The 55,279-nt window shown below is 65.6% G+C and carries 55 protein-coding genes and 1 tRNA gene (2 of these 56 only partly in view); 19 read left to right on the forward strand and 37 right to left on the reverse strand.

Features of this window, described 5'->3' with window-relative positions:
- The 4 genes in view from NX862_RS03240 to NX862_RS03255 are tightly spaced (at most 8 nt apart) and all read left to right on the forward strand, a layout consistent with a single transcriptional unit that may run on beyond the window.
- Nucleotides 1–174: the end of a L,D-transpeptidase family protein gene (locus tag NX862_RS03240; protein ID WP_264492428.1), read on the forward strand. Its footprint begins 1,428 nt before the window's first position; only the last 174 of its 1,602 coding nucleotides appear in the window; its start codon lies off the left edge, out of view; its stop codon occupies nt 172–174.
- A gap of 3 nt (nt 175–177) precedes the next feature.
- Nucleotides 178–1,221 carry a UDP-3-O-(3-hydroxymyristoyl)glucosamine N-acyltransferase gene (gene lpxD, locus NX862_RS03245; RefSeq protein ID WP_264492429.1) on the forward strand — a complete coding sequence of 348 codons (1,044 nt, stop codon included), beginning with the start codon at nt 178–180 and terminating at the stop codon, nt 1,219–1,221.
- Nucleotides 1,218–1,445, forward strand: coding sequence for an acyl carrier protein (locus NX862_RS03250; RefSeq protein WP_264492430.1), 228 nt, complete (start codon nt 1,218–1,220; stop codon nt 1,443–1,445). Before lpxD ends, NX862_RS03250 begins: the two co-directional genes overlap by 4 nt.
- Before the next feature lie 8 nt (nt 1,446–1,453).
- Nucleotides 1,454–2,590: a beta-ketoacyl-[acyl-carrier-protein] synthase family protein gene (locus NX862_RS03255; RefSeq protein ID WP_319800861.1), complete on the forward strand. Its 1,137-nt coding sequence runs from the start codon at nt 1,454–1,456 to the stop codon at nt 2,588–2,590.
- 16 nt (nt 2,591–2,606) lie between these two features.
- On the opposite strand, the gene NX862_RS03260 is transcribed toward NX862_RS03255, so the two are convergent.
- On the reverse strand, nt 2,607–3,218 hold the full coding sequence (locus NX862_RS03260) for an invasion associated locus B family protein (RefSeq protein ID WP_264492432.1): 612 nt from the start codon (nt 3,216–3,218) through the stop codon (nt 2,607–2,609).
- Between the two features lie 535 nt (nt 3,219–3,753).
- On the opposite strand from NX862_RS03260, the gene NX862_RS03265 reads away from it, so the two are divergent.
- Nucleotides 3,754–5,382: a helicase HerA-like domain-containing protein gene (locus NX862_RS03265; RefSeq protein ID WP_264492433.1), complete on the forward strand. Its 1,629-nt coding sequence runs from the start codon at nt 3,754–3,756 to the stop codon at nt 5,380–5,382.
- A 344-nt stretch (nt 5,383–5,726) separates the two neighbouring features.
- Here NX862_RS03265 and NX862_RS03270 read toward each other — a convergent pair whose 3' ends face one another.
- The 4 genes from NX862_RS03270 to NX862_RS03285 are packed head-to-tail and all read right to left on the reverse strand — an operon-like array spanning nt 5,727 to nt 9,629.
- A complete protein-coding gene (locus NX862_RS03270; protein WP_264492434.1) occupies nt 5,727–7,031 on the reverse strand; it encodes an HlyC/CorC family transporter in 1,305 nt (434 codons plus the stop codon).
- Between the two features lies 1 nt (nt 7,032).
- Nucleotides 7,033–7,968, reverse strand: coding sequence for a site-specific tyrosine recombinase XerD (locus NX862_RS03275; protein WP_264492435.1), 936 nt, complete (start codon nt 7,966–7,968; stop codon nt 7,033–7,035).
- 1 nt (nt 7,969) lies between these two features.
- On the reverse strand, nt 7,970–9,505 hold the full coding sequence (locus tag NX862_RS03280; RefSeq protein ID WP_264492436.1) for a hypothetical protein: 1,536 nt from the start codon (nt 9,503–9,505) through the stop codon (nt 7,970–7,972).
- A complete protein-coding gene (locus NX862_RS03285; RefSeq protein WP_264492437.1) occupies nt 9,495–9,629 on the reverse strand; it encodes a hypothetical protein in 135 nt (44 codons plus the stop codon). Before NX862_RS03285 ends, NX862_RS03280 begins: the two co-directional genes overlap by 11 nt.
- 137 nt (nt 9,630–9,766) lie before the next feature.
- Between NX862_RS03285 and NX862_RS03290 the strand changes: the two genes are divergently transcribed.
- On the forward strand, nt 9,767–10,396 hold the full coding sequence (locus tag NX862_RS03290; protein WP_413694527.1) for a shikimate kinase: 630 nt from the start codon (nt 9,767–9,769) through the stop codon (nt 10,394–10,396).
- An 11-nt stretch (nt 10,397–10,407) separates the two neighbouring features.
- Nucleotides 10,408–11,520 (forward strand): 3-dehydroquinate synthase, encoded by a 1,113-nt coding sequence (gene aroB / locus NX862_RS03295; protein ID WP_264492439.1) that lies wholly within the window; start codon nt 10,408–10,410, stop codon nt 11,518–11,520.
- A gap of 48 nt (nt 11,521–11,568) precedes the next feature.
- Here aroB and NX862_RS03300 read toward each other — a convergent pair whose 3' ends face one another.
- The 6 genes from NX862_RS03300 to gyrA all read right to left on the reverse strand — a co-directional run bounded on the left by NX862_RS03300 (nt 11,569) and on the right by gyrA (nt 19,126).
- Complete coding sequence (locus NX862_RS03300) at nt 11,569–12,429, reverse strand: lysophospholipid acyltransferase family protein (RefSeq protein WP_264492440.1); 861 nt, start codon at nt 12,427–12,429, stop codon at nt 11,569–11,571.
- 1 nt (nt 12,430) lies between these two features.
- Nucleotides 12,431–13,282 (reverse strand): DMT family transporter, encoded by an 852-nt coding sequence (locus NX862_RS03305; protein ID WP_264492441.1) that lies wholly within the window; start codon nt 13,280–13,282, stop codon nt 12,431–12,433.
- A 310-nt stretch (nt 13,283–13,592) separates the two neighbouring features.
- Complete coding sequence (gene gluQRS, locus NX862_RS03310; protein WP_264492442.1) at nt 13,593–14,417, reverse strand: tRNA glutamyl-Q(34) synthetase GluQRS; 825 nt, start codon at nt 14,415–14,417, stop codon at nt 13,593–13,595.
- Entirely contained in the window at nt 14,408–15,730 is a 1,323-nt protein-coding gene (trmFO, locus tag NX862_RS03315; RefSeq protein ID WP_264492443.1) for a methylenetetrahydrofolate--tRNA-(uracil(54)-C(5))-methyltransferase (FADH(2)-oxidizing) TrmFO, read from the reverse strand. Before trmFO ends, gluQRS begins: the two co-directional genes overlap by 10 nt.
- A gap of 258 nt (nt 15,731–15,988) precedes the next feature.
- Nucleotides 15,989–16,303 carry a hypothetical protein gene (locus NX862_RS03320; protein ID WP_264492444.1) on the reverse strand — a complete coding sequence of 105 codons (315 nt, stop codon included), beginning with the start codon at nt 16,301–16,303 and terminating at the stop codon, nt 15,989–15,991.
- 102 nt (nt 16,304–16,405) lie between these two features.
- On the reverse strand, nt 16,406–19,126 hold the full coding sequence (gene gyrA, locus NX862_RS03325) for a DNA gyrase subunit A (RefSeq protein ID WP_264492445.1): 2,721 nt from the start codon (nt 19,124–19,126) through the stop codon (nt 16,406–16,408).
- 228 nt (nt 19,127–19,354) lie between these two features.
- Between gyrA and NX862_RS03330 the strand changes: the two genes are divergently transcribed.
- Entirely contained in the window at nt 19,355–19,618 is a 264-nt protein-coding gene (locus NX862_RS03330) for an usg protein (RefSeq protein ID WP_264492446.1), read from the forward strand.
- A gap of 384 nt (nt 19,619–20,002) precedes the next feature.
- Here the strand turns inward: NX862_RS03330 and NX862_RS03335 are convergent, their stop codons facing one another.
- The 4 genes from NX862_RS03335 to glmU are packed head-to-tail and all read right to left on the reverse strand — an operon-like array spanning nt 20,003 to nt 24,361.
- Nucleotides 20,003–20,680 carry a DNA alkylation repair protein gene (locus NX862_RS03335; protein WP_264492447.1) on the reverse strand — a complete coding sequence of 226 codons (678 nt, stop codon included), beginning with the start codon at nt 20,678–20,680 and terminating at the stop codon, nt 20,003–20,005.
- Nucleotides 20,677–21,216: a pyridoxamine 5'-phosphate oxidase family protein gene (locus NX862_RS03340; RefSeq protein WP_264492448.1), complete on the reverse strand. Its 540-nt coding sequence runs from the start codon at nt 21,214–21,216 to the stop codon at nt 20,677–20,679. Before NX862_RS03340 ends, NX862_RS03335 begins: the two co-directional genes overlap by 4 nt.
- Nucleotides 21,217–23,010: a glutamine--fructose-6-phosphate transaminase (isomerizing) gene (gene glmS / locus NX862_RS03345; protein ID WP_264492449.1), complete on the reverse strand. Its 1,794-nt coding sequence runs from the start codon at nt 23,008–23,010 to the stop codon at nt 21,217–21,219.
- Between the two features lies 1 nt (nt 23,011).
- A complete protein-coding gene (glmU, locus tag NX862_RS03350) occupies nt 23,012–24,361 on the reverse strand; it encodes a bifunctional UDP-N-acetylglucosamine diphosphorylase/glucosamine-1-phosphate N-acetyltransferase GlmU (protein WP_264492450.1) in 1,350 nt (449 codons plus the stop codon).
- 227 nt (nt 24,362–24,588) lie between these two features.
- Here glmU and NX862_RS03355 point away from each other — a divergent pair, with 227 nt between their 5' ends.
- Genes NX862_RS03355 through NX862_RS03365 form a run of 3 tightly spaced genes read left to right on the forward strand, consistent with a single transcriptional unit; the run spans nt 24,589 to nt 27,731 of the window.
- Nucleotides 24,589–25,242: an HAD-IA family hydrolase gene (locus NX862_RS03355; RefSeq protein ID WP_264492451.1), complete on the forward strand. Its 654-nt coding sequence runs from the start codon at nt 24,589–24,591 to the stop codon at nt 25,240–25,242.
- 37 nt (nt 25,243–25,279) lie between these two features.
- Entirely contained in the window at nt 25,280–26,506 is a 1,227-nt protein-coding gene (locus NX862_RS03360) for a TCR/Tet family MFS transporter (protein WP_264492452.1), read from the forward strand.
- Nucleotides 26,490–27,731, forward strand: a complete 1,242-nt coding sequence (locus tag NX862_RS03365; protein WP_264492453.1) for a DegT/DnrJ/EryC1/StrS family aminotransferase — start codon at nt 26,490–26,492, stop codon at nt 27,729–27,731. The genes NX862_RS03360 and NX862_RS03365 overlap by 17 nt, the downstream gene beginning before the upstream one ends.
- Nucleotides 27,732–27,936: 205 nt before the next feature.
- Here NX862_RS03365 and NX862_RS03370 read toward each other — a convergent pair whose 3' ends face one another.
- The 6 genes from NX862_RS03370 to plsX form a co-directional block, all read right to left on the reverse strand.
- Nucleotides 27,937–29,007: a 2'-deoxycytidine 5'-triphosphate deaminase gene (locus tag NX862_RS03370; RefSeq protein ID WP_264492454.1), complete on the reverse strand. Its 1,071-nt coding sequence runs from the start codon at nt 29,005–29,007 to the stop codon at nt 27,937–27,939.
- A gap of 77 nt (nt 29,008–29,084) precedes the next feature.
- A tRNA-Pro gene (locus NX862_RS03375) sits at nt 29,085–29,162 on the reverse strand.
- 66 nt (nt 29,163–29,228) lie between these two features.
- Nucleotides 29,229–30,584, reverse strand: coding sequence for a MerR family transcriptional regulator (locus NX862_RS03380; protein WP_264492455.1), 1,356 nt, complete (start codon nt 30,582–30,584; stop codon nt 29,229–29,231).
- A gap of 17 nt (nt 30,585–30,601) precedes the next feature.
- Nucleotides 30,602–30,916: an integration host factor subunit alpha gene (ihfA, locus tag NX862_RS03385; protein ID WP_413694528.1), complete on the reverse strand. Its 315-nt coding sequence runs from the start codon at nt 30,914–30,916 to the stop codon at nt 30,602–30,604.
- 118 nt (nt 30,917–31,034) lie between these two features.
- Nucleotides 31,035–32,003 carry a beta-ketoacyl-ACP synthase III gene (locus tag NX862_RS03390; RefSeq protein WP_264492456.1) on the reverse strand — a complete coding sequence of 323 codons (969 nt, stop codon included), beginning with the start codon at nt 32,001–32,003 and terminating at the stop codon, nt 31,035–31,037.
- Complete coding sequence (gene plsX / locus NX862_RS03395) at nt 32,000–33,043, reverse strand: phosphate acyltransferase PlsX (RefSeq protein ID WP_264492722.1); 1,044 nt, start codon at nt 33,041–33,043, stop codon at nt 32,000–32,002. Before plsX ends, NX862_RS03390 begins: the two co-directional genes overlap by 4 nt.
- Between plsX and NX862_RS19430 the strand changes: the two genes are divergently transcribed.
- A complete protein-coding gene (locus NX862_RS19430) occupies nt 32,990–33,136 on the forward strand; it encodes a hypothetical protein (protein ID WP_264492731.1) in 147 nt (48 codons plus the stop codon). The two genes, plsX and NX862_RS19430, sit on opposite strands and share 54 nt — an antisense overlap.
- Nucleotides 33,137–33,152: 16 nt before the next feature.
- Here NX862_RS19430 and rpmF read toward each other — a convergent pair whose 3' ends face one another.
- Nucleotides 33,153–33,359, reverse strand: coding sequence for a 50S ribosomal protein L32 (rpmF, locus tag NX862_RS03405; protein ID WP_264492457.1), 207 nt, complete (start codon nt 33,357–33,359; stop codon nt 33,153–33,155).
- Between the two features lie 167 nt (nt 33,360–33,526).
- Nucleotides 33,527–34,075, reverse strand: coding sequence for a YceD family protein (locus NX862_RS03410; protein ID WP_264492458.1), 549 nt, complete (start codon nt 34,073–34,075; stop codon nt 33,527–33,529).
- A 198-nt stretch (nt 34,076–34,273) separates the two neighbouring features.
- Here NX862_RS03410 and NX862_RS03415 point away from each other — a divergent pair, with 198 nt between their 5' ends.
- Nucleotides 34,274–34,744 carry an outer membrane protein assembly factor BamE gene (locus NX862_RS03415; RefSeq protein ID WP_264492459.1) on the forward strand — a complete coding sequence of 157 codons (471 nt, stop codon included), beginning with the start codon at nt 34,274–34,276 and terminating at the stop codon, nt 34,742–34,744.
- 114 nt (nt 34,745–34,858) lie between these two features.
- On the opposite strand, the gene NX862_RS03420 is transcribed toward NX862_RS03415, so the two are convergent.
- Both NX862_RS03420 and NX862_RS03425 read right to left on the reverse strand, forming a co-directional pair.
- Entirely contained in the window at nt 34,859–36,661 is a 1,803-nt protein-coding gene (locus NX862_RS03420; RefSeq protein WP_264492460.1) for an ABC-F family ATP-binding cassette domain-containing protein, read from the reverse strand.
- A 31-nt stretch (nt 36,662–36,692) separates the two neighbouring features.
- The gene (locus tag NX862_RS03425) at nt 36,693–37,370 is read right to left on the reverse strand and encodes a GNAT family N-acetyltransferase (protein WP_264492461.1); all 678 of its coding nucleotides are present in this window, start codon (nt 37,368–37,370) and stop codon (nt 36,693–36,695) included.
- Between the two features lie 33 nt (nt 37,371–37,403).
- On the opposite strand from NX862_RS03425, the gene msrB reads away from it, so the two are divergent.
- Nucleotides 37,404–37,796, forward strand: coding sequence for a peptide-methionine (R)-S-oxide reductase MsrB (msrB, locus tag NX862_RS03430; RefSeq protein WP_264492462.1), 393 nt, complete (start codon nt 37,404–37,406; stop codon nt 37,794–37,796).
- A gap of 209 nt (nt 37,797–38,005) precedes the next feature.
- On the opposite strand, the gene NX862_RS03435 is transcribed toward msrB, so the two are convergent.
- From NX862_RS03435 to ppk2, 3 genes are all read right to left on the reverse strand, one after another.
- Nucleotides 38,006–38,767: an HpcH/HpaI aldolase family protein gene (locus NX862_RS03435; RefSeq protein ID WP_264492463.1), complete on the reverse strand. Its 762-nt coding sequence runs from the start codon at nt 38,765–38,767 to the stop codon at nt 38,006–38,008.
- A gap of 57 nt (nt 38,768–38,824) precedes the next feature.
- On the reverse strand, nt 38,825–39,412 hold the full coding sequence (locus tag NX862_RS03440; RefSeq protein ID WP_413694529.1) for a TetR/AcrR family transcriptional regulator: 588 nt from the start codon (nt 39,410–39,412) through the stop codon (nt 38,825–38,827).
- Nucleotides 39,413–39,571: 159 nt separating this feature from the next.
- On the reverse strand, nt 39,572–40,453 hold the full coding sequence (ppk2, locus tag NX862_RS03445; RefSeq protein WP_264492465.1) for a polyphosphate kinase 2: 882 nt from the start codon (nt 40,451–40,453) through the stop codon (nt 39,572–39,574).
- A gap of 24 nt (nt 40,454–40,477) precedes the next feature.
- On the opposite strand from ppk2, the gene NX862_RS03450 reads away from it, so the two are divergent.
- Entirely contained in the window at nt 40,478–41,068 is a 591-nt protein-coding gene (locus NX862_RS03450; RefSeq protein WP_264492466.1) for a hypothetical protein, read from the forward strand.
- On the opposite strand, the gene NX862_RS03455 is transcribed toward NX862_RS03450, so the two are convergent.
- From NX862_RS03455 to NX862_RS03490, 8 genes are all read right to left on the reverse strand, one after another.
- A complete protein-coding gene (locus NX862_RS03455; protein ID WP_264492467.1) occupies nt 41,065–41,994 on the reverse strand; it encodes an alpha/beta fold hydrolase in 930 nt (309 codons plus the stop codon). The two genes, NX862_RS03450 and NX862_RS03455, sit on opposite strands and share 4 nt — an antisense overlap.
- Before the next feature lie 159 nt (nt 41,995–42,153).
- On the reverse strand, nt 42,154–43,155 hold the full coding sequence (locus tag NX862_RS03460; protein WP_264492468.1) for a homoserine O-succinyltransferase: 1,002 nt from the start codon (nt 43,153–43,155) through the stop codon (nt 42,154–42,156).
- A gap of 37 nt (nt 43,156–43,192) precedes the next feature.
- Complete coding sequence (locus tag NX862_RS03465) at nt 43,193–44,062, reverse strand: ATPase (RefSeq protein ID WP_264492469.1); 870 nt, start codon at nt 44,060–44,062, stop codon at nt 43,193–43,195.
- An 85-nt stretch (nt 44,063–44,147) separates the two neighbouring features.
- Nucleotides 44,148–45,032 (reverse strand): DMT family transporter, encoded by an 885-nt coding sequence (locus NX862_RS03470; RefSeq protein WP_264492470.1) that lies wholly within the window; start codon nt 45,030–45,032, stop codon nt 44,148–44,150.
- Between the two features lie 113 nt (nt 45,033–45,145).
- Nucleotides 45,146–46,258, reverse strand: coding sequence for an OmpP1/FadL family transporter (locus NX862_RS03475; protein ID WP_264492471.1), 1,113 nt, complete (start codon nt 46,256–46,258; stop codon nt 45,146–45,148).
- Nucleotides 46,259–46,356: 98 nt separating this feature from the next.
- The gene (locus tag NX862_RS03480; protein ID WP_264492472.1) at nt 46,357–47,223 is read right to left on the reverse strand and encodes a DMT family transporter; all 867 of its coding nucleotides are present in this window, start codon (nt 47,221–47,223) and stop codon (nt 46,357–46,359) included.
- A complete protein-coding gene (locus NX862_RS03485) occupies nt 47,216–48,457 on the reverse strand; it encodes an MFS transporter (RefSeq protein ID WP_264492473.1) in 1,242 nt (413 codons plus the stop codon). The genes NX862_RS03480 and NX862_RS03485 overlap by 8 nt, the downstream gene beginning before the upstream one ends.
- A 280-nt stretch (nt 48,458–48,737) precedes the next feature.
- The gene (locus NX862_RS03490; protein WP_264492474.1) at nt 48,738–49,727 is read right to left on the reverse strand and encodes an alcohol dehydrogenase catalytic domain-containing protein; all 990 of its coding nucleotides are present in this window, start codon (nt 49,725–49,727) and stop codon (nt 48,738–48,740) included.
- A 166-nt stretch (nt 49,728–49,893) separates the two neighbouring features.
- Here NX862_RS03490 and NX862_RS03495 point away from each other — a divergent pair, with 166 nt between their 5' ends.
- The 3 genes from NX862_RS03495 to NX862_RS03505 all read left to right on the forward strand — a co-directional run bounded on the left by NX862_RS03495 (nt 49,894) and on the right by NX862_RS03505 (nt 52,162).
- The gene (locus tag NX862_RS03495) at nt 49,894–50,655 is read left to right on the forward strand and encodes a sulfotransferase (protein WP_264492475.1); all 762 of its coding nucleotides are present in this window, start codon (nt 49,894–49,896) and stop codon (nt 50,653–50,655) included.
- A 61-nt stretch (nt 50,656–50,716) separates the two neighbouring features.
- Nucleotides 50,717–51,499: a sulfotransferase gene (locus tag NX862_RS03500; RefSeq protein WP_264492476.1), complete on the forward strand. Its 783-nt coding sequence runs from the start codon at nt 50,717–50,719 to the stop codon at nt 51,497–51,499.
- 21 nt (nt 51,500–51,520) lie between these two features.
- Nucleotides 51,521–52,162 carry a sulfotransferase family 2 domain-containing protein gene (locus NX862_RS03505; RefSeq protein WP_264492477.1) on the forward strand — a complete coding sequence of 214 codons (642 nt, stop codon included), beginning with the start codon at nt 51,521–51,523 and terminating at the stop codon, nt 52,160–52,162.
- 106 nt (nt 52,163–52,268) lie between these two features.
- Here NX862_RS03505 and guaA read toward each other — a convergent pair whose 3' ends face one another.
- Nucleotides 52,269–53,837 carry a glutamine-hydrolyzing GMP synthase gene (gene guaA / locus NX862_RS03510; RefSeq protein WP_264492478.1) on the reverse strand — a complete coding sequence of 523 codons (1,569 nt, stop codon included), beginning with the start codon at nt 53,835–53,837 and terminating at the stop codon, nt 52,269–52,271.
- A gap of 264 nt (nt 53,838–54,101) precedes the next feature.
- Between guaA and NX862_RS03515 the strand changes: the two genes are divergently transcribed.
- On the forward strand, nt 54,102–55,279 hold the 5' portion of the coding sequence (locus NX862_RS03515; RefSeq protein ID WP_264492479.1) for a trimethylamine methyltransferase family protein. It continues 367 nt past the right edge of the window; only the first 1,178 of its 1,545 coding nucleotides appear in the window; its start codon is at nt 54,102–54,104; its stop codon lies beyond the right edge, outside the window.

A 55,279-nucleotide genomic window follows, 5' to 3' on the forward strand; every position in this document is an offset into this window, starting at 1 on the left:
CGCGAGACGACTTTGAACTTCGACACCCCGATCCCGGTGCATCTGGTCTATTTCACCGCCTGGCCGGACGAGACGGGGCAGATGAACTGGTTCCGTGACATCTATGGCCGCGACGCCAAGTTGGCAGATGCCCTGGCCGAGGCCGGGGCCGATTTCGGCGGCACCCAAGCCTAAGCCATGTTCACCGTGGCACAGATCGCGGCGGCGATGGGCACGCCCTTTGAGGGGGCGGGCGACCTTGTGATCGCGCGCGCGGCAGAGCCTGGGACGGCGGGGCCGGACGACCTCGCCCTGGCGATGAGCCCGCGGTATGCCGAAGGCTTGGCCGCGGGGCAGGCAAGGGCGGCGGTGGTCTGGCCGGGTGCGGACTGGCGCGGCATGGGGCTGCAAGCGGCCATCATCGCGCCGCGGGGCCGGCTGGCCATGGCGGGGCTGACGCGGGCCCTGGACCCCGGTCCGGCGATTGCCCCCGGTGTGCATCCGATGACCGTGGTCGACCCCTCGGCCCAGGTGGGTGAGGGCGCGGCCATCGGCCCCTTTGTCGTCATTGGCCCCGGCGCGCGCATCGGGGCGGGGGCGCGCATCGCCTCTCATGTTTCGGTCGGTGCGGGGGCGGTGATCGGCCGCGACGCCCTGATCCACGAGGGCGCGCGGATCGGCCATCATGTCATCATCGGCGACGGGTTCATCTGCGGCCCCGGCGCGGTGATCGGCGCCGACGGGTTCTCTTTCGTCACCCCCGAGGTCTCAGGCGTCGAAGAGATCCGCCAGACCCTTGGCGTCAGGGCAGAGATCAAACCGCAATCCTGGGAGCGCATCCACTCGCTTGGCTTGGTTGAAATCGGCGACGGGGTCGAGATCGGGGCGAATTCGACCGTGGACCGCGGCACGATCCGCGCCACAAGGATCGGCCACCGGACCAAGCTGGATAACCTTGTCCATGTCGCCCATAACGTCGAGGTCGGCGAAGATTGCCTCTTGTGCGCCATGGTGGGCATCGCCGGAAGCTCTCGGATCGGCAACCGGGTTGTGCTGGCGGGGCAGGTGGGCGTGGTGGACAATGTCTTTGTGGGCGATGATGTGATCACCGGGGCGGGGACGCTGATCATGACCAATGCGCCGGCGGGCCGCGTGCTGCTGGGCTATCCCGCCGTCCGGATGGAGACCCAGATCGCCATGCAAAAGGCGCTGCGCCGTTTGCCGCGCCAGGCCAAGCCATGATCCGCGACCGGGTTCTTGCCATCCTTGCCGCTCAGGCGCGGGTCCCGGTGCAGGCGCTGGACCTGTCGCTTCCCCCCGCCGCGCAGGGGCTGGATTCCGTCGCCATGGTCGAGGCGCTTTTCGCCATCGAAGAGGCCTTTGACCGCGCGCTGCCCTATGAGGCGGAACAGGCGCCCGCCACTTTGGGCGATTTCCTGACCCTGATCGAGGCCCGCTTGTCGTGAGACGGGTGGTGATAACCGGCGCAGGGGCTGTGACCCCGCTGGGTGATCTGGCGCAGACCCTGGCCGCGATGGCGGAGGGCCGCGTGGCCATCGGGCCGCTGGACCTGCCCGACCTAGACCGGCTGTCGATCCGCATCGGGGCAAAGGCGCAGGTGCCCGATCTGGACCTTGGCGCCTGGGCCGATCCCTTTGCCACGATGGCCGTGGCCTCGGCCCGTGCGGCGGTGGCGGGGGTGGACCTTGACCCGGGGACCGGCGTGATCCTTGGGTCGGCCGGGGGGGGCTTGCAGACCACCGATGACGCCTATCGCGCGGTCTATCAGGCGGGGCGCGACCGGGTGCATCCCTTTACCGTGCCGCGTCTGATGGCCTCGGCGGCGCCGTCGCTGGTGGCGCGTGACTTGGCGCTGACCGGGCCCGCCTTCACCGTGGCCAGCGCCTGCGCCTCGTCGACCCATGCGATCGGTCTGGCCTTTCAGATGGTCCGCGCTGGGGCGCCGATGATGCTGGCTGGCGGCGCCGAGGCCATGCTGACCTTCGGCGGCATCAAAGCGTGGGAGGGGCTGCGCGTCCTGTCCCCCACCGCCTGCCGCCCGTTTTCCATGGGCCGCGACGGGATGGTCATGGGCGAGGGCGCGGGCGTCTTTTTGCTGGAGGACCGTGCCCATGCCCTTGCCCGCGGCGCGCAGATCCTGGCCGAGATCACCGGCTTCGCCATGAGCGCAGAGGCGGGCGACATGGTCGCGCCCTCGGCCGAGGGGGCCCAGGCGGTGATCCGCGCGGCCCTGCAGGATGCCTGCCTGACGCCCGCCGACATCGGCCATGTCAACGCCCATGGCACCGGCACCCAGGCCAATGACCGCTGCGAGGCGGCGGCGATCAGGGCGGTCTTTGGCGATATCCCGGTGACGGCCACGAAATCCCTGCATGGCCACCTGATCGGGGCCTCGGGCGCGGTCGAATTGCTGGGTGTGCTGCTGGGGCTTGCGGGGACGATCCCGGTGACGGCGGGCTTTATCGGCCCCGATCCTGCCGCCCCGGTCGATCTTGTGACGACGGCCCGCAGGGTCTCCCCCCGGGCCGTGATCAAGACGTCTTTCGCTTTTGGCGGCCTGAACGCAGTTCTGGTGCTGCAGCCGGGATGATTGCCCCGCCGCCCGCTTATTGTGCGACAGCCGCGATGCCCGCGGTAAAGCCTTTGAGCGAGATGGCGATCTTTACCGTCTGATCGGCGGCCGCAGCCGGAACGATGGTCAACGTCGCCTGGTTCCCGTTTTCCATCGCCTTGACCTCATCGGCGGTAAAGCCGACCTTGGCCACGCAGCCGTTGATGTTGCAATAGCTGTAGGGGTAAAGCTTGCCCTGGTCGGCATCGACGCTGACGCGCAGGTTTGCGGTCAACAGCGTCTCCAGCGGCACGACGACGGTGGCACCGGCCACGGCCTGGCCACCCGCGGGCAGGCCAAAGAAGCTGATCTCTGCGACCGGGCTGCCATCGGCGCCCAGCAGCAGCTGATACAGCTGGCAGGGGTCCTTGCCCTCGGTGGCCTTGATGCAGCGCTGTTCCCAGGTCTCGAACTTGGCGGCCAGATACAGCTGGCCGGGCTGGGCGGTGGTGGCATCGGGCATGGCGGGGATGCCCATCGACACTTCGGGCACGGCGGGGGCGGCGGGGGCGGCCGAATCAGCGGTGGCCTCTTGGGCGGCGCCGGGAAGGGCTGCCAGGGAAAGGCTTGCGAAACAGAGGGCGGCCAAGGCGGGCAGACGGGTCATATCGGTGTCCTGCGGAAGGTCAATTCGCGCCTGCTTTACCATGCACCGCGCCCGCCGTCAGGCCCATTTCGCACGATAGGCGGGCTTTGCGCACCTGGCTTGCGCAGATGTGAGCGGTAACGGCGAAGCTTTTGACCAAGCAGGAAAATCGGGCCCCAAAAAGGAAAAAGGCCCGCGGCAGAGCGGGCCTTTTTCAATGTCTTTATTGCTCCCTGTCGGACTGGCCGACTTCATGGATTGGACGTTATGTCGGGACGCATCAGGCGTCAACAGGCTTTGTGACAGGTTGTGTCAATTTCCTCTCGGTCTCGTGAAGAGAGGGGGCTCGTGAAGAGAGGGGGCTCGTGAAGACAAGACCGGTCCCGTGAGGACAGAAAAAAGCCGCACCCGAAGGTGCGGCAGTCTGACAGGGAGGAAGTCACCGGGCGGCAACCAGAGGGTCGCAGGCCCGATGAGTTGGTTATGGCGGTTAATGGTTAAGGATGTATTATCCGCCCGAGCGAAAGAGAACAAAAAGTGGCCGGGGTGATTAAAAATGGACGGGATTTCCGCAGACCGGATTTTTGCAGGCGGCGGCGGCGAGGCCTATGGGCTGCCGCAAAACCTGCTGTTGAAATACGGCAACCGGCATGGGTTGATTGCCGGGGCGACGGGCACGGGCAAGACCGTGACGCTGCAGGTTCTGGCCGAGGGGTTTTCGGCCGCCGGTGTGTCGGTCTTTATGGCGGATGTGAAGGGGGACTTGTCGGGGGTCGGGGCTGCGGGCAGCGCCACCCACAAGCTGCACGAGGCCTTTGCCAAGCGCGCCGCCACTATCGGCTATGAACTGACCTATCGGCAATATCCGGTCTGTTTTTGGGACATCTGGGGCCAGGTGGGCCATCCGATCCGCGCCACGGTCGCCGAGATGGGGCCGCTGCTGCTTGCGCGGATGCTGGACCTGAACGAGGTTCAGGAAGGCGTGTTGAACGTCGCCTTCCGGTTGGCGGATGAAGAGGGGCTGGCTTTGCTGGACCTGAAGGACCTGCAGGCGCTGTTGGTCTTTGTGGCCGAACATGCCGAAGAGATCTCGCGCCGCTATGGCCTTGTGGCGGGGACTTCGGTGGGGGCGATCCAGCGGCAACTTCTGGTGCTGGAAAACCAGGGCGGGGCGGCGATCTTTGGCGAACCGGCGCTGGAGCTGGCCGATCTGATGCGGGTCGATGCGCAAGGCGCCGGGCTGATCAACGTGCTGGCCGCTGACAAGCTGATGCTGACGCCGCAGCTTTATGCGACCTTTCTGTTGTGGCTTTTGTCCGAGCTGTTCGAGACCCTGCCCGAAGTGGGCGATGCCGACAAACCGAAGCTCGTGTTCTTTTTCGACGAGGCGCATTTGCTGTTCAACGATGCGCCGAAGGCTTTGGTGTCCAAGGTCGAACAGGTGGCGCGGCTGATCCGCTCCAAGGGGGTGGGGGTCTATTTCATCAGCCAGAACCCGGCCGATATCCCCGAAGCGATCCTGGGGCAACTGGGCAACCGGGTGCAACACGCGCTGCGCGCCTTCACGCCCAAGGATCAAAAGGACCTGGAGAAGGCCTCGGAAACCTACCGCCCCAACCCGCGGTTCGATACGGCGACGGCGATCCGCGAAGTGGGGACGGGCGAGGCCGTGACCTCGTTCCTGGAGGATAAGGGCATCCCGGGCGTGGTCGAACGCACCCTGATCCGCCCGCCGCAAAGCCAGCTGGGCCCGATTTCGCCGGAGGCGCGGGCGGCGGTCATCGCGGGATCGGCCTTGGCCGCGAAATATGCGCGGGCCGTGGACCGCGAGAGCGCCTATGAGCTTTTGCAGGCGCGGGCGGGCGTGGTGCAGCCCGCCGCAGCCGCTGTGCAAGACAGGGCAGAACCTGGGGCCGCTGTGTCTGGTGGGGCAGGGACTGGGGCTCCGGTCTACAGTTCGGCGCGCCGGATCGGGGGGGGCGCCATCGGGGGCGGCGGCGTGGGGGGCGGCGCCTACGGGGCATCGAGCCCCTCGGCGCCGGCTGCCGCAGCGCGGTCCCCCGCCAGTTCCAGATCGGACAGCCTGGGCGAGGCTTTTGCGAAGAGTTTCGCGCGTCAGATGGGCACGCAGACCGGAAAAGCCATGGTGCGTGGCATCCTTGGCGGGCTTTTCGGGAGGCGCTAGGGCTTGTGGCACCCCCGGAGGGCGCCGCCCTCCGGACCTCCCGGAGATATTTGAGTCAATGTGAAAGGGGGGGCGGGCTTTCTTGCGGCGGGGTTGGGCCTGAGCTTGGCCGTCCGGTTTGCGGCCCGCCGCGCTCCGGGCTTGACCCGGAGCCTTGACCCGGAGCCTTGACGCGGTGCCTGCGCCGTGTGGACTGTGTTCAGGGGGCTGCGTTCAGAGGGCTGTGCCCCGAAGGCTGCGCCCCGTTGGCCGCCGGTTTCCGTGCAGGCGGGGCGCAAACGTCAAGGGCCGGGGGCCAAGTTGCGGGACTCAAGGCAGGCCTCAAGGCAGGCCGGGCCGCGGCTTCAGAGCTTGCGAATACGAATCCGGGTCAGGCGGTTTTCGCGGCGTGTCACCACCTCGAAGCGGAAGCCGTGGAAGGAGAAGGCCTGGCCTTGCACCGGGATCATCTGGGCCTCGTGGATCACCAGGCCTGCGATCGTGTTGGCCTCTTCGTCCGGCAGGTTCCAATCCGTCGCCCGGTTCACGTCGCGGATCGTCATGGCGCCCTCGACCGTCACCGCGCCATCCTCGTCGCGCTTCAGCTTGGCGGCATTGTCCACCTTGTCGAATTCGTCGGTGATCTCGCCCACGATTTCCTCAAGGATATCCTCCAGCGTGATCAGCCCCTGCAGCCCGCCATATTCATCGACCACCAAGGCGAAATGGGTGCGCCGTTTCAGGAACTCGCGCATCTGTTCGTCCAGCGTCGTGGTGTCGGGGATGAAATAGGGCTTCATCGCCACCTTGACCACGTCCAAGGCCGCCAAGGCCTCTTCGCGGGTCGGGTGCAGGTGGATCAGGCGGTCGACCTCTCGCAACAGGTCCTTGGCATGGATCACGCCCAGGATATTCTCGTCGCTGTTGCGATAGAGCGGCAGGCGGGTGTGGCTGGAGGCCAGGACGCGGCCCACAAGGTCATCGGGGGGCAGGTCGGCATCGACCATCTCGCAGTTCCGCCTATGGCGCATGATCTCGTCGACCGTGCGGTGCGACAGGTCCAAGGCGCCCAAAAGCCGGTCGCGGTCCTCTTTCTCCACCGCGCCTTCGGAATGGCCCAGCGAGATGGCGCCGGCGATTTCATCGCGAAGCGCAAGGATATGGCTGCCCGGATCGGGGTTCAGGCCAAAGGGGCGCAGGATGGCGCGCACCAGGGCCCGGACCGTGGAGACCACGGGCGAAAACAGCACGATCAGCACCCGGATCGCCGGGGCCACGCGGATCGAGACGGCGACCGGGTTCAGGATGGCCACCGTCTTGGGCAGGACCTCGGCAAAGACCAGGACCAGGACGGTGACGATGACGGTGGCAATCGCAACGCCTTGCGTCCCGAAGATGCCGGTCAACAGCGCCGTCGTCAGCGCCGCGTTCAGCGTGTTGGCGACGTTGTTGCCCAACAAAAGCGCGCCGATCATGCGCTCGTTGTCCTCTGACACCCCCAGCGCCGCGATGGCGCCCCGCGAGCCCTTGTCGGCCTGCCCCTTCAGCCCGGCGCGCGACGCGGCGGTCAGGGCGGTTTCCGAGGCCGAGAAGAAGGCCGAGATCACCAGGAGCGCGGTGACGGCCAAAGCGGTCAGCACGAGTTCGAGGTTTGCGGCGATCCAGTCCATGTTATTCCTTTAGCTCCGGGGCTTTCTTGGCAAGCGGATGGTGGTTCAGCACCAGGTCCTTGAGGTGGTCTTCCAGGACATGGGTGTAAATCTCGGTGGTCGACAGGTCGGCATGGCCCAGAAGCGTCTGGATCACCCGCAAATCCGCGCCACCGGCCAGCAGATGGGTGGCAAAGGCATGGCGCAGCACATGGGGCGACACCCGGGTCGGGTCGATGCCCGCGCGCAAGGCCATGTCCTTCAGCAGCACAAAGAAGTGCTGGCGCGTCATATGGCCCTCTTTGCCCGGGCCGGGAAACAGATAGCGGCTGACCGGCTTGCCCGCGCGCCGCGCCAGGTCGTCTTGCGCCTCGCGGTCACGCAGCCAGAAGGTGACGGCGATGCGCGAGGGGTCGGACAGCGGGGCCAGACGCTCGCGCCCGCCCTTGCCGCGCACCAGGATCATCCGCGGATCGCCCTTGACCGCCGCGATGGGCAGCGTCACCAGTTCCGTCACCCGCAGCCCGGTGGCGTAAAGCAGCTCGATCAGCGCCAGGTTGCGGCGGCGGTCTTGCGGGGTGCGGCCGATCTGGCCGGCCTGGTCGATCAGCGCGGTCACTTCTTCGGGCGAGAGGGTTTTGGGCAGGTGATGGGACGCCCCCGGACCCGAAAGGCGGATGGCGGGATTGTCGGTGCGCCAGCCCTCTTCGACGGCAAAGCGGTAGAACTGCTTGATGGATGACAGCCTGCGCGCCCGGGTCGCCTTGGACAGGCCCTGGGCGTCGCAATGGGCAAGGTAATCCTCGACATCCGCGCGTGAGGCTTGAACCAGATCGGTGCAGTGTTCGGCGAAGTCCATCAGGTCGCGGCCATAGGCCAGCGAGGTGTTGCGCGCCGCGTTCTTTTCGGCGGCCCCGGCCGAGAGGAAGGCAGAGATCGCTTGTGCCGGATCGGCCATCCTAGCCCCTGCGGTCCAAAAGCAGCACCTGAAGCGCCGCGCGCCGTGCAGGTTCGACCTGGCCCAGGCGGACCAGCACCGAAAGCCCCTCGGCCAGGGCATGGTTCTCGCCCGAGGCGCCGGCGCGGATCAGGGGCAGGGCGGTCAACAGCGCCTCGCCCACCCGGCCCTGGTCGATCAGCGCCTGGATCTGCAAGGGGACCTCGGGGGCGGTGAAGGCACGGGCGATGGCGGCCGAGGTGTCATCGACCGGCGTCACCCCGGCAAGCGCGCCCTGCGCCAAGGCCAGGCGGAAGGCGCCTGCCGGATCGGCCGAGGTCAGGCCCACCGTCAGTTTCGGCGCATCGGGCGACAACAGCAGGATATCGCGCGCCGCCGCCGCAGACTCGCCGGTCAGCGCCATCCCAGCAAGGTCGGGCGCATAGATCGTGGCAAAGGGCACCTCCAGCTCGGCCTGACGCATCAGCGCCCAGGCGGGCGGCAGGGCGCGCATCACAAGGCGCGGGTCGCGGGCGGCCAAGGCGGCCTCCAGCGCCTGAACCGCGGCGGCGCGGTCCCAGACCCCGCCCGAGGCCGCGGGCTTTTCCTGCGTGTAAAGCCCCAGCAGCAGGTTCGGCGCCACAACCCCCAGCCGCGACAGCCGTTCGGCCGCATCCAGCTGCGCCTTCCAGCCCGCCGAGGCGTCCAGATCGGCATAGGTAAAGGCCAGCGGCAGGCTGGTATCCGGCAGGGGCTCGCCGATGGCCTGATACATGCGAAAGATCAGGGGCGTGACGGGTTCCGGCATCAGGGGGGATACCGCATCCTCGTCCAGGTCGGGGTTCATGAAGCGCGCCAGAAGCACGGCCTCTTCCGCCGTGACATTGCCAAGCGCGCGGGCGGTGTCCAGCGTCAGTTCCGCCGTGGCGAAATCTCCGGCGCGGGCGAGGCAAAAGATGCGGGTGGGCAGGGCAGGCGACAGGCCCGGCGCGCTGGCCAGAGCCTTGCAGGCGCGGTCCTCGTCGCCGATCAACAGCGTCACGTCGAAATAGCGCCGGAAAATCTCGGGAGAGCGGGTGGCGCCGGCGGTGTCCAACAGCGCCCGCGCCTGATCCAGCGCCCCCCGGTCCATCAGCGTGTCGACCCGCATCAGGAACAGGCTTTCGCCGCGGGGGATGCCCATGGGCGGATCGGCCTCGGCCAAAAGAAGGCTGATCAACAGCGCCTCGACCGCCGGAAGATCGGGGCCGCGGTCGGCCAGAAGCGCGCCGATGTCCTCCAGCCGCGCAGCCCCCCACAGCGCCTGGGGAAAGCCGGTGGTCAGCGGCGTCAGCAGCCCCAGCCCATCGGTCGACGGCGCGCCAAGGGTCTGGGTCGACACCCCCTCTTCGGTTTGCGGCGTCACGGGCGGTTCGGGCGTCACGGGCTGCACGACCGGGGTGGCGAGCGATTGCGACAGCCAGTCGATGGCCGACAGCGGCGTTTCCTGCGCCTGGGCCAAACCGGGGATCAGGGCCAGACTGGGGATCAGGGCCAGCACAAGGGCTTTAGTCCGCATGAAGCGTCACCGGAACCTTGACCTCGGATTGGGCGGGCGTCAGGTCGGCCAGATAGGCATAGGCTGCCAGTCCCGCGACCCCAAGCAATGCCAGCACGACCAAAGCCATGACCAAACGTCCCATTTCGCGCCCCTTTGACTGCCTCGGACCGAGGCCGCTTCCGGGCCTCTTCGCATACGAATATATATGGCTTTTGTCGCGACTTCACGCCATTCAGGACATAAAGTTGCACCCTGAGGCGGCATTATCTTGCCTTGGGGATGGGGGAAAGGGGGAACACGCCGGTGTTGAAGAAGACCGTGGTCCTTGTGGGCATGATGGGGGCGGGCAAGACGGCGGTGGGGACCGCGCTGGCCCGGGCGCTGGCGGTGCCCTTCCTTGATTCGGACGAAGAGATCGTCAAGGCCGCCCACCGATCCATCGCCGAGATTTTCGAACGCGATGGCGAGCCGTTCTTTCGGGCGCGCGAAACCGAGGTGCTGAACCGCCTGCTGCATGGCGCGCCCTGTGTGCTGTCGACGGGGGGCGGGGCCTTTCTGGCGCCGGCCAACCGGGCGCTGATCCAGCAAGCGGGCGTATCGGTCTGGCTGCGCGCCGATCTGGAGCTGTTGTGGCAGCGCGTCCGCCACAAGACGACGCGCCCCCTGCTGCGCACCCCCAACCCGCGTGAGACCCTGCGCGGCCTCTATGAGGCGCGCTTGCCGTCCTATGCTCTGGCCGACCTCGCCGTGGATGCCGCGCCCGACTATTCGGTCGAAGAGATGGCCGAACGGGTGGCCCAGGCCCTTGCGACGCGGCCCGATGTCTATGCCCCCGAGGCCTCCAAGTCTGACGCCACAAGATCGGGCGCCACAAGATCGGGCGCCTTCAAACCCGCGGAGACGGAATGACCCTTGCCCCCATGACCCTTGCCCCCATGAATCTTGTCCGGGTGAACCTTGGCGCCCGGTCCTATGATGTGCGGATCGGGCCGGGCCTTTTGTCCCGCGCGGGCGCCGAGATCGCGCCGTTGCTGCGCCGCAAACGCGTGGCCATCGTCACCGATGCCACCGTGGCGCCCCTGCATCTGGCCACCCTGCAGGCCGCGCTAGAGGCCGAGGGCATCGCCCACACCGCCCTGACGCTTCCGGCCGGAGAGGCCACGAAATCCTGGCCGCATTTCGCGACCTGTGTGGACTGGCTCTTGGACCAAAAGGTCGAGCGCAAGGACATCGTGGTGGCGCTTGGCGGCGGGGTGATCGGCGACCTCGTGGGCTTTGCCGCCGCCGTCCTGCGCCGCGGGGTGCGCTTTGTGCAGCTGCCGACCACGCTTTTGTCCCAGGTGGACAGTTCGGTGGGCGGCAAGACCGGCATCAACTCGACCCATGGCAAGAACCTGATCGGCGCCTTTCACCAACCCAGTTTGGTTCTGGCCGATACCGCGATCCTGTCCACCCTGCCGCAACGCGACCTTTTGTCCGGTTACGGAGAGGTGGTGAAATACGGGCTTCTGGGGGATGCGGGGTTTTACGACTGGCTGGAGACCCATGCCCCCCGCCTGCGCCACGACCCCTCGGCGCTGCTGCATGCCGTCACGCGGTCGGTGCAGATGAAGGCCGAAATCGTCGAGCGCGACGAGACCGAAGAGGGCGACCGCGCGCTTTTGAACCTGGGCCATACCTTTTGTCACGCGCTGGAAAAGGCCACGGGCTATTCTGATCGGCTGTTGCATGGCGAGGGGGTGGCGATCGGCTGCGCCTTGGCCTTTGAACTGTCACAGCGGCTGGGGCTTTGTTCGCAAGAGGCGCCCAGCCGCGTGCGGGCGCATCTGAAGGCCATGGGGATGAAATGCGACCTTTCCGACATCCCGGGCGATCTGCCGGGGGCCGAGGCGCTTTTGGGCCTGATGGCGCAGGATAAAAAGGTCGTCGACGGCCAGTTGCGGTTCATCCTGGCCCGCGGCATCGGTGAGGCCTTTGTGGCCGCCGATGTGCCCTCTGAACCCGTCCTGCACCTGCTGCGCGATCATTTGTAGGTCGCCAAGCTGCCTGCCAGCGGCGATGGGTCCATAACCCCAACAGACTTATCGCCAGCGGCGATGGGTCCATAACCACTGCTCGGGATGCTGGCGCACCATGCGGCCCAGGCTGTCATTGACGGCCTGGGTCATGGTGCGGGCGTCGGTATGGGGGATCGGCTCTTCGACGACCAGTTCGAAGGACAGGCCATCGGGCTGGCGGATGCCATAAACCGGCACCAACAGCAGGTCGTATTTCAAGGCCATCGCCGCCATCGCGGTCGAGGTCCGCGCCGGGCGGCCCAGAAAATCCAGATCCTCGCCCTGGTGATAGAACTGGTCGATCAGCACCCCCAGGATGCCGCCCTTCTTCAGATGGGTGACAAGGCCCGCAAGCTCTCGCCTTTCCCGCCCGAAAAGCGGCTGGGAAATCGCCCGGATCGTCGCCGAGAAATGCTTGTCGAAGGCCACATTCGACTGCGGCCGATACAGCGCCGCCACCGGATGCCCGCGCCCGTCCAGCATGGCACGCGCAATGTCGTGATTGCCGAAATGACCCGAGATCAGGATGACGCCTTGTCCGCGCGCCTGGGCCTCCAGCACCTTGTCCAGGCTGCCGCGCAAGGGCGCATTGGCCACCCGCGCCTTGAAGGCCGCCGGAGAGTATAGCTCGGCCAGCGTCCGCCCCAGGTTGTCGCAAACCCCGGCGGTGATGCGGGCGACCTCGGCCGGGGGCAGGTCGGGCCAGATCAGGCCCAGATGCTGCGCAATGCGCCGGTCATAGCCCGCCAGCGGCCCGACGATGCGCCGCAGCACCCAGCCGCCCAGGGGCACGCGCCAGCGGTAAGGCAGGGCGCGCAACAGGCCGATCACCGCAAGGGCGAAAAGGTTCTGTCCGCGTTCGCTCCAGTCCTGGCGCCAGCCCAAATTACGCTCCCGTTTCCTTGCGCCAGACATAAATCCCCGCGAGCGCGATCACAAGCGCCCCGCCCAGCGTCGCAAGATCGGGCCATTGGCCAAAGACCGTGACCGACCAGAACAGCGCATACACCATGTCCAGATAGCCGAAAGGCGCCAGCACCGAAGCCTGGGTCAGCGAATAGGCCCTGATCGTCAAAAGCTGCGCCACCGCGCCCAGCAGACCCACGGCGGCGAAAAGCCCCAGGTCGGGCAGGGTCGGCGTCAGCCAGCCCCAGGGCAAGAACGCGCTGGTCACAAGGGTGCCAAACAGGGCGGAATAGAACATCGCGGCCCAGGGGCTTTCATGGGCGCCAACGCGGCGGGTCAAAAGCATGTTGCCGGCATAGGAAAAGGCGCACAGGATCGGCAAAAGCGCCGCCGCGCTGAAGACGCCCATCCCCGGCCGGATCACGATGATCGCGCCGACCATGGCGATCCCAAGGCCCAGGATGCGGGCGCGGGTCAGCCTCTCGCCCAGGAAAAGTGCTGCGCCCAGGGTGATCAGGACCGGGTTGATCCCGGCCAGCGCCGTGGCCTCGGCCAGGCCGATCTGGGTCAGCGACAGAAAGAACAAGGCCGTGGCGCCCAGCTGCGTCAGGGACCGCGCCAGATGCAGGCCGGGAAAGCGCGTCTTGACCGCCAGGCGCAGCCGCGGGCCAAGGTAAAGCATGACAAAGATCAGCTGGCCGATGTTGCGCGCCCAGACCACCTGCGCGGTCGGATAAAGCGCCACCAGGTGCTTGGCCAGCGCATCCATCGCGGTAAAGGCAAAGATCGCCGCAGCCAGCAGGCCGATCCCCTTCTTGGTCGTCTGGTCCATCGGGTCCCGCCTGTCCTTCCGGCAAACTGTCCTTCCGGCTAACTGTCCGGCCGGCTTCCTGTCGCGGGCAGACCCTAGGCGGGGTGGGGCGGGGCTTCAAGGCGATTTGATCAAAGGTTCAGCTTTCGGGGCGGGCGGATCAATCTGGCGGTCTGGTCTGGCGGTCTGGTCGGGCGAATGGGGCTGGCCGTCGGTCCTGCCGTTCAGGGGGAGAGGTCCCGGGTCAAGCCCGGGACAGCGCGGTGTCCGGCCTTTGGGTGGGCAACCCCTGCGCCCTTTTACCCCAGAGCCGTTCCTCCCCAGCGCCCTTTCACCCCAGCCCCACCATCCGGCGGATGTCTTCGGGACTGGCCCCCTCGGCCCGGTATTTCGCCAATGCCCGCGCATCGTCGCGCTTGGCGAGCCGCTTGCCCGCGTCATCCCGGATCAGCCCATGGTGAAGATAGTCGGGCACCGGCAGGCCCAACAGATGCTGCAACAGGCGGTGGATCGCCGTGGCCTCGCGCAGGTCCGCCCCCCTTGTGACCAGCGTCACGCCCTGCGCCGCATCGTCCAGCACGACCGACAGATGATAGGACGTCCCGAAGTCGCGCCGCGCCAGGATGATGTCCCCGATGCCATCGACATAGGCCGCGGCAAGGGTCGCAACCGCGATGCCATCATCATGAAAGAAAAGCGTATCAAGGCCTTGCACGGCTTTCTTCATGTTCAGCCGCAAGTGCTGGTCCAAGGGGCGCGGGCCAAGGGGCACCGCGCGGCAGGTGCCGGGATAGACCGGGCCGTCCGGCCCCAGGACGCCCTCTTGCGGCGCGCCCAAGGCCTCGTCGATGTCGCGCCTTGTGCAGCGGCAGGGGTAAAGCAGCCCCCGCGCCCAAAGCGCATCCAGCGCCGCGTCATAGGCCGGCTGGCGCTGGGATTGCCGCATCACGCTGTCCCAGGTCAGGCCAAGCCAGGCCAGGTCGTCCAGGCAGGCCCGCTCCCAGGCGGGCTTGCTGCGCTGGCGGTCGATATCCTCGATCCGAAGCAGGAACCGCCCCCCCGAAGCCCGCGCCCGGTCATGGGCAAAGATCGCCGCATAGGCATGACCCAGGTGCAAGGGCCCGGTGGGCGAGGGCGCAAAGCGCGTCACAACCAAGCTTGGAACGCCTCCTTCGCCCGGTCGGTATAGGCCTTGTAGCGGTCGGCGCGCCCCTTGCGCCCGCCGCGCGCGTCGATGGGGGGGAAGAGGCCGAAGTTGACGTTCATCGGCTGAAAGGTCTTGGCCTCGGCGTCGCCGGTGATATGGGCGATCAGCGCGCCCATGGCCGTTTCACGCGGGGGCGGAGGCAGCACGCGCCCCAGCATCTCGGCCGCGGCCATGCGCCCGGCCACCAGCCCCATGGCGGCACTTTCCACATAGCCCTCGACCCCGGTGATCTGGCCTGCAAAGCGGATATTGGGCCGCGATTTCAGCCGCATCTGATGATCCAAGAGCGTCGGAGAGTTGATGAACGTGTTCCGATGAATCCCGCCCAACCGGGCGAAGGACGCCTCATGTAGGCCGGGAATCATTTTCAGAACAGTGGCTTGCGCGCCATACTTCATCTTGGTCTGAAAGCCCACGATGTTGTAAAGCGTCCCCAGCTTGTTGTCCCGGCGCAGCTGGACCACGGCATAGGGTTTGACCGGGTTGTGCGGATTGGTCAGGCCCACCGGCTTCATCGGGCCAAAGCGCAAGGTCTCGCGGCCGCGTTCGGCCATGACCTCGATCGGCAGGCAGCCGTCGAAATAACCTGCAGTTTCACCTTCGTGGAACTCGGTCTTGTCGGCCGCCAGAAGCGCGTCGATGAAGGCGTAATATTGCTCGCGGTCCATCGGGCAGTTCATATAGGCGGTCTGTTCCTCGACCGTCTCGCCCTTGTCGTAGCGGCTTTGCATCCAGGCCACCGACATATCCACGCTTTCGGCATAGACAATCGGCGCGATGGCGTCGAAAAAGGCCAAAGACTCCGCCCCCGTCGCCGCCTTGATGCTTTCGGCCAGGGCGCCAGAGGTCAAAGGCCCGGTCGCCACGATCCATTGACCGTCCGAGGGCAGTTCGGTGACTTCCTCATAGCTGACAGAAACCAGCGGATGGGCCTTCAGCTTGGCCGTCACATAGGCGGCAAAGGGCTCACGGTCGACGGCCAGCGCGCCGCCGGCGGGCAGGCGATGCGCCGTGGCGGCCTCCAGGATCAAGCCGCCCGCCGCCCGCATCTCCCAATGCAGAAGGCCGACCGCGTTTTGCTCGTGGTCGTCCGAGCGGAAAGAGTTCGAACAGACCATTTCGGCGAAATCGCCGCTGCGGTGCGCGAAGGTCCCCTTGAGGGGGCGCATTTCGTGGATGACGACGGGCACGCCCGCTTGCACGGCGGACCAGGCGGCCTCAGAGCCCGCCATGCCGCCACCGATGATGTGTAAAGGTTCCATGGGGGGGATTTAGGCGCTTTTGCCGGCCAAAGAAAGAGCGAGGGCCTTGCAGGCCCGCGGCCAAGTCAAAAAAGCGCGGCACGCCGCATCCAGGCGCGGTTGCGGGTGGGGCACACCCCAGCACTAAAGTCAAAGCGGGGTGGGGCACACCCCCGAACCCACCCGAAGAGCGGGGGTTTCACACCCCCGCACCCCCGTGGAGTATTTGAGTCAATGTGAAAGCATGAAGGTCGGGCATGGTCCGGTTGGTGGACGTCCTCATGCCTTGCAGCGGCTTTGAAGAGCGGCGCGTTCCTGCGCGACATAATCCCGCGGCTCTTCTCCGTGATAGCGGCCAAGCGCCGCTGCCCTGTCGAAGAACCCCGGCGCGGGCAGGTCGGGCGTCAGACGGGCGCAGACCAATGCGGCGCGGAAAGGATGTCCTTTGGCCGCATCCTCTTCCATCAGGGATTCCAGCGCTTCGGTCAGGCGAGAGAGCGGCGCGACGTCAAGGTCTTTGGCCAAGGCGCCATAGGTCGTCGCCGTGCCCGTGCGGATCAGTTGCGAAAGGCGCTCTGTCAGACCAGGAAGCATGGCGCGTCTTTCATACTGGCCCAAGTATTCCGGGGTATGCCACCGGTTCAAGAACCGATGGCACCGATGGCATGGGGGGCCGCGCCCCCGGGACTTTGCCGCCTAGGCTTCGCTTTCCACGATGCGGGCGACCGAGACGACCTCTTCTTCGCCGCCGGTGTTCAGCACCTTGACCCCGCCCGCGCCCCTTGACCGGAACGAGATCTGGTCGACCGGGACCCGGATCGACTGGCCAGAGGAAGTCGCCAGCATGATCTGATCGCCAAGCTCCACCTTGAACGAGGCGATCAGGTTGCCGCCGCGCATCGCAGGGTCCATCGCCCGCACGCCCATGCCGCCGCGTCCGCGCACCGGGTAGTCATGGCTGGACGACAGTTTCCCGGCTCCGCTTGTGGTGATCGTCAGGATCAGGTCTTCGGCCGCCGACATCTCGGCATAGCGTTCGGGGGAAAGCTGGCCCTCGGCCTCGGCGCCGTCTTCGGGGGCCTCTTCCTCGTCGGCTTCGACCTCTTCGGTGACGCCCGCCATCAGGCGACGCTGTTTCAGATAGGCTTCGCGCTCGGCCGGGTTGGCTTCGAAATGGCGGATCACCGACATCGAGACGACCACATCACCCTCGGCTAGGCGGATGCCGCGCACGCCCGTGCTGCCGCGCGACTTGAAGACGCGGATTTCGGTCGTGGAAAACCGGATCGCGCGGCCCAGGGCCGTCACCAGCATCACATCATCGCTGTCCGAACAGATGGCGGCGTTGACCAGGGTCACGCCCTCGGGCAGGTTCATCGCGATTTTGCCGTTGCGCTTGACGTTGACGAAGTCGCTCAGGTCGTTCTGGCGCACATCGCCATCCGAGGTCGCAAAGACGATCTGCAGGTCGTCCCAGTGATCTTCGGGCGCATCGACCGGCATCAGCGCCGCGATGGAAACGCCGGTCTGGATCGGCAGGATATTGACCATGGCCTTGCCGCGGGCATTGCGCCCCGCAAGCGGCAGGCGCCAGGTTTTCATTTTATAGACCATGCCATCGGTCGTAAAGAACAGCAAAGGCGTGTGGGTGTTGACGACAAACAGCGTCGTGACCACATCGTCTTCCTTGGTGTCCATCGCGGCCAGACCCTTGCCGCCGCGGTTTTGCGCGCGGAACTCGGCCAGAGGGGTGCGCTTGATATAGCCGCCAGAGGTGATCGTGACGACCATATCCTCGCGCTCGATCAGGTCCTCGTCCTCCATATCGCCGGCCCAATCGACGATCTCGGTGCGGCGGGGGACGGCGAAATTGGTCTTCACCTCGGTCAGCTCGTCCGAGATGATCGACATGATCCTTTCGCGCGAGCCCAGAATCTCCAGGTAGTCCTTGATCTTGGCGGCCAGCTCTTCCAGCTCGTCGGTGACTTCCTTGACGCCCAAAGCGGTCAGACGTTGCAACCGCAGTTCCAGGATGGCGCGGGCCTGGGTTTCGGACAGGTTATAGGTCCCATCGTCGTTCATCTTGTGGCTGGGGTCGTCGATCAGCCGGATATAGGCTGCGATGTCGGCGGCAGGCCAGCGGCGGGTCATCAGCTTTTCGCGCGCCTCAGAGGCATCGGCCGAGGCGCGGATCGTGCGGACGATTTCGTCGACATTGCTGACGGCGACGGCCAGACCGCAGAGGATATGGCTGCGTTCACGCGCTTTGCGCAGTTCAAAGGCGGTGCGGCGGGCGACCACTTCTTCGCGGAAGGTGATGAAATGCGTCAGGAAATCGCGCAGAGACAGGGTTTCCGGGCGGCCACCGTTCAAGGCCAGCATGTTGCAGGCGAAAGACACCTGCATGGGCGAAAAGCGGAACAGCTGGTTCAAGACCACGTCCGGCGTGGCGTCGCGCTTCAGTTCGACGACAACCCGCACGCCGACGCGGTCGCTTTCGTCGGCCACCGATGCCACGCCTTCGATCTTTTTGTCCCGCACCATCTCGGCGATCTTTTCGATCATCGAGGCCTTGTTGACCTGATAGGGGATCTCGTCGACGATGATGGCAAAGCGGTCCTTGCGCAGCTCTTCGACATGGGTTTTCGCCCGGATGATGACGGAACCACGGCCCTCAAGATAGGCCTTGCGCGCACCCGAACGGCCCAGGATCAGGCCCCCGGTGGGGAAGTCGGGGGCCGGGATGATCTCCATCAGCCGTTCCATCGACAGGTCGGGATCGGCGATCAGCGCCAGGGTGCCGTCGATGACCTCGCCCAAGTTGTGCGGCGGGATACGGGTCGCCATGCCGACCGCGATGCCCTCGGTGCCGTTGACCAGCATGTTGGGAAAGCGGGCAGGCAGGACGGTGGGTTCGCGGTCCTTGCCGTCGTAATTGTCTTGGAAATCGACAGTGTCCTTGTCGATATCGGCCAGAAGAAAGGCCGCCGGTTTATCCATCCGCACTTCGGTGTAGCGCATGGCGGCGGCCATATCGCCGTCCATGGAGCCAAAGTTGCCCTGACCGTCGAGAAGCTTGAGGCTCATGGAAAACGGCTGCGCCATCCGCACAAGGGCATCGTAAATCGCGCTGTCGCCATGGGGGTGGTATTTCCCCATCGTGTCACCCACCGGGCGGGCGGATTTGCGATAGCTTTTGTCGTGGGTATTGCCCGATTCCTGCATCGCAAACAAAATGCGCCGATGCACAGGTTTCAGCCCGTCGCGCAGATCGGGGATCGCCCGGCTGACGATGACCGACATGGCATAGTCAAGATAGGCCGACTTCATCTCGGTCGAGATGTCGATCTGCGGACCCTTATGCGGGTTGATCGGGGATTCTTCCGTGTTTTCAGGAGCTTCGGGCGTATCGGTCAAGGGGTCTGCCTTTGCGGATGGCTTGGCCATATCTGGTTGAGGCGCACTTTACCCCATACCACAGATAGGGTGCAAGGCGGGGTTTCAGGGCTTTTGGCAGCAGGCCCATCAGAGTGCCAATATATTGTTTTCATTGATTTTTCAGATGTGGGTGGAATCATCATGAAACGGGGTTTTCCAGATCCATGTCTGGAGTGCCCTGTGGGCGCTGGATCAGGAGGTTCAAGGATGCGCGAGACCCAGTTGATGTTGAAGGGGTATGGCCTGACCACGGCAGAGCTGTTTTACCACATGCCCGATCATCCCCATGTGCTGAACACCTTCACCTGGCAGGACTATGACCTTGCCCCCGATTACCCCAAGCTCTTCGGCTTCATCGAGTTCTGGCAACGCGAGATTGAGGGCCCGTTGCACTCCATCCGCTTTTGTCACCGCAAGCTGATCGGCCCGGCCGAATGGCGCAACGTCGTGGCCGAGTTCCGGTTGCACTAAACTGGGTCCGGGAGGTTTGGCAGCCATGAAATGGCCGCCAAACCTCCCGGAGGAAGCCGGGTGGCGTGCCGCCCCCCGGACCCCCCGCCCAAAGGGGGGCACGCCCCCCTTTGGAAACCCCGTGGATATTGCGGACCGTTTGAAAGGCGGGTCCTTTCCCTTTCATACTGGCCCAAATACTCGCTTTTCGGGCTTTCGCTGTGGTCTGAACACGCAGCGCAACCCAAGCCGCTGGGCACCGACCGTCACGCCGAAGGCAACCTGTCAACGCGGTCCTGCCAGGGGCGCGAAGCCTCCGCTTTCAGACTGACCCAAATATCCACGGGGTTTCTCAAGGGGCCCGTGGGCCCTTTGAGCCGGGGGTCCGGGGGCGGGAGCCCCCGGCTACGAGAGGTGCCGCGCCGCCTCGGCCCTTGCCCAGGGTTTCAACCCCTGACCCGGACCTTCCAGGAAGGCCCGCGTCCGGTCTGGATCGTGCTTGGACAGGTCGCGCAGCCACCAGGCCACCGCTTTCTGGATGAACCAGTCCGGGTCACTCACATAGCCTGCAGCCCAGCCCAGCACCCGGTCACGGATCGCAAGATCGGCCGTTTTCGGGAAGTTCTGCTTGGTCCAGGGCAGAGTGATCACCAAGGCCGCGCGGCGGGTCCACATGTGCTCCGAACCCGTCCAGGCCTCGACCTCGTCCAGCCGTGACGGGTCGGCCACCAGGCGGCGTTCCCCCGCGTCACAGGCCTGATCGGCAATCGCCCAGCCGTCAAAACTTGGCACCCAAGAGGCGATCAGACCCCAGACCGCCGCGTCGTCGGCAATTCGCGCCTGGGTCAGCAGTTTCGCCGCAGCCACCCGCGCCTCGTGGATGTTGCTCTCCCACAAAGCGCCGGCAAGCTGGACGCGCCCCGCCGTGTCCAACCCTTCACGCCAGGACTTCGCCAGGTCGGTGATCTGCGGGACACTCACGCCGAAATAGGTCCGCGGGGTCTTGTGATAGGCCAGCGCCGCCTCGGCCTTGGCAGGGTCGGCCAGCGCGTGAAGGGCGGCAAGGGCGTCGTTGGGGGTCATAGGTTGGCCTCGATTCCAGTGGAAAGCCCGTCGATCGACTGGCGGTTGCGGGTGTCCCAATAGGTGCGAAGGCCCTCCGCCCCCTGGCCTTCGGCCCAATTGCGCAGGACCGGGCGTTCCGCGCCGCCCTCAAAGGTCGGGACGGCAAAGCCGCAAGAGGTCTGCACAAGGTTGACTTGCATGTCATAGATCTGGCGCGCGCCGGGGGTCTCGGGGAAATGGCGCGCAAGGTCCCAGTCGTCGCGATGCGCCGTGCGCGCCACCCCGTAGGCCCGCAGGATCAGGGGGCGGGGGCCAAAGCTGCACCACATCACCGTCATGCGCGGATCAACCGCCAGATGGGCCGCCGTCTCGTTGCCCGACCCCGTCAGGTTCAGCCAGATCAGCCGGTTCGGCCCCAGGATGCGCAGCGAGTCCATCCCCTTGGGCGACAGGTTGTGATGCGCCCCCGGCGCCGAGGTCGCGACAAAGAAGATCATCTGTTCGGCCACAAAGGCGCGGTGGTCGTCAGAGAAGGCGTCGAATTGCTTGGCCATTCATTCCACCGTCACGGATTTTGCCAAGTTGCGCGGCTGGTCCACATCCGTCCCCTTGGCCACCGCCGTGTGATAGGCCAAAAGCTGCGCCGGCACCGCGTAAAGGATCGGCGCAAAGGGGCCGGGGCAGTCGGGCAGCGTCAGCGTGGCCCAGGTGCCGCGCCCGGCCTCGTGGACCCCTTGCGCATCCGAGATCAGCAGCACCTTGCCATGGCGTGCCATGACCTCTTGCATGTTCGACACCGTCTTGTCGAAAAGCCCGTCATGCGGCGCCAGCACGATCACCGGCACCTCGGGGGCGATCAGCGCGATGGGGCCGTGCTTCAGCTCACCGGAGGCATAGCCCTCGGCATGGATATAGCTGATTTCCTTCAGCTTCAGCGCGCCTTCCAGCGCGAGGGGGAACATCGCCCCCCGACCCAGGAACAGCACATCTTGGGCGCGCGACAGCTCTTCGGCGATTTCCGCGATGCGCGGCCCCAGCGACAAAGCGTGGTTCATCAGCCCGGGCAGGGCCTGCAACTGGGCCAGGTGCTGCGCCAGGGCTTGTGGAGAGATGCGCCCCCGGTCGACGCCGGCCTTCAGCGCCAGCAGGGCCAGGGTCAAAAGCTGCGCGGTAAAGGCCTTGGTCGAGGCCACGCCGACCTCGATCCCCGCCTTGATGGGCAAGACCTGATCGGCCTCGCGCGCGATGGAGGAGGTCGGCACATTGACCACCGCCAGCACCTTGGCCACCTGACCGCGGGCGTGACGCAGGGCGGCCAGGGTATCGGCGGTCTCGCCCGATTGGCTGACAAAGATGGCAAAAGACTTGTCCGACAAGACCGGGTCGCGATAGCGGAACTCGGATGCGATATCGACTTCGGCCGCCAGCCCCGCCAGCTGTTCGAACCAGTATTTCGCGATGTGACCGGCATAAGAGGCCGTGCCGCACGCCACCAGCACCACGCGGTCCACGCCGGTGAAATCGACATCCGGCAGGCCCGCACCGCGCAGGGTCTCGGCCAGCACCACCGGCTGTTCGGCGATCTCCTTGGCCATGAAATGCCGAAAGCCCGCCTTTTCGATCCGCGTCTGATCCACCGCGATGCGGCTTTCGGCGCGGTTGGCCAGGCGGCCTGCCGCGTCATGGATCACGGCGCCCGCGCGGGTGATCACAGCCCAGTCGCCTTCCTCCAGATAGGTGATGCGGTCGGTCATCGGCGCCAGAGCGATGGCGTCTGATCCGATATACATCTCGCCGTCGCCATGCCCGATGGCCAGCGGAGAGCCCTTGCGGGCGGCGATCATCAGATCGTCTTCGCCGTCAAACAAAAAGGCCAGCGCAAAGGCGCCCTGCAGCCGGGGCAGGGTGCGGGAAACGGCCTCGACCGGGGACAGGCCCTGATCAAGGTAGTGGCGCGTCAGCATGGCCACGGTTTCGGTGTCGGTTTCGGAGTCGGGGTTCAGGCCCAGGGCGGCCAGTTCCTCACGCAGCGCGCGGAAGTTTTCGATGATGCCGTTGTGGACCACGGCGACCCCGCCCGACCGATGGGGATGGGCGTTGACCTCGGTGGCCGCGCCATGGGTGGCCCAGCGGGTGTGGCCGATGCCGGATTTCCCCGCCAAAGGCGTGTGGACCAGCACATCGGACAGGTTCACCAGCTTGCCCACCGCGCGCCTGCGATCCAGCCGCCCGGCGTTCACCGTGGCGATGCCCGCAGAGTCATAACCGCGATATTCCAGACGCTTCAGCGCCTCGACCAACAAAGGCGCCACTTCATGCGACCCCAGGACGCCCACGATGCCGCACATGTCAGGACCCTTTCTTGGCGGCTTTCAGCGCCCGCAGTTTCTCCATCAACCGGACGGCAAGGCCCGGCTTGTTCACCTGCTTGGCGCGGCCCACGGCCAGGGCGCCTGCGGGCACGTTTTCGGTGATGACCGAGCCCGAAGCCGTCAACGCATGGTCGCCCACCGTGACCGGCGCGACCAGCATCGTATCCGATCCGATGAAGGCGTTCTTGCCGATCGTGGTGCGGTGCTTCATCACGCCATCGTAATTGCAGGTGACGGTGCCCGCGCCGATATTGGTGAATTCGCCGACATGGGCATCGCCCAGATAGGTCAGGTGGCCGACCTTGACGCCCTCGTCCAGGACCGCGTTCTTGATCTCGACGAAATTGCCGACATGGACATCCTCGGCCAGTTCCGCGCCGGGGCGCAGGCGGGCAAAGGGGCCGACCGTGGCCCCGCGAGAGATATGGCAGCCCTCCAGGTGGCAAAAGCCCTTGATCTCGGCGCCGGTTTCGATGGTGACGCCCGGGCCAAAGATCACGGCCGGGCCCACGGTGGCATCGCGGCCGATATAGGTGTCGCGGGCGAAAAAGGTGGTCTCGGGCGAGATCAGGGTGACGCCCTCTTCCATCATCTCGGCGCGCTTGTGCGTCTGAAACGCGGCCTCGGCGGCGGCCAGTTGCGCCCGGGTGTTGATCCCCAGCGTTTCGGCCTCGGGGCAGGTGACAAAGCCCACCGTCAGCCCCTCGGCCCGGGCCGCGTCGATGATGTCGGTGAGGTAATATTCGCTGACATTGGCGCGCAGGGGGACGGCGCGGGCCAGCCGGAGCAGCGTTTGCGTCGCCCCCGCCACCACGCCCGAGTTGCACAGCGTGATCTGGCGCTCTGCCTCGGTGGCCTGTTTTTCCTCGACAATGGCAAGGAGGTTGGCGCCTTCGGTCACAAAGCGGCCATAGCCCGTCGGATCAGCGGCCTGAAAGCCAAGGAAGATGATGTCATGGGACGCGCGGGCCTCCAGCATGGCTTGCAGCGTTTCGGGGCGCACAAAGGGCGTGTCGCCGTAAAGCACCAGCGCCTCGCCCGCGGCATCCGACAACAGCGGCGCGGTCACGGCGACGGCATGGGCGGTGCCCTGGGGCGGGTCTTGCAGGGCGGTGACGATGTCGGGGTCGAAGTCATGGGCGGCCTTGGCCACCAGGTCCGCGCCATGACCGGTGACAACCACGATGCGCGCGGGCTGTAGCGCCTGGCCCGCGGCCAGCGCATGATGCAACAGCGGCACGGCGGCCAGGGGATGCAGGACCTTGGGCAGGTCGGAATTCATGCGGCTGCCCATGCCGGCGGCCAGAACGATGAGCGAAAGTTCCATCTGCCTCTTTCCTTTGTTTTGCCGCCGTTCTAACCGGGCAGGGGGCAGGGGCCAAGGGGGCTTGGCCTCACGCGATGTTACAGAAGGGGGCGCTGCCCGGCTGCAAGTCAAGAAGGGGGGCGCTGCCCGGCTGCAAGTCAAGAAGGGGGGCTCTGCCCCCCGGCCTGCGGCCTCCCCCGGAGTATTTGGGTCAGTATGAAAGGCAAAGCGGCGATGAGGACGGCAGGATGAGGACTGTGGTGTTCGATCTGGACGGGACCCTGGCGGACACGTCAGAGGACCTGTTGGCCGCGGCCAATGCCTGTTTCACGGGGCTGGGGTTTGGGGCGCCTTTGGGGGCCGCGGATGCGCTGACGGCCTTTGCCGGCGGGCGGGCCATGCTGCGGCTGGGCTATGAACGGCTGGGGGTGGCGGGGGATGTCGATGGGCAATACCCCGTTTTGCTCGCGCATTACGCCGAAGGGTTGGACCGGGCGACGCGGTTGTACCCCGGTGCGGTGGCGGCGGTCACGACCTTGCGCGCGGCGGGCTTTGCCACCGCGATCTGCACCAATAAGCCTGAGGCTCTGGCGGTGGAACTGGTGCGGCGGCTGGGGGTTGGCGACCTGTTCGGCGCGCTGGTGGGGGCGGATACGCTGCCCGTCCGCAAGCCCGATCCGCTGCCCTATGTGCAAGCGGTCCTGCGGGCCGGGGGCGATCCGCAGCGCTCGCTTCTGGTTGGCGACACCGTGACCGACCGCGATACGGCGCGGGCGGCGGGGGTGCCGGTGGTCTTGGTGAGCTTTGGTCCCGAGGGGCCGGGCGTGGCGCGGCTGTCCCCCGACGCCCTGCTGGAGCGTTATGAGGACCTGCCGGCCCTTGCAGACCGGCTGATTTCCTGAGACAAAAGCGGAACATTTACCAGGATTGGGTACCTTCATGTCCGACGCAAAGGCGCCGATCAACAAGGCTTTCGTTTTCGTGCTGATCACGGTGCTGCTGGACATGGTGGGCTTTGGCATCATCATCCCCGTTCTGCCGCAACTGATCGAGACGGTGGGCCATGTCGATCTGGCCCATGCCGCGGTGATCGGCGGCTGGATGGCTGCGGCCTATTCCATCGCGCAATTCCTGTTCGGGCCCTTGATGGGCAACCTGTCGGACCGCTTCGGGCGCAGGCCCTTGTTGCTGATCGCGGTCTTTGGGCTGGGGGTCGATTTCCTGATGCAGGCCCTGGCGCCGAACCTCGCCTGGCTTTTCGCCGGGCGCGTGCTGGCGGGGATCTGCGGCGCCTCCTGGATCATCGCAAATGCCTTCGTGGCCGACATTTCCGCCCCCGAGGACCGGGCGCGGCTTTACGGCATCATGGGGGCGGCCTTTGGCCTGGGGTTCATCATCGGGCCGGCGATCGGCGGGCTGTTGGGCACCTTTGGCCCGCGGGTGCCGTTTTACGTGGCGGCGGCTGTTTCGGTGGTGAACCTGATCTTCGGCTGGTTCATCCTGCCCGAAACGCTCGCCCCGCAAAACCGCCGCCCCTTTGAATGGTCCCGCGCCAATCCTTTTGGTGCCTTTCGCATCTTTGCCAGCTACAAGGGCGTGCTGCCGATGTGCCTGGTGCTGGCGATGTTCTTCTTTTTCACCTCGGTCTATCCGGCGCTTTGGCCGTTTTGGTCCAAGGCGCGGTTTGGCTGGTCCGAAGCCATGGTGGGGCTGACGCTGGCCATGTTCGGCGTGGTGATGGCGGGGTTCCAAGGCGGCCTGTCCGGCGGCTTTGTCCGCTGGTTCGGCGAGCGCAAGACGGTGGCCATCGGGCTGTTGTGCGCGGCTGTGGCGGCCTTTGGCTATGGCGTCGTCTGGTCGCTGCCCCTGGTCTTTGTGCTGATGTTCGTCCATGGGCCCGAGGGCTTTGTCCATCCGATGCTGACCGCACTGATGTCGAAAAACGTGCCGGAAAACGCGCAAGGCGAGCTGCAGGGCGGGCTTTCGGCCATCATGAACATCGCCATGATGTTGGGCACGGTGTTTTACGCCCAGCTTTTCGGCTATTTCATGAGTGAATCCGCGCCCTTTCAATCGCCCAATGTCGCCTTCTTTGTGGCGGGGGCGGGGATGGTTGGCGCCTTGGCGGTGTTCCTTTGGCTGATCGGCCATGAGCGGGAGGCGTGACGTGGAAATCTTTGCCGGCAACTTCACCCAACAGGAACCCATCCCCGAAGAGGGGATCGAAGCGGCTCTGCGCGTCCTGCGCCACGGGCGGCTTCACCGCTATAACGAGGCCGCCGGAGAGGTCGCCGAGGCCGCTTTGCTGGAGGAGGAATTCGCCAGCATGACCGGGGCGAAATATGCCCTGGCCGTGGCCTCGGGCGGCTATGCGCTGGGGTGCGCCTTGCGCGCCTTGGGGATGGCGCATGGCGAAAGGGTGCTGACCAATGCCTTCACGCTGGCGCCTGTGCCGGGGGCGATTGCGGCGGCGGGCGGCGTTCCGGTCTTTGTCGACGTGACCGAGGATCTGGTGATCGACCTTGACGACCTTGCGGCCAAGGCTGCGGGGTGCCGCCTGCTGATGCTGTCGCATATGCGCGGGCATCTGGTGGACATGGACCGGCTGATGGCTTTGTGCGACCGGCTGGGGATCTTGGTGATCGAGGATTGCGCGCATACGATGGGGGCAACCTGGCGCGGGGTGGCCTCGGGGCGGCATGGGGTCATGGCCTGCTATTCGATGCAGACCTACAAGCATATCAATTCGGGCGAGGGCGGGTTTCTGGTGTCCGATGACGCTGCGGCGATGGCCCGCGCGGTGCTGTTGTCGGGCAGTTACATGCTTTACGGCAAGCATCGGGCCGCCCCCCCGCCCGAGGCGTTCGAGGCCGCGCGGATGGTCACGCCCAATGTCTCGGGCCGGATGGACAACCTGCGCGCCGCGATCCTGCGGCCTCAGCTTCGGGCCTTGCCCGAGCGGGTGGCGCGGTGGGGCGCGCTTTACCGCGCTCTGGAGGCGGGGCTTCCGGCGGTGCCGGGGATCACGCTGATCCATCGCCCGGCCGAGGAGGTCTTTGTGGGAAGCTCGTTCCAGTTCCGGCTGGCGGATTGGAGCCCGGCGCGCATCGGGCTTTACCTGTCGCGCTGTTTGGCGCGCGGGGTCGAGCTGAAATGGTTTGGCGCGGAGAAGCCCGCGGCCTTCACCTCGCGCTATGACCATTGGGAATATGCGCCGAAACAAAGCCTGCCGCAGACCGACCGCATATTGGCGGGGCTGATCGACCTGCGCTTGCCCCTGACCTTCACGCCCGAGGATTGCGCCCAGATCGCCCGCATCCTGAAGGCCGAGGCTTTGACGGTCGGCCAAGCTGCGGAACCCGAAGCGGTCGTGGCACCCGTGATCCAATAGCGCGGCTGCGCCGCAAGCCTATATGTCGCCTGCAGGCTGCGCCCTCCGGCTCCGCGGTGCGCTCCGCGCGGGGATATTTGGAAAAAGATGAAAAGGCAAAGCGCTGCTCTTTCCTTTCATCTTTTCGAAAATATCCCGGGGGAGAGGCCGAAGGCCTCGGGGGCAGCGCCCCCCTTATGCAAAGCCTTGGGGGACCTCCACTGGATTACAGGCGGAACTGTTTGGCCAGCTTCAACCCCTGACCCTGATAGTTCGACGCGATCCCCTGGCCGTAAAGCGTTGCAGGGCGCTCGGACATGCGTTCATAGACCAGGCGGCCGACGACCTGGCCATGTTCCAGCACAAAGGGCGCCTCGTGGCAGCGCACCTCCAGCACGCCGCGGGACCCCGCACCGCCCGCCGCGCTGTGCCCGAAGCCCGGGTCAAAGAAGCCCGCGTAATGCACGCGGAATTCGCCCACCATGGCCAGATAGGGCGCCATCTCGGCGGCGTAGTCGGGGGGGATCGTCACCGCCTCACGGCTGACCAGGATGTAAAAGGCGCCGGGGTCGAGGATGATTTGCGCCTGATCGGTGCGCACCTCTTCCCAGAAGTCGCGGGCGGGATAGTGGCTGATGCGGTCCAGGTCGACGACGCCGGTATGGGGTTTGGCGCGGTAGCCCACCAGTCCGCCGGGCAAGGCCAGATCGACCGAAAAGCCCAGACCCTCAGAGATCAGCGCCTCGCCGCTGACCAGGGGTTCTGCGGCATGAAGCGCGCGCAGGTCCGCATCCGACAGCACCGCCTGGCCGTCGCGAAAGCGGATCTGGTTCAGGCGTTGCCCGGGACGGACCAGGACGGAAAAGCTGCGTGGGCAGACCTCGGCATAAAGCGGGCCGTCGTAACCCTCGGGGATGCGGTCGAATTCCACCCCGCCATCGGTGATCACCCGGGTCAGTAGATCCAGCCGCCCGGTCGAGCTTTTGGCATTGGCCACGGCCGACAGGCCCGGCGGCAGGGTCAGACGCTCCATCAGCGGGATCAGGTAGACGCAGTTCTTTTCCAAGACCGCGCCCGGGCCAAGGTCAATCTCGTGCATGGTAAAGGCCGCCAGCCGGTCGGCCACGAGGCGCCCGGCGCCGGCCAGAAACGAGGCGCGCACCCGGTAGGCCTTGGTGCCCAGCCGCAGGTCCAGGCTGGCGGGCTGCACCTGGCCCGGGGCAAATTCCGTGTCCGCCGCGATCACGCCGCGCGCGATCAGGGCCTCTAGGGCTTGGGCAGGCAGAACACCGGTCATCATGGGCCCCTTTTGGTCACAGGCTTGAAGTCAAAAAGAAACCGCCCGACTGGTTTCCCAGCGGGCGGTTTTTTTCATGGTCGGGCCGGAGAGATTCGAACTCTCGACCTCCCGCCCCCCAGACGGACGCGCTAACCAGGCTGCGCTACGGCCCGACGATGTGCAGGCTTCATAACAATATTCCGGGCAGGGGCAAGGGCGAATTTGCACTTTTCTGCAGTCTATTCGCCGGGGGCGCGGCGGTGGCGGGCGGCGGCCTCGACCATCTGGGCGTGCAAGAGCCCAAGCCGGGCCTGCAGATCGGCCAGAGCAAAGAGCGGGTCAGGGTCCATCTGGGACAGGCGGCGCAGGCGCGGGGTCAGGCCTGCAAGGGCGGGGACCTGCGGGGGCGGATCGGACAGGGCCAGCGGGTCGGCGAAAGAGAGGTCCTCGGGGCCATCCTGGGGGGCCTCTTCCGGCACGTCTTGCGGGCTTTCTTCGGGCAGGTCCTGCGGGTCTTCTTCGGGCTGTGGTTCGGGGTCGGCATCGGGTTGGTGGAAGGGCTCGTCTTCGCCCCCGTCTTCTGCCGAATCACTGGCGGCAAAGGCGAGGACCTTGGCCCCCTGGTCGCCCTGCGCAAACCGATCTTGCGCAAACCGATCTTCCGCAAACGCATCCTCTGCGGACAGGTCATGCGCCGGATCGTCGCTGTCGACGAAGACATGGGGCGCTTCGTCGATGGGCTCAAGCAGGTCGTGCGGCGCTTCGTTGGCCCCGTCGGTGTGCAGGTCGAAGAGCGAGGGTTGGGCCGGGGCGGGGCGCTTTGGCCGGGCCTCGGGCGCCACGAACCCCACGGGCGGCGCAGGGGCGGCGGGCTCGGCGCCGCCGGAAAAGGCGATGAAGCCACCCTCGCCATCGCGGGGCACATCAAGGTCCAGACCAAAGCCGCCAAAGCCGGTGATGGCGGGGGAAAAGCTGGGTGCGGGCTCTTCCTCGGGCAGATCGTCGCGAATCGCGGCAAGGAGGTCGGCGGCGTCGGGCAGAGCGGCTTTGGTGGCCTCTGTCTGCAGACCCTCGCCCTCTTGCGTATCGCCGTCTTGTGCTTCGGAGCCGATCGCCGCCGCGTCCAGGAAGCCTTCTTCCAAGGGCGGCAGCAGCACCCCCACATCTGGCGGCAAAGCGTCGTCTGGCTCGGCAAGCGGGGGCAGATCAGCGGGCTCAGGCTCGGGCGGGGCTGCGGGGCGCAGGGCCACGACCTCGGCCGGGGCACGCGCGGGGGGCAGCAGATCGGTCAGCGCCTCGGGCTCGGGCAGGGGCTCGCCGTTCAGTTCGGCGCCCAGTTCGGCCACATGGCGCACACCCTGATCGCGCAGGATCTTTTGCACGCCGCGAATCGTCATGCCATCGGTGTGCAAAAGCCGCCGGATGCCCGCCAGCAGCGCCACATCCGAGGGCCGGTAATAGCGCCGCCCACCGGCACCCTTGACGGGTTTCACCTGCGGAAAGCGCGTCTCCCAGAAACGCAGGACATGGGACGGGGTTTCAAGATAATCCGCCACCTCGGAGATGGTGCGGAATGCGTCCGGCGCCTTGTCCATGGCCCTGCCTTACTTGTTCACTCGGTGCCGCCCGACACGCGATCTTTCATCAGATGCGAGGGCCGGAAGGTCAGAACCCGGCGCGGCGAGATCGGAACCTCGTCGCCGGTCTTGGGGTTGCGGCCGACGCGGGCCGATTTCTCGCGCAGCGAAAAGGTGCCGAAGGAGGAGATCTTCACCGTCTCACCGGCGGCCAGCGCGTCCGAGACATGTTGCAGCACCGATTCCACAAGGCTTGCGGATTCGTTGCGCGAAAGGCCAACCTCACGAAACACCGATTCCGCCAGGTCCATCCGCGTAAGTGTCTTCTCCGTCATCAAGAGTCCCCCCAAAGGATTTTCCCCATGATTGCGGCGGTTCAAATTGCGAGTCAATAACAATGGCTTGGATGGCGTCTTTCAGACGCTTTGGGCGGCCCGGAAATGGATAATCCCCGGGAAAAGCCCCAGATTACCAGCGCAGGACGACCGAACCCCAGGCCAGACCGCCGCCAATCGCCTCGGTGACAAGCAGGTCGCCCGGCTTGATCTGGCCGCGCTTGACGCCCACCGACAGCGCCAGGGGAATCGATGCGGCCGAGGTGTTGCCGTGGTCCTGCACCGTCACAACCACCTGATCCATCGGCAGCTGCATCTTTTTCGCCGTGCCTTCGATGATGCGGATATTGGCCTGATGCGGCACGATCCAATCGACATCCCCCGCCGTCAGCCCGGCCTTTTCCAAGGCGGCATGGGCGGTGGAGGCCAGCTTTTCGACCGCGTGCCGAAAGACCTCTTTGCCCTGCATCCGCAGGTGGCCCGTGGTCCCCGTGCTGACGCCGCCATCGACGTAAAGCAGGTCCTTGAACTGGCCATCCGAATGAAGATCGGCCGACAGGATGCCACGGTCGGCCGAGGTCCCGGTGCCCTCCTGGGCCTCCAGCACCAAAGCGCCCGCGCCGTCACCGAAAAGGACACAGGTCGTGCGGTCTTTCCAGTCCATCAGCCGGGAAAAGGTCTCGGCGCCGATGACCAGCACCCGCCGCGCCTGACCCGCCAGAATCAGCGCATTGGCCGTGGTCAGGGCAAAGACGAAACCGGCGCAGACCGCCTGAACGTCAAAGGCAAAGCCGCCGGCGCCGATCTTGGCCTGGATCATGGTTGCGGCAGACGGGAATGTCAGATCGGCGGTCGAGGTCGCCAGGATCACCGCGTCGATGTCGCTGGCCTGCAGCCCGGCATGGGCCAAGGCGGCCCGCGCGGCATGGGCGCCAAGGTCAGAGGTCATCTCGCCCTCGGCCGCGAAATGGCGGCGTTCGATGCCAGAGCGCGACTTGATCCATTCGTCGGTGGTTTCCACCAAGGCCTCAAGTTCGGAATTGGGCACGACACGCGCGGGCAGATAATGGCCCACACCAATCACCACGGCGCGCAATGTCATTCGGTTGTTCCCGCTTCGCCCAAAGATGCGGCACCTTGCCCCGGGACCACGCCCGATGCAACGCCCGAAGCCACACCCGATGCAACCCGGGCGGCCAGCCTTTCGCGGAAGTGGCTGCGGGCCAGCCGCCAGGCCATATCGACCGCCGCCGCCACCCCGGTCGCATCCGACCCGCCATGCGACTTCACCACGACCCCGTTCAGCCCAAGGAAAACCCCGCCATTGGCGCGGCGCGGGTCCATGCGTTCGCGCAAGCGGTTCAGCGCGCCAGAGGCGAAAACCGCGGTCAGCTTGGAAAACAGCGTCGCCTTGAAGCTTTGGCGCAGGAAGTCGCCGATCAGCCGCGCCGTGCCCTCGGCCGTCTTCAGCGCGACATTGCCGGTGAAGCCATCGGTCACGATCACATCGACGCGGTTCGACGGCAGGTCGGTGCCCTCGACATAGCCGATATAGTCGTAATCCCCGCGCGTTGCCGCCTCGGCGATCAAATCGGAGGCGGCTTTCAGCTCGGCAGAGCCCTTGTGTTCCTCGGTGCCGACATTCAGCAGGCCGACGCGCGGCCGGGTGATCCCCATGCCGTTGCGCGCATACGAGGCGCCCATCATCGCATATTGCAACAGGTCCTCGGCATCGGCCTTGATGTCGGCGCCCGCGTCCAGCATCAGGTTCATGCCGCCCGGATTGCGCGACGGCCACAGGCAGGCAATCGCGGGCCGGTTGATCCCGGGGATCTTGCGCAGGCGGATCATCGCCACCGCCATCAGCGCGCCGGTGTTGCCGCAGGAAATCGCGGCCTGCGCCTCGCCCGTCTTGACCGCGTCAATCGCCCCCCACATCGAGGTGTCCTGACCGTGGCGCATGACCTGAGCGGGCTTGTCCTCCATCGTCACGGCGCGGGCGGCGTGGCGCAGGGTGACACGGCCCTTCAAGGCCGGTTCGCGGTCCAGCAGGGGCTGAAGCTGCGCGCTGTCGCCATGGATCAGGAAATGCGTGTCCGCCATCCGGGGCGCGCAAATGGCAAGACCGGCGACAACTGCCACCGGTCCACGGTCTCCGCCCATGGCATCGACCGAAAGCACAATATCTGCACCCATGGCAAGCGGTCCAACGCCTTGACTTTGGATCGCCTGTGACATGGGTCAGAAGGGCTCAGGCTGCGTCTTCGTCGGTGTCGACGGTCGACTTGGCCGCCACAACTTCGCGGGCGTCATAGTGGCCGCAAGCGCCGCAAACGTGGTGCGGACGCTTCAGCTCGCCACAGTTGGAACATTCGTTGGGGTTTGCTGCGACCAACGAGTCATGAGCGCGGCGCATGTTGCGCTTGGACGAGGTCGTGCGATTCTGCGGGACAGCCATGTCACACCTTTAACGAGAGGGGACATACCCCTGATTTCATTTCGATTTCCGGTAAGTCTGGCGGGAAAAAGACCCCCAAAAGACCCCTTGGATGAGGCGCGGAAGATACGGATTTTCTTCCCGAGCGCAACCCCCAATCTGCCATTACGCCCCCAAGGTCAAGGCGTTTACCCTTTATCCCCCTCGGGTTTCATCAATTTCGACAGGGCGGCGAAGGGGCGAAGGTCATCATCGCGCAAAGGCGCCGCGCCGGGTTGGGCAAAGACCGCCTCACCCAAGGCCGCACCGGGGGCGCGGGGATACAATGGCAGGGCCAGCGACAGGGCCTCGACCACCACGCTGACGGCGTCGATCACCTCGGGCAGGGGTTCGGTCGTGTCGTCCTCGGGGATTTCGACCTCGTCGGCCTCGGGGTCTTGCCAATCCTCGATGAATTTCCGGGTGATGGCCTCGTCGATCGTGCAGGGCACGGGGTCCAGCGTCACGACACAGGCCTGGACGGCGCGGGCGGTCAGGCGGCCCGACAGAATCAGGTCGCGCTTGCCCAAGGGGCGGATATCGCCGTCGAATTCCAGCCCCGGAAGGTCAATCAGCCCCAGGCTTTTGGCGATCAGCGCGCGTTCGGGGGCAGAGGGGCGCAGTTTCACATGCGTCGTTGTGCGGCCCGAAATCGCGGCCACGCGGAAGGGCAGGGTCGGAAAAGCGGTCTCGGTCATGCGGGCCCCCGGATTTGTGAAACGTCTCGGTTTTCTTGCGCGTTATGGCCGAAGCGGCGGGGGGGTCAAGCGTTCCTTTCTTGGCGTGCGGCCTGCGATGATGTAAGCGATGGAAAATGATGCGGCGCAGAGAGGGAATCTGTGTCGTCAGGGGGGCGTTCGGACCGCGGCTTGGCCACGGTTGCGGCAGGGGACGGCATGACGGTCACGAGCGGTATTCGGGTGAAATGGCGCGCGGTCTGGCGCGGGCTGGCGCTGTGCGCGGTGATGGGCTGCACGCCGATCTATTCCATGCATGGCTATACGCCCGACGACGAGACCCTGGCGCAGATCGAGCCAGGGGTGGACACGCGCGAGACGGTGGCGGCCTTTCTGGGGCGGCCCACGACGGATGGGCTTTTGTCCGACGGCGCCTGGTATTACGTGCAAAGCCGGTGGAAGTCGCAGGGCATCAAGGCGCCGCAGGAATATGACCGTCAGGTCGTGGCGGTGTCGTTCGACGCCGATGGCCGCGTGGCCAACATCGAACGATTCGGCCTGGAGCGTGGCGAGGTCGTGGCCCTGTCGCGCCGCGTCACCTCCGAGCCGATCAAGGGCAAGTCGGCGCTAAGCCAGATCTTCTCGAACTTCGGCCGCGTCGACGCGGGCAGCCTGTTCAAAAACCGCTAGGGGCGGTGCGTGCAAGCACCCTGCGGGGCTTTGGGTGGCGGTGCGTGCAAGCACGCACCCTACGGCGCAGGGCGCGTGTTTCAACCTGGGTAGGGTGCGTGTTCACACGCACCGCTACGCCTTTTCCTCCAGCGCCAGCCATTCCGCTTCGGCCGCTGCCAGCGCCGCCTGGCGTTCGGCCAGCATGTCCGTGCCCTTCTTGAACTTCACCGGCTCGCGGGTGAACAGCTGCGGATCTGCCAGAAGGTCATTCAGCTTGGCAATCTCGGCCTCCAGCTTTTCAATGACGCCGGGCAGGGTCTCCAGCCGCTTGCGTTCGGTAAAAGTCAGGCCATCGGCCTTCTTTTCGCGGACAGGTTCGGGGGCAGCCGCGGCCTTGGCGGCCTCGCGCCGCGCCTCGGCCTCGCGGGGGCCGCGCTGGCTGACATAGTCGCTCCAGCCGCCGGGATAGGCCATGACGCGGCCCTGACCCTCTAGTGCCACGGTGGTCGTGGCCACGCGGTCGATGAAGTCGCGGTCGTGGCTGACCAAGAGGACCGTGCCGTCATAATCGCCCAGGATGTCCTGAAGCAGGTCCAGCGTTTCGACGTCCAGATCGTTGGTCGGTTCGTCCATGATCAAAAGGTTCGAAGGCCGCGCCATCAGTTTCGCCAGCAAAAGCCGCGCCCGTTCACCGCCCGACAGGCTTTTGACTGGCGCCCGCGCCTGGGCCTCGTCGAACAGGAAGTCCTTCAGATATCCGACCACATGGCGCGCAAAACCCCGCACCATGACCTGATCGGAATTGCCTGACACGGCCATCAGAGGGTCATTGGTCAGGTTGGTCCAAAGGCTTTCTTCGGGGTCCAGCCGCGCGCGCGCCTGGTCAAAGACCGCGATTTCCAGTTGCGTGCCCAGCGACACCGTGCCGGCATCGGGCGCGATCTCTCCGGTCAGCATCCGCAACAGCGTCGTCTTGCCCACGCCATTCGGACCGACAAAGGCCACCCGGTCGCCGCGCAGAACTTTAAGGTCGAAATCCTTCAGGATCACTTTGTCGCCAAAGGCCTTGGCGATGCCCGTGGCCTCGATCACCTTTTTGCCCGAGATCGGAGCCTGATCGAATTCCATCGCGGCCGTGCCCTTGCGGCGGATCTGGCTTGAGCGTTCCTCACGCAATTCCGCCAAGGCCCGCACCCGCCCTTGGTTGCGCTTGCGCCGGGCCGAGATGCCCTCGACCGCCCATTTCGCCTCGGCCTTGATCTTGCGATCCAGCTTGTGACGCGCCGCATCCTCTTCGGCCCAGGTCTCTTCGCGCCATTCCTCGAACCCAAAGAAGCCCAGTTCGCGCCTGCGAATCTGCCCGCGGTCCAGCCACAGCGTCGCCTTGGTCAGCCGGTTCAAAAAGGCCCGGTCGTGGCTGATCAGCACATAGGCCGCCCGGGTGTCGTTCAGGAAGTTTTCCAGCCATTCAATGGCGGCAATGTCCAGGTGGTTGGTGGGCTCGTCCAGAAGCATCAACTCGGGCGCCTCGGCCACCAGTTTCGCCAAGGCCGCCCGGCGCCGCTCGCCGCCCGAAGCCGAGGCGATGGGCGTCTCGGGCTTGAACCCCAGACCCTCGGCCGCGACCGACAGCCGCCATTCCTCGCCCACATCCAGCCGCGAGGCCGCATAATCGCCCAAGGTCTCGAAGCCCGTCATCTCGGGCTCTTGCTCCATATAGCCGACCGTGATGCCGGGCGGGACATGGCGAGCGCCTTTGTCGGCCTCGACAAAGCCTGCCATCAGCTTCATCAGCGTGGACTTGCCCGAGCCATTGCGGCCCACAAGAGCGAGCCGGTCGCCCTCCTGGACCGTCATGTCGATGCCGTCAAACAAGGGATTGCCGCCGAAGGTCAGCGACAGCGAAGAGAGTTGCAAAAGGGGTGCGCGTGCCATGGGTGGCAGGTATCCACTGGCGGCGCCGCGGTCAAGCCAGCGTCAAGAAGCGCGCGCGCGCCGGGGGGATATCCGCGATGCGCAGCAGGGTCAGAACATGCAGAGTGTCCAGGTCGCGGTCGATCACCGCATGATCCGACACCTTGGCCCCCAGGCTCAGGTAAAACCGCAACAGGGGCGGCAGGCTTGTGGGGTCGGGGGTCCGGTCGGGCAGGGGCAAAGCCGCGGCCCTGCGCCCGGGGCCGGGGCTTGCGACATGCGGGCGCAGGGCGGCCAAGGCGGGGCCATGGTCGGCCTGGGCGCCGGGGAAGGAGGTGCAGCCAAACAGCAGGGCGATGTCCTCAGCGGCGATGATCCGGGCAAGGAAGCCCCAGGCCAGCCGCAGGATGCCGGGGTCGGGGTGATCGGGATGCAGGCAAAAGCGGCCAAGCTCCAGGCTGCGACCTGTCAGGGTCAGGGGCGCGAGGTCGTAGAACTCGGCCGCATAGGCGCCCTTTGGGGGACCGTCGAAGACCCTCAGCCGCCCGGTCGCCAGGACCTTGCCGCGGGTCTCGATGACCAGATGGTGACAGGTTGCGTCATGGCCATCCCCCCTGTCACCGGGAAAGGCCAGCCGCCGCAGATCCATGCCCGCGCCGCTGCCCGGCGGCAACAGCCGGGCCGTCAGCGGGCCTAGGTCAAGGTTTGGGGCTTGCAGCATCGCGCTCATGGCCTAAATCTGACAGTGAAACCGGAGGTGTCCATGGATAGACTGGAAAAGAGCGACGCGGAATGGCTGAAGCAGCTGGGCGACGAGGCCTTCCGCGTGATGCGCAAACATGGGACAGAGCGACCCTTCAGCCATGACAACTTCCCCGAGGCGCCCGGCGTCTATTACTGCAAGGGCTGCGGTGCAGAGCTGTTCCGCGCCGGAACCAAGTTCGACGCAGGCTGCGGCTGGCCGTCGTTCTTTGCCCCCGCCGAGGGCGCGCCGATTGGGGAAACCGTGGACCGCAGCCATTTCATGGTCCGCACAGAGGTCCATTGTGAGGGCTGTGGCGGCCATCTGGGCCATGTCTTCGACGACGGCCCCGCACCCACGGGCCTGCGCTATTGCATCAACGGCGTGGCGCTGGACTTTGAACCCGAGGCGTGACGGAAACCGGGCAGGGGGGCTGTCTGCCCCCCTCGGCGCTGGCGCGCCTCACCCCCCGAGAGATATTTGAGTCAGTATGAAAGCATAAGGCGCGCGCCGGGGATCGGGCGCGTTCATTGTGTTTGCCGATTTCCCCACGTGCGGCGCAAATCCCGAGCCGGTTGGGGCGCAAGCCCCAGAGGCGAGATGAAAATCTTGCGCTTTGCGCTCTATTTGAAACGGGCGGCCGCGGTGCGCATCGCCTGGACGTAAAGCAGCACGTCGATGGCCACGCCAATGAACCGCGCCCCAGCTTGGCGCGCCTCGGCGATATAGTCCTCTTCGGTGGTCAGGATGCCCGCCGCGCGCCCTGCGGCCTTGATGCGGGCCAGGGTCTCTAGCACCTTGGCCTTGACCTCCGGGTGTGAGGCGCCGCCCAAATGCCCCATGTCCGCCGCCAGATCCGAGGGGCCGACAAAGACGCAATCGGCCGGCACTTTCAGGATATCGTCCAGGTTCTCCAGCGCTGTCAGGCTTTCGACCTGCAGGATCAGGCAGATCTGGTCATCCGCTGTGGTCAGATAGTCGGGCACCGCTGAAAACATCGAGGCCCGCGCCAGCGAGGAGCCGATCCCCCGCACGCCAGCCCCGGGATAGCGCGTCGCCTGATAAACGGCCTGCGCCTGGGCCCCGGTCTCCACCATCGGCACCATCAGGCTTTGTGCGCCCGCATCCAGCATCTGCTTGATCAGCCAGGCCTCCCCCACCGGCACGCGCACCACGGCATCCGATGCCCCGCCGCGCAGGACCGCCAGTTGCGCGGAAATGCTGCGCAAGTCATTGGGCGCATGTTCGCCGTCGATCAACAGCCAGTCAAAGCCGCAAGTCCCCGCCATCTCGGCCACATAGGGATCGGCCATGCCAAGCCAGGAGCCATAGACGGTTTCCCCCGCGGCCAGGCGGGCTTTCAGGCGGTTCGGGGCTGCGGGCATCGGGCTCTCCTTTTGCGCAAGGCTAAGGCGCGGGCCCCACAAGGTCCAGCCCAAGCCTCAGCGGTCGGGCGGCAACAGCCCCAGGCCGCGCAGATAGATGCCGATCCCGGTTTCCAGCAGGTCTTCGGGCGGGAAGGGCGATTTCGCGCCGGGCGTGCCGCGCATGAACAGTTCCACCACGCCATGGCTCATCGCCCAGATATGGGCCGAGACCATCGAGCCCGGCGGGCGTTTCCCCTCGGGCAGATGCTGGCCAAGACCCTGCGCCGCCTGTTCCAGCACAGACCGCGCCTTTTGCGCCATCTGCCCCAGGTCGGGATGGGCGTTGAACGAAAGCCCGCTTTCGAACATCGCCATGTAATGACCCGGGTATTTCCGCGCAAAGGCCAGATAGGCGCGCCCCGTCGCCTCGAACGCCGCCAAGGCCGAGGGCTTGCCGCCGTTGTAGGCAAACTCCATCAGAGCGGCAAAGATGTCATAGCCCTGACGCGCGACCTCGGCGATCAGCTCGTCACGGCCTGCGAAATGGCGATAGACGGCGGCGGGCGTGACATCCGCCGCCTTGGCCGCCTCGGACAGGGTGAACCCCGTCGGCCCCTGTTCGGCAATCAACCGCAAGGCCGCCTCGACCAGGGCTTGCCGCAAGTTCCCGTGATGATAGCCCTGCTTCAACGGCCCGTTTCTTTCGTCATGTCTTTCGCAGCGACCTTCTTCGTGTCTTTCATACTGACCCAAATATTCCGGGGTGTGGGGCAGCGCCCCACGGAGCTTTCCCGAAAGACCGCCCTGCCTGAACGAAGGGCCTCACCCCCCGATCAGACCCGGACCGCCGCAGATCTTGCCATCCATGGCCCCGATCACCGCCTTGTCCTTGCCTGCAAACTCCATCGCATTCAAGACCGCCTGAACCGCCGCGATCCGGGCGCGCAGCTTGTCATCCGACAGGATGACCGTCCAGGGCGCATGGGGGAAATGGGTCTTGGCCATCGTCTCTGCAATGGCCGCGCTGTAGTCTTTCCACTTGGCCAGGCCGTCGATGTCGATCTGGCTCAGCTTCCATTGCTTCAGCGGGTCGCCCTCGCGGTCCAGGAACCGCTTCAGCTGTTCGGCCCGGTCGACCTCCAGCCACAGCTTGACCAAGACGATGCCTTCATCCACGATCATGCGTTCATAATCAGGCACTTGGCGGAAGAACTTCGCCTTCTGGTCCGGCGTGCAGAACCCAAAGACCGGCTCGACGATGGCGCGGTTATACCAGCTGCGGTCAAAAAGGCTGATCTCGCCCGCGGCGGGAAGCTGATCGACATAGCGCTGGAAATACCATTGCCCGGCCTCACGCTCGGTCGGCTTGGACAGGGCCACGATCCGCGCCACGCGGGGGTTCAGGTTCAGCCGCATCGCCTCGATCGTGCCGCCCTTGCCGGCCGCATCGCGCCCCTCGAAGACCACGATCAGCCGCTTGCCCCGCGCCTTCAGGTCGTAATGCATCCGCACCAGCTGCAGCTGCAGTTCGGCCATCCGCGCCTCATAGTCCTTGCGCTTCATCTCTTCGCGGTAGGGGTAAGTGGGCGAGAGGATGTCATCCTTGCCCGCAGCCTCGATCACGCGGCGGACCTCCTTGGGCGCGTCCTTCTTGAAATAGCGCGAGATGGCCCCGTCGAAGGGAAGATCGCCCAGACTGTTCATGCAAGCCCCCAGCTTTTCCCCACTATGGCAAGTGTCGCGGCAAAACTGAACCCATGTCTCAGATTATTCTCGACGGCTGCCTGCGGTGCTTTTAACCTTACAGGCATTTTCAACGGAGGAGATATCATGCCGGTCGAGAAGAAGGACGAAGCCCCAAAGAAACAGGCTCCGAAGCAACCCCAACCCGACTTTGTGACCTTTGAACGCAAGCAAGCGGCGCTGGAAAAGATCGTCGCGGCACAGAAGGAAAGCATCAAGGGCACCGAAGCCCTCGTGGCAAGATTGCTGAAGGAGGTCACCACCCCGGAGGGTGATGGTGTCGCCCTTGAAAGCCCCACATTCAAAAGGATGATGAAGCTCTTGGACGATCTTGGGATCAAGGAGCGCACGAATGCGATGGGGATCGAAAAGCTCAGCAAGGCCATAGCGCTGACGGCCGAATTGGCGCAACCGGCAACGCAGGTCAAAACGCTTTCGGCGCGGGTGGATTTCCTGACCAAAGAGATCGAGGCCATCAAGAAAGAGCAGGTCACGGCGCTGGACCTGAAATTGATGGAAAAACGCATCATGGAGGCCGTGGAAAAGCGCGTCTCGGGCCTGACCAAAAAGGGTTAGGCGGCCATCGCGCGCAGCACCGCCTCTTCGACGGCTTCCAGATGCGTGTGATGCGGCATATGGCCCGCATCCTCCAGCACAGTCAGCCGCGCCTGGGGCAAAAGAGCGGCCAGGGGCCCGGAATGAAGCTCCATCGGCACGATGGGATCATGGGCGCCATGCACCATTTCAACCGGCAGCGTCAGGCGGGCATATTCGCTCTGCATGGCCAGGACATGCGGCAAGAGGCCGTTGACCTGGTCGGCATTGACCCCCAGGGCGCCCGGCGGCAGCGCCAAAATCGCGCCGATCCGGGCCGAATACCCCTCGGGCGGGGCAGAGGGCGCAAAAAGCCCCGGCATCATCTTTTCAATATAGGCATCCGTCACCAGGGCCGCGGCCAAAGGCACGGCCAGGGCCCGCCCCAACCGCGTCGCGGTCAGCTGATACCACCAGTCCAGCTTGGCCACCCAGGGCTGCGAGGGCGTCGAGATCAGCACCAAGCCCCGCGCCGCCTGCGCCCCCGTCACCTCCAGCCCCCAGGCCAGCGCGACCGTGCCGCCATAGCTTTGCCCCAGCACCAGGGGCCGCGTGATCCCCAGTTCCGCCGCAGCCATCGCCAGATGGCGCGCCTGACCCGCAGGGGAAACCCCTTCCGCCCCTATGGCATCGGAAAACCCCAAGCCCGGTCGGTCAAAGGCCGTCACACGAAACCGCCCCGCCAGCCGCGTCATCAAAGGCAAAAGATCGCGCAACTGCCCCGAGGACCCATGGATCATCACCAGATCCGGCCCCGCGCCCAGCGTCATGGCATGAACCCGCCGCCCGCCCACCGCAACGATGCGCCCGACCGGTGGAAAGCGCCGCCGGATCGCCGCCTCACGCCACATCACCCGCAGCCAAAGCCCAAGGCCCAGAAGCGCGCAGCCCAGAAAAAACAGTCCCATCACGCCCCCCTTTCGCCCATGGTTCAGCCTGCAGCGGAACTGTTACTCTAGCGTTACGAAGCCGCCGGCCCAGTCACGAAGACGGCACTTTTCGTCTTTCACATTGGCTCAAATACTCCCGGGGGAGGTCTGGAGGGGCCGGCAGCCCCTCCAGCGGGTTCAACCCACGCGGCCGCTGTCGTTCAGGCCGCTGTCGTTCAGGCCGCTGTCGTTCAGGCCGCTGTCGTTCAGGCCGCTGTCGTTCAGGCCGATGTCGTTCAGATTAAAGGGCGTCGTCTGATAGATCTCGTTGACCCAGTTGCCGTAAAGCAGATGGGCATGGGGCCGCCAGCGGTTCACCGGCACCCGCGCCGGATCATCGCCCGGATAGTAGTTCATCGGCACGTTGATCGCCTTGCCCGCCGCGACATCGCGGTCGTATTCCTGTTTCAGCGTGCCATTGTCATATTCGAAATGGTTGAAGATATACAAAGCCCTATGCCCCGGGTCTTCCACCAGACAGGGCCCCGTCTCGGGTGAGCCCAACAGCGTGCGCAGGCCGGCCCGGTCGATTTCGTCCTGGCGCATCTCGGTCCAGCGGCTGACCGGGATCAGCGCCTCATCGGCAAAGCCGCGCAAAAGGGGAGAGGTTGGGGCAAGGTTCTCTTGCGGGAAACAGCCGAAGGCCTTGGCGTTCAGCATGTGTTTCGCCACGCCGTGGAAGTGGTAGATCATCGCCATCCCCCCCCAGCAGACGCCGAAGGTGGAATGGACATGGGTCTGGGTCCAGTCCATGACGCGGCAAAGCTCGTCCCAATATGTGACGTCTTCAAAGGCCAGATGCTCGATCGGGGCGCCGGTGATGATCAGGCCGTCGAACTTCTCTCCGCCGGCCTCGACCTCGGCAAAGGGGCGGTAAAAGGTCGCCATATGTTCGGCGGCGGTGTTCTTGGTCTGATGTTCGGTCATGCGGATCAACTGGAAGTCGATCTGCAAGGGGGTCGCGCCGATCAGCCTTGCGAACTGGTTCTCGGTCTGGATCTTTTTCGGCATCAGGTTCAACAGGCCGATGCGGATCGGCCGGATGTCTTGCATGCTGGCGCGGTCGGGCGACATGACCATGACGCCCTCTTCGCGAAGGACATCATAGGCGGGCAGGTTTTCGGGCAGGGTGATCGGCATGGGTCTCTCCGCTTGGACGGATTCTTGGGCGCCCGACTTAGGCAGCGGGTCCGCGCCGGTCAAGGGCGCGGGAGATGAGATGGTCGAAGTCCTGGGCCGTCTGGACAGCGCTGACCTCTTCGGCGGTGATGCTGACGCCCCAGCGCGCCATGGCCTCATACCGGGGCTGGCGGCTGTCCAGAAGCCGCGCATAGCCAAAGCGCAAGAAGGCGTCGGGGTCGGCCTGGGTTTCCAGGCAGCCGGACTGGGTCAGATATTCGGCCCAGACCTGCATCAGGAACTGGGGGCGGTAATACATCGGCTTGGGGGCGCGATCAAAGCGGGCGCACAGCGCGTCACGATGCGCGTCAGAGCCCTTGATCCAGACCAGAAGCAGGTTGTCGGCCATTTCCCGCAAGACGGGATCAGAGGGGTCATTGGCCTCGACCACCTCGCAGATCGAGCCCGAGGTGTCGCAGATGAAATGAGGATATCCGTAGATCGCCGCGGCCCTTTCGCTGAACCGGGTCGTGTCCAGCATGGCGGCGACCTCGGCCCCCGCATGTTCAGCCTGGCGGCGTTGATATTCGGTGAAGGCCAGGCCGCCTTTCGCAGGATCTCCGGGTTTGCCGAGATAGGTGGATAGGGGCGCCAGGTTGTCGAAGGTGATGTTCGAGGCAATATAGACCGAGTCGGTCATCAACAGCTCACGCAAGAGCGGGACCTTCATCGCTTCGCGCTTGAAATTGTCGGCGATGAATTCGCCCATATACCGCGTGCCGATCCGGTAATCGACGGAATAGTGGAACCAGTTGCCCTGGTCGCGCAGCAGGGTCGAAATCCGGGTCTTGCCCAGGCCCGACATGCCAAACAGCGCCAGTTTCTTGCGCGGGGCGTTCAGGTAGTCGGCGGCGGTCTGGTAGATCATGGCGTGGGTCCCGGTTGAACGCAGCGGGGGTTTCACACCCCCGCACCCCCGTGGAGATATTTGAGCCAGTATGAAAGGGGAAGGGTTATTTCCGGTTCATCACGATCAGCCCGCCGGTGATCAGGGCAAGGCCGGCAAAGGCTTGGGGCGGCAGGGTCTCGGCGTAAAGGAGCGCGCCAAGGATCACGGCGACCGGGGCGATCAGCAGCGTGACAAGGCCGATGTTGCCGGCGCCGGCCTCGTCAAGGATCGTGTAGAAGATCCGGTAAGCCAGCGCCGAGGCGATCAGGGCGAGGTAGAGGACGGCGCCGAGGCTTTCAGTCGTAAAGCTGGGCAATCCGTGTTGGATCAGCGCCAAGGGGGCATAGATTGCGGCCGAGATGGTCAGCATGGCGGCGGCAGAGACCTCGGGGCGGATGCCTTTCAGCCGGGCGCGGCCATAGGCGCCCGAGATCCCATAGGACAGCGCCGCGCCAAGGATCGCCAGTTGGCCCAGCGAGGTCGGGTCGAAGTCGGTCAGGCTTTCGGGGCCGATGGTGACGACGACGCCCACAAGGCCCAGGATCAGGCCCAGGATGCGGTTGCGGGTCAGACGCTCGTCCGGGAAGACCAGGGCCGCGATCAGGACGGCGAACAGCGCGGTCGAGGCGTTGAGGATGCCCGCCAGCCCCGAGGGGATCTGTGTCTGGCCCCAGACGATCAGCGAAAAGGGGATGAGGTTGTTCGTCACCCCCATCACCGCCGCATCGCGCCAGAAGGCGGGGGAGCGCGGGATGGGAGCCCGGGCCAGGGCGACCCAAAGCCAAAGCGCCAGCGCCGCCCCTGTGACGCGAATGGCCACGGTCGTCGTGACGGTCAGGGCGGTCAGGGCGGCGTGATTGGCGGTGAAGGAGCCGCCCCAGATCAGGGCGAGCGCCGCCATGAGCGCCCAGGTGCGAGGGGTGAGGCGGGCTTGGGTCGGATGGGTCATGGCGGGCTTCTGCCACGGGGCGCGGGATGGCGCCACCCGAAACCGGCGGTTTGTGCCAAAGGAAAGGCCCGGGCTTGGCGGCCCGGACCCTGCCGTGTCGTTAGGCCGTGTCTTTAGAACGTGTAGTCCAGCCGCACCCCAAATCCCACCGCGTCATTGCCGGTGAAATCGGCGCGGGCGGTATCGGGGGTGCCGGTCTCGGGCGTGGCATCGCCAAGGCGCGTGTAGTTGACGCCGAAGGTCACTTTCATCTTCTCCATCGTATAAACGGCGCCCAGGGTCGCGCCCATCTGGCCTGTCGTGGGGGCCAGTGGCGAAACCAGCGGATCGCCCGCCTTTTCATAGGTCAGCGAGAAGAGGCCCGACCAGGTCTCGTTGAACTTGCGCCCGACGCCCAGGGTATAGGTCGTCGAATCCTCAAGATCGACCAGCCCGCCCCCGGTGCGCGAGACAAAGAAGGCGGGGTCGAGGCGGAATTTGCTCCAATCCGCCCAGCGGATGCCACCGAAGACCAGGGTATTGGCCGCCACCCCGGTCTGGAAATCCAGGTTGACCGATTGCGGCGTGTCGACCTCGGTTGACTTGATGCCGACGGTGGTGGCGCCGACCTTTTCGACCGTGTCGAAGTCATGGCTGATCGCGGAATTGTAGGTCAGCGCCACACGCAATGCGATATCGGGGATCTCGTAGGCCGCGCCCACCACATAGCCCGCGCTGCTGTCCTGGGCGAGGTCCACGCTATAGCCGGTCAGCGCGCCATAGGCCCGGCCCGACAGGACAACATTGGCCGAAGCCTCCTGCAGGCGCAGACCGCCGTAAACGCTCATCCGGTCGTTGAATTTATAGCGCAAAAGCCCGGTCAGCGCCGAAGAGCTGGCATTGGCCGAGGTGCCGCCGAACCAGGTCGTGGTGGGCGATCCCGCATAGGCCACATCGGCGCCAAAGGGTTGATCCAGGATCAGGCCATAGCTGAGCTTGGCGTTGATGTCGGATTTGAAGCCGATCTGGGCCTGGATGTAATCGTCGGCCACATTGTCCACGGCCGAGGTAAAGGGCGTCAGGCCCTTGCCCTGCAGATTGGGCGACACAGAGCCGAACTCCAGCCGCGCCGCCGTGCCCTTTTCGAACAGGATGGTGATGTCCTGGCCCGAACGGTCGATGCCGCCCGCCAGGGCTGTGCTGGCCGTCGACAGGCCCAAGGCCACAAGGCCCAGACGTTTGATCATTTTTTCCTCCCTCGTTGGGCCGTCTTGGGGCGGCCCGGTCAGACAGGCTAGACCGGCGCAACCCCGCCGATCAACAGAACAGTCATTTTTACGTCACGTCAGGCGGCCTGGACCCGCATTTGCGCGCGCAGGTTCACCAGGATGCCGGCAAAAATCACCGCGCCGCCCAGCAGGACATAGGGGTCGAAGGGCTCGGCGTAAAACAGCGCGCCGATGACGGCGATCAGCGGCAGGCGGATGAAGTCGATGGGGGTGACAAAGCCCGCAGGGGCCAGCGACAGGGCGGTGGTCAGCGACAGATGCGCCAGCACGCCACACAGCCCGATCAGACAAAGCCAGGGCAGGGTCTGCGCCGTGGGCAGGGTGACGGCGCCGTCAAAGCCCGCCCCGATCAGGCCAAAGAAGAACTGCATGAAGGTCAGCCAGAACAGGATGCCATAGACCGATATCCCCTTGGTCAGCCGCTTTGTCAGGATGGCCACGGTGGCAAAGGACAGCGCCGCCCCCGCCGCAGCCAGCGTCCCCCAGTTCATCAGCCCCGCGCCGGGCTGCGTGACGATCAGGATGCCCATGAACCCCAAAAGCCCGGCAAGCACCCGGGGCAGGGTAAGACGCTCGCCCAGAAACAGCGGACCCAGGGCAATGACCCACAGCGGCGAGGTGAACTCGATGGCGAAAACCTGGGCCAGGGGGATCAGGCCAAGCGCCACCAGCCACAGGTTTTGCCCGACGAAATGCACGATGTTGCGGGCGAAATGTCCGGAGAGTCTTTCCGTCGAGACTTGGCGGATCTGGCCTGTGACCAGGCCAAAGGCGACCAGCAGGGTAAAGCCCACGGCGGACCGGACTGTCATGATCTCGAAGCTGTCATGGGTGGCCTGGACCTCGCGGCCGGCCACCGCGATGCCGGTAAAGGCCGCGACCGACCCCAGCATCCACAGCGCGGCCTTCAGCGCGTCATTCATGATCAAGCCGGTCGGCTTTGCGCAAGGCCGGGAAGGCCGCGGCCCAGATGCCTGTCACCATCAGCGTCCCGATGCCCCCCGTCACAGCCGCCATCACCGGGCCGATAAAGCGCGAGACGACGCCGGTTTCGAACTCTCCCAGCTCGTTCGAGCCCGAGATGAACAGGCCCGAAACCGCCGAGACGCGGCCGCGCATGTGGTCGGGGGTGACGATCTGGATCAGCGTCTGGCGCACATTGACCGAGATCATGTCGCCCGCCCCCAGCACAGCCAGCGCCGCGACCGACAGCCAAAGGTTCGTGGACAGGCCAAAGACGATGGTGGCCAGGCCAAAGGCCGCAACGCCCAGGAACATCTTGACCCCGGCCTTGTTCTTGATCGGGAAAAACGCCAGCCAGGTCGAAACCGCAAGCCCCCCCACCGCAGGCCCCATCCGCAACAGCGCATTGCCCAAGGGGCCAACCTGCAGGATATCGGTGGCAAAGGCCGGCAAAAGCGCCGTGGCCCCGCCCAAAAGCACGGCGAACAGGTCAAGCGAGATGGCGCCGAAAACCACCTTGTTCTCCCAGACATAGGCCAGGCCTTCGCGCAGCTGGGTCAGGGGGTTGCCCTCTTGCCGCTCGGGGGTCGTATGGGCGCGGATCGTGGTCATCGCGGCGATCCCTGCGATGAAGCACAGCACGGCCACGCCGTAGGCGGTGGCGATGGAATGGGCGATCAGCAGGCCTCCGACAAAGGGGCCGCCCAGGATGGCGATCATCCAGACCGTCGTCGACAGTGAAATCGCCCGGGGCATGTCGGTGCGCGACACCAGCATCGGCACCATGGCCGAGGCCGCGGGCGAGACAAAGGCCCGCGAGGCGCCAAAGACGGCCGCGATGACAAAAATCGGGGTCAGGGAGGGGTCGGGGTCCAGCGCGGTCAGCATCAGGGCCGCGACGCCCAGGCCCTCGACCACCAGCGACCACAGCACGATGGTCTTGCGGCTGATCCGGTCTGCCAGGGTGCCCGCATACAGCGTCAGGACGAACAGCGGCAGGAATTGGCACAGGCCAACCATGCCGACCATGAAGGCGCTTTCCTCGATGCTGCGCGTCTCGCGGGCGATGTGATAGACCTGCCAGGCGACCGTGATGGCCTGGATCTGGGCCGCGAACTGGATCGGGATCATGCCGGTGAAATAGCGGGCGTAATTGGGATGGCGGCGGAAAAAGGCAAGCGGGCTGTCGGCCATAATGGGTCCTGCGCGGGGGATTGGGCGCGACCATGCATCCGGGGGCAGGCCGGGGCAAGGGGGGAAATGGCCGGGGTTTGGGGGGTGGGGGCGGAGGTTGGGGGGGGGCTGCGCGCGCCCCAGCAGTGACGTTTCGGGCGCTCCCGGACCTGCGTCAGGGGGGGGCCGGTGCAGGACGACAGGCCGGGGCCGCAGAGCGTCCGGACCCTCCCGGACCTGCGTCAGGGGGGGACCCGTTGCCGGACGACAGGCCGCGACCGCAGAGCGCCCGGACCTTGCGTCAGGGGAGGACGAGCAGCTTGATATCCGCGGGCAGGGCGGGGGTGGCGATGGCATGGGCCGCCTCTTCCAGCGTCACGCGGCGCGAGATCAGCGGGGCGGTCTGCACCGTGCCATTCGCGATCAGGTCCAGCGCGCGGGACTGGGTAAAGGGGTTGATAAAGGCGGGGAGGATCGAAACCTCGCGGAACAAAAGGTCAAAGGGCTGCCAGGCGACCTTCGCGCCCTTGGGCAGGACGCCCAGGATCACGACGCGGCCGCCGGGCGCCGCAAGGTCGGGGGCGCGGGTCATCGTCTCGGTCACGCCGGCACATTCGATCACCGCATCGGCGCCGCGGGGCCACAGCGCCTGGGCCTCGTCCAGCGTGGCGGCGGTGTGCTGGGCGCCAAGGCCCAAGGCGACCGCGCGCTTGTGGGGATTGCGGGTGACAAGCAGGACCTCGGCCCCAGCCGCCCGCGCCAGTTGCACGGCCAAAAGGCCGATGACCCCGCCGCCCAGAACCATGGCGCGCTCTCCGGGGATCAGGCGCGCGACATCCAGGCCGTGCAGCGTGCAGGCCAGGGGCTCGGCAAAGGCGCCCGCCTCGGCGGTCATCCCCGCAGGCAGGGGCAAGGCGCGGTGGGCGGGGATCACGGCATATTCGGCAAACCCGCCGTCGCGGGCGAGGCCTATGGCCACATTGGCCTCGCACAGGTTCACCCGGCCGCGGCGACATTCGGCACAGGTGCCGCAAAAGATGTTCGGGTCGCAGGCGACCAGGGTGCCGGGCGCAATCCCCACCTTTGCCCCCACCGCCACCACGACCCCGGCGAATTCATGGCCCAGCGTCACCGGAGGCCGCGAGGGGAACTCGCCCAGGAACAGATGCCGATCCGTGCCGCAAATCCCCGCGGCCTGCACCTGGACCACCACATCGTGATCCCCGGGCTCTGGCCGCGCCACATCGACCACCGCCAGATCCCCTAGCCCCAAAAGCCGCACTGCGCGCATCTGACCCTCCCGCTTTGAACCATGGGACACGGCGGCGCGGTCCGGGTCAAGCGCGGTGCCAACTTGCCCGCTTGAGGTTGCCCAGGCGCGCTTGAGTTTACCCGGCTTGGGCGCTAGGGTCCGACCCCGCAAGCCAGTACGCGACCCAGTGCCCAACGGAGAGACCATGACCGCGCCAGACCTCGCGAGCAAAGATTTCGCCGTGCTGCGCCGCCCCTCCGAGGGGTTCTTGTTCATCGTGACCTACGGGCGCTCGGGCTCCACCTTGCTGCAAAGCCTGCTGAACACGATCCCGGGCTATTGCATCCGCGGCGAGAACGCCAATGCGCTGTATCACATCTGCCGGATGATCGACGTCTACTTGCGCGAACCGAATTTCCAGCTGCGTGCCGATCAGCTGGCCGGCAAATCCAAGGCGGTGCCCGCGATCGGCACGCCCGCCGACCCCTGGTATGGGCTGGAGCTGGTCGATGTCGAACGCACCGCCTTGCGGTTTTGCAACGTCTTTTGCCGCGAGATCCTGAACATCCCCAACGGCACCAAGGTCGCGGGCTTCAAGGAAATCCGCTATTTCTACGACCTGAACTTTCTGCCGACCCAGCTTGCGATCATGCAGCGCTTTTTCCCCAAGGCGCGCATCCTGTTCCTGACGCGCGATCCCACCGAGGTGGCGAATTCCTCGTGGTGGCGTGGTCATGACAAGACGGTGCTTTTGCCCAAGCTGGAAAAGACCCATGAGATCTTTGCCGATTACGCCGCGACCCATCCCGATTGCTTTACGCTGGACTATGCGGCCTTTGCGCAAGGGGCTGCGGGCCTGGCGCCGTTGTATGACTTCCTGGGCGAACCGATGGATGTTGCGGCGGTGACGCGGGTGCTGGGGCGGCGCCTGGATCACATGGTCAACGTCAAGGCGCCCAAGGGCTAGGCCCGGACCGCGCCCCCTGCCACAGATTTCCCCGCCTGTTTGAGATATCCAAGGACCCGACATGACCGATACTGTCGCGCGCGCCCCGATCCCCGGCCTTGCAGAGCCGGACTTCGCCGACCTTGCCCGCCCGTCCAAGGGCTATCTTTTCCTTGTCACCTATGGGCGTTCCGGCTCGACGGTGACGCAGAACCTTTTGAACGCGATCCCGGGCTATTGCATCCGCGGCGAAAACGCCAATGCCATCCACCCGTTGTGCAAGATGATCGACACGCTGGAGCGCAATCGCGAGATCACCACGCATCGGGCGCAGCGCGCGGGCCTGGTCAAGCGCGCCAAACTCCTGGGGACACCCGCCGATCCCTGGTTTGGCGCCGAGGATATCGACATCGACCGCCTGGCGCAGGGCATGTTCGACGTCTTTGCCCGCGAGGTGCTGCGCATCCCGCCCGGAACCCGCGTCGCAGGGTTCAAGGAAATCCGCTATCTGCAGGATGTGACCTTCATCCCGCGCCAGCTGGAGATCATGCAGCACCACTTCCCCAGCGCCCGCATCTTGTTCCTGACGCGCGACCATGCGCAGGTCGCGGCCTCGGCCTGGTTCAGCCGGCAGCCGCCCGACAACTTCTTGCCGCAGCTGGCCCATGCGGATGCGGCGTTCACGGCCTATGCGGACACCCATCCGGGCTGTTTTCACCTGGATTATGCCACCCTGATCCAGGGACCCAAGGCGCTGCGGCCCTTGCTTGACTTTCTGGGCGAGGAGATGCACGAGGACACGATTGCCGAAGTCCTGGGGCGACGGCTGACCCATGGCAAGCCAAAGGCGGCGCGCAAGGACTAGTGTCCCTTACAGGAGGCAGACTTGCCCATCATCCTGCCCGACCTGGGGTTGCATTACACCTCGGTGCCCAAGAACGCCTGCACCTCGATCAAGCGGATGTTCTACGAGATCGAACACGGCCGCCCCTTTGAACCCTTTCGCCGGGATGGCAAGCTGGTCCATATCCACCACATCCATTCCAGCACGAACTTTCAGGCCCTGCCGCCAGAGCAGGCGGCGGGGCTGTGGAAAATCGCCGTTCTGCGCGATCCGCTGAAACGTCTGGTGTCGGTCTGGCGCAACAGGGTGATGTATCACCGCGAGCTGGAGGTGGGGCGGCTGGCGGAAACGCCCGCGGGCGCGGGTCTGACGCCGCGCCCGAAGCTGGAGGAATTCGTGATGAACCTGGAGGCTTACCGCGCGGCCTCGGTGTCGATCCGGCGTCACAGCGATCCGCATGTCCGGTTTCTGGGCCCTGATCCGACCTATTACGACCGGCTTTACCAGATGTCAGAGTTGGCGACGCTGACGCGCGACCTGTCCGACCGGGTGGGGCGGACACTTGTGATGCCGCATGAGCAGACCGGCGGGCCGAAGGCCGATGTCTCGATGCTAAGCGCCGAGGCGGTGGCGCGGGCGCGGGCGTTTTACGCCGAGGATTACCAGGTGTTTCAGTTCGACTAGGGCGGAGGCCAAAGACCCCGCGGCGGGGCGCAGGGTCTTTGGGGCGCTTCCGCCCAAGGGTCACTTCGGTATTTGCCCGCGCCCAGGGTGAGGGCGCTTTGGCGCCTTACTCCAGCTCGATCGTGCCGGGGGGCTTTGACGTGCAATCGTAAAAGACGCGGTTGACGCCCTTGACCTCGTTGATGATCCGCGTGGCGGTTTCGCCCAGGAAATCATGGGTGAAAGGGTAGTAATCCGCCGTCATGCCATCAACCGAGGTGACGGCGCGGAGCGAGACCGCAAAGTCATAGGTCCGCCCGTCGCCCATCACGCCCACGGTCTTCATCGGCAGGATGGCGGCGAAGGCCTGCCAGATCTCGTCGTAAAGCCCGTGTTTGCGGATCTGGTCGATATAGACGGCATCGGCGCGGCGCAGGATCTCCAGCTTTTCGCGGGTGATCTCTCCGGGGCAGCGGATGGCCAGACCCGGGCCGGGGAAGGGGTGGCGGCCGATGAAGCTTGCGGGAAGGCCCAGTTCACGACCAAGCGCGCGGACCTCGTCCTTGAACAGCTCGCGCAGCGGCTCGACCAGTTTCAGGCCCATCTTTTCCGGCAGGCCGCCGACATTGTGGTGGGATTTGATCGTGACCGAAGGCCCGCCGCTGAACGAGACCGATTCGATGACATCGGGATACAGCGTGCCTTGCGCCAGGAATTCCGCGCCGGGGATCTGGTTGGCGTATTTCTGAAAGACCTCGATGAAGAGGCGGCCGATGGTTTTCCGTTTCACTTCCGGGTCGCTGACACCTTCCAGCGCGCCGAGGAAAAGGTCGGACTCGTCAGCATGGATCAGGTTCAGGCTGTAGTTCTCGCGGAACATCTTGACGACCTGTTCGGCCTCGCCCAGGCGCAACAGCCCGTGGTCGACAAAGACGCAGGTCAGTTGGTCGCCCAAGGCCTCGTGCAAGAGGATGCCGGTGACAGAGCTGTCAACGCCGCCCGACAACGCGCAGATGACCTTTTTGTCGCCGACCTGGGCCTTGATCTTGGCGATCATCTCTTCGCGGTAGGCGCCCATGGTCCAGTCGCCCTTGAAGCCGGCCAGCTTCACGAAATTCTCGTAAAGCATGGCGCCCTTGGGCGTGTGGTGGACCTCGGGGTGGAACTGGACGGCGTAGAAATGGCGCGCGGTGTCGGCCGTGATGGCGAAGGGCGCATTGGGCGAGGTGCCATAGACCTGAAAGCCGGGGGCGATCTTGGACACATGGTCGCCGTGCGACATCCAGACTTGTTCGTCGCCAGTTGCGAACCAGCCGTCCAAGAGCGGGAGCCTCGCATCGGTCGGCGTCACATAGGCGCGGCCGAATTCGGCGGTGCCGTGCCCGCCTTCGACATGACCGCCGAGGCAATGCATCATGACCTGCTGGCCGTAACAGATGCCCAGGATCGGGACGCCCAGGTCAAAGACCCCCTTGGGCGGCATCGGCGCGCCCTCGGTATAGACCGAGGCCGGGCCGCCGGAGAAAATCACGGCCTTGGGCGCAAAGCGGGCGAGGAAGGCCTCGTCCACTTTGTTGAAGGGATGGATCTCGCAATAGACCGACAATTCGCGCAGGCGGCGCGCGATCAATTGGGTGACTTGCGACCCGAAGTCGATGATGAGGAGGCGATCATGCCCAGGGGATGTGGTGCTCATGGGGTCGCGTAGCTTTTGAAGGCGGTTTTGGCAAGATGGGAATCGCTTGCGGTGCCGAACCGGGGGGCCGCAAGCCCCCCGGACCCCCCGCTTCAAGGGGCGCACGCGCCCCTTGAAAATCCCCGTGAGTATTTGCGTCAGTCTGAAAGGCGGGGTCGGTTTTGATCGGTGGTCGTGTCGCTTTTCGGCCTTTTGTGCCGCATTTGGTTTGGGAGCGCGGGGGATTTGGGCGCATAACGGCGGCAAACGGCTTTGGAGGCTTTGATGAACGATCAAGTGGCAGGACGGCGGGCACGTGGCGGCGGTGGGGCGACCCGGCGCGCCGAGCGGACGGCGGTTTCCTTCGAGACTGCGCGCTTCATCGAGCGCAACATCCCCAACTTCGAGATCCTGAACGAAGAAGCGCTTCAGATCATCGAATACAACGCCGAAACCATCCTGGAAGAGATCGGCGTGAACTTCGTGGAAAACGAGGGCGCGCTTCAACGCTGGCGCGAGGCGGGCGCCGATGTGCGCGGCGAGCGGGTGCATATTCCCCGGGGCCTGGCGCGGAAACTGTGTTCGACGGCGCCCAAAAGCTTTACCCAACATGCGCGCAATCCGGCGCGGAATGTGGAAATCGGCGGGCGGAACCTGGTGCTGGCGCCGGTCTATGGACCTCCGTTTGTGCGGGATATGGAGGGCGGGCGGCGTTATGCGACGATTGCCGACTTCCGCAACTTTGTGAAATTGGCCTATATGTCCAAGTGGTTGCACCATTCGGGCGGCACGGTTTGCGAGCCCACGGACGTGCCGGTGAACAAGCGCCACCTGGACATGCTGCTGGCCCATATGACCCTGTCGGACAAGCCCTTCATGGGGTCGGTCACGGCACCCGAGCGGGCGGTGGATTCGGTCGCCATGGCGAAGATCCTGTTTGGCGCGGATTTCGTCGATCAGAACACGGTGATGACGTCGCTGGTCAACATCAACTCGCCCATGACCTTTGACGGGATCATGATGGGCGCTTTGGAGACCTATGCGCAGGCGAACCAGGCGTCCATCGTGTCTCCGTTCATCGTGGGCGGGGCGATGGCGCCGGTGACGGTCGGCGGCACGCTGACGCAGGTTCTGGCGGAAGTGCTGGCGGGCGTGGCCTATTCGCAGTTGGTGCGCGCGGGGTCGCCGGTCATTGCCGGGGCCTTTGTGACCTCGATCGACATGAACTCGGGCGCGCCGACCTTCGGGACGCCGGAGGCCAGCCACATCACCTACGGCGTCGGTCAATTGGTGCGCCGTCTGGGCCTGCCTTACCGGTCGGCCGGGGGCTTCTGCGGGTCGAAACTGCCCGACGCGCAGGCGGCTTACGAATCGGCCAACAGCCTGAACATGGGGCTTCTGTCGGGCGTGAACTTCATGCTGCACGCTTGCGGCTGGCTGGAGGGCGGCCTTGTGTCGTCCTA

Source organism: Stagnihabitans lacustris, from assembly GCF_025950525.1.
Classification (GTDB): domain Bacteria; phylum Pseudomonadota; class Alphaproteobacteria; order Rhodobacterales; family Rhodobacteraceae; genus Stagnihabitans.

Coding starts and splice junctions, on each gene's coding strand:
- NX862_RS03495 (WP_264492475.1), top strand. CDS start 49,894: ATGACCGCGCCAGACCTCGCGAGCAAAGATTTCGCCGTGCTGCGCCGC.
- NX862_RS03265 (WP_264492433.1), top strand. CDS start 3,754: ATGGACGGGATTTCCGCAGACCGGATTTTTGCAGGCGGCGGCGGCGAG.
- NX862_RS03280 (WP_264492436.1), bottom strand. CDS start 9,505: ATGCGGACTAAAGCCCTTGTGCTGGCCCTGATCCCCAGTCTGGCCCTG.
- glmU (WP_264492450.1), bottom strand. CDS start 24,361: ATGGAACTTTCGCTCATCGTTCTGGCCGCCGGCATGGGCAGCCGCATG.
- NX862_RS03500 (WP_264492476.1), top strand. CDS start 50,717: ATGACCGATACTGTCGCGCGCGCCCCGATCCCCGGCCTTGCAGAGCCG.
- NX862_RS03330 (WP_264492446.1), top strand. CDS start 19,355: ATGCGCGAGACCCAGTTGATGTTGAAGGGGTATGGCCTGACCACGGCA.
- NX862_RS03275 (WP_264492435.1), bottom strand. CDS start 7,968: ATGGCCGATCCGGCACAAGCGATCTCTGCCTTCCTCTCGGCCGGGGCC.
- trmFO (WP_264492443.1), bottom strand. CDS start 15,730: ATGGAACCTTTACACATCATCGGTGGCGGCATGGCGGGCTCTGAGGCC.
- NX862_RS03305 (WP_264492441.1), bottom strand. CDS start 13,282: ATGGACCAGACGACCAAGAAGGGGATCGGCCTGCTGGCTGCGGCGATC.
- NX862_RS03435 (WP_264492463.1), bottom strand. CDS start 38,767: ATGCCCGCAGCCCCGAACCGCCTGAAAGCCCGCCTGGCCGCGGGGGAA.
- glmS (WP_264492449.1), bottom strand. CDS start 23,010: ATGTGCGGCATCGTGGGCGTCCTGGGGTCGCATGAAGTGGCGCCTTTG.
- NX862_RS03340 (WP_264492448.1), bottom strand. CDS start 21,216: ATGGCCAAGCAATTCGACGCCTTCTCTGACGACCACCGCGCCTTTGTG.
- NX862_RS03475 (WP_264492471.1), bottom strand. CDS start 46,258: ATGATCAAACGTCTGGGCCTTGTGGCCTTGGGCCTGTCGACGGCCAGC.
- NX862_RS03460 (WP_264492468.1), bottom strand. CDS start 43,155: ATGCCGATCACCCTGCCCGAAAACCTGCCCGCCTATGATGTCCTTCGC.
- msrB (WP_264492462.1), top strand. CDS start 37,404: ATGGATAGACTGGAAAAGAGCGACGCGGAATGGCTGAAGCAGCTGGGC.
- ppk2 (WP_264492465.1), bottom strand. CDS start 40,453: ATGAACAGTCTGGGCGATCTTCCCTTCGACGGGGCCATCTCGCGCTAT.
- NX862_RS03415 (WP_264492459.1), top strand. CDS start 34,274: ATGACGGTCACGAGCGGTATTCGGGTGAAATGGCGCGCGGTCTGGCGC.
- NX862_RS03320 (WP_264492444.1), bottom strand. CDS start 16,303: ATGCTTCCTGGTCTGACAGAGCGCCTTTCGCAACTGATCCGCACGGGC.
- guaA (WP_264492478.1), bottom strand. CDS start 53,837: ATGAGCACCACATCCCCTGGGCATGATCGCCTCCTCATCATCGACTTC.
- rpmF (WP_264492457.1), bottom strand. CDS start 33,359: ATGGCTGTCCCGCAGAATCGCACGACCTCGTCCAAGCGCAACATGCGC.
- NX862_RS03420 (WP_264492460.1), bottom strand. CDS start 36,661: ATGGCACGCGCACCCCTTTTGCAACTCTCTTCGCTGTCGCTGACCTTC.
- NX862_RS03470 (WP_264492470.1), bottom strand. CDS start 45,032: ATGACCCATCCGACCCAAGCCCGCCTCACCCCTCGCACCTGGGCGCTC.
- NX862_RS03425 (WP_264492461.1), bottom strand. CDS start 37,370: ATGAGCGCGATGCTGCAAGCCCCAAACCTTGACCTAGGCCCGCTGACG.
- NX862_RS03290 (WP_413694527.1), top strand. CDS start 9,767: ATGGGGGAAAGGGGGAACACGCCGGTGTTGAAGAAGACCGTGGTCCTT.
- NX862_RS03285 (WP_264492437.1), bottom strand. CDS start 9,629: ATGGGACGTTTGGTCATGGCTTTGGTCGTGCTGGCATTGCTTGGGGTC.
- NX862_RS03390 (WP_264492456.1), bottom strand. CDS start 32,003: ATGACATTGCGCGCCGTGGTGATTGGTGTGGGCCATTATCTGCCCGCG.
- NX862_RS03270 (WP_264492434.1), bottom strand. CDS start 7,031: ATGGACTGGATCGCCGCAAACCTCGAACTCGTGCTGACCGCTTTGGCC.
- NX862_RS03355 (WP_264492451.1), top strand. CDS start 24,589: ATGAGGACTGTGGTGTTCGATCTGGACGGGACCCTGGCGGACACGTCA.
- NX862_RS03260 (WP_264492432.1), bottom strand. CDS start 3,218: ATGACCCGTCTGCCCGCCTTGGCCGCCCTCTGTTTCGCAAGCCTTTCC.
- NX862_RS03450 (WP_264492466.1), top strand. CDS start 40,478: ATGGCAAGTGTCGCGGCAAAACTGAACCCATGTCTCAGATTATTCTCG.
- NX862_RS03370 (WP_264492454.1), bottom strand. CDS start 29,007: ATGACCGGTGTTCTGCCTGCCCAAGCCCTAGAGGCCCTGATCGCGCGC.
- NX862_RS03380 (WP_264492455.1), bottom strand. CDS start 30,584: ATGGACAAGGCGCCGGACGCATTCCGCACCATCTCCGAGGTGGCGGAT.
- NX862_RS03480 (WP_264492472.1), bottom strand. CDS start 47,223: ATGAATGACGCGCTGAAGGCCGCGCTGTGGATGCTGGGGTCGGTCGCG.
- aroB (WP_264492439.1), top strand. CDS start 10,408: ATGACCCTTGCCCCCATGAATCTTGTCCGGGTGAACCTTGGCGCCCGG.
- NX862_RS03360 (WP_264492452.1), top strand. CDS start 25,280: ATGTCCGACGCAAAGGCGCCGATCAACAAGGCTTTCGTTTTCGTGCTG.
- NX862_RS03465 (WP_264492469.1), bottom strand. CDS start 44,062: ATGATCTACCAGACCGCCGCCGACTACCTGAACGCCCCGCGCAAGAAA.
- NX862_RS03455 (WP_264492467.1), bottom strand. CDS start 41,994: ATGGGACTGTTTTTTCTGGGCTGCGCGCTTCTGGGCCTTGGGCTTTGG.
- lpxD (WP_264492429.1), top strand. CDS start 178: ATGTTCACCGTGGCACAGATCGCGGCGGCGATGGGCACGCCCTTTGAG.
- NX862_RS03365 (WP_264492453.1), top strand. CDS start 26,490: ATGAGCGGGAGGCGTGACGTGGAAATCTTTGCCGGCAACTTCACCCAA.
- NX862_RS03490 (WP_264492474.1), bottom strand. CDS start 49,727: ATGCGCGCAGTGCGGCTTTTGGGGCTAGGGGATCTGGCGGTGGTCGAT.
- NX862_RS03335 (WP_264492447.1), bottom strand. CDS start 20,680: ATGACCCCCAACGACGCCCTTGCCGCCCTTCACGCGCTGGCCGACCCT.
- NX862_RS19430 (WP_264492731.1), top strand. CDS start 32,990: ATGCGTGTCCGCCATCCGGGGCGCGCAAATGGCAAGACCGGCGACAAC.
- NX862_RS03485 (WP_264492473.1), bottom strand. CDS start 48,457: ATGGCCGACAGCCCGCTTGCCTTTTTCCGCCGCCATCCCAATTACGCC.
- NX862_RS03410 (WP_264492458.1), bottom strand. CDS start 34,075: ATGACCGAGACCGCTTTTCCGACCCTGCCCTTCCGCGTGGCCGCGATT.
- NX862_RS03250 (WP_264492430.1), top strand. CDS start 1,218: ATGATCCGCGACCGGGTTCTTGCCATCCTTGCCGCTCAGGCGCGGGTC.